At 61.4% G+C, this 45,206-nt stretch carries 42 protein-coding genes and 2 pseudogenes; 25 read left to right on the top strand and 19 right to left on the bottom strand.

Going from position 1 to position 45,206, the window contains the following annotated elements; translation table 11 throughout:
* Positions 1 to 345 precede the first annotated feature (345 nt).
* Together V9K97_RS21970 and V9K97_RS21975 are read right to left on the bottom strand one after the other, a co-directional pair.
* On the bottom strand, positions 346 to 825 hold the full coding sequence (locus V9K97_RS21970; protein ID WP_337320687.1) for a carboxymuconolactone decarboxylase family protein: 480 nt from the start codon (positions 823 to 825) through the stop codon (positions 346 to 348).
* Between the two features lie 120 nt (positions 826 to 945).
* Positions 946 to 1,863, bottom strand: a complete 918-nt coding sequence (locus V9K97_RS21975) for an MBL fold metallo-hydrolase (protein WP_337320688.1) — start codon at positions 1,861 to 1,863, stop codon at positions 946 to 948.
* A 709-nt stretch (positions 1,864 to 2,572) separates the two neighbouring features.
* Here V9K97_RS21975 and V9K97_RS21980 point away from each other — a divergent pair.
* The 6 genes from V9K97_RS21980 (at position 2,573) to V9K97_RS22005 (ending at position 8,044) form a co-directional block, all read left to right on the top strand.
* Positions 2,573 to 3,421: a hypothetical protein gene (locus V9K97_RS21980; protein ID WP_337320690.1), complete on the top strand. Its 849-nt coding sequence runs from the start codon at positions 2,573 to 2,575 to the stop codon at positions 3,419 to 3,421.
* Positions 3,422 to 3,654: 233 nt separating this feature from the next.
* Complete coding sequence (locus V9K97_RS21985; RefSeq protein ID WP_337320692.1) at positions 3,655 to 3,867, top strand: helix-turn-helix transcriptional regulator; 213 nt, start codon at positions 3,655 to 3,657, stop codon at positions 3,865 to 3,867.
* Positions 3,864 to 5,528: a DUF927 domain-containing protein gene (locus V9K97_RS21990; RefSeq protein ID WP_337320694.1), complete on the top strand. Its 1,665-nt coding sequence runs from the start codon at positions 3,864 to 3,866 to the stop codon at positions 5,526 to 5,528. The genes V9K97_RS21985 and V9K97_RS21990 overlap by 4 nt, the downstream gene beginning before the upstream one ends.
* A 159-nt stretch (positions 5,529 to 5,687) precedes the next feature.
* Entirely contained in the window at positions 5,688 to 6,785 is a 1,098-nt protein-coding gene (locus V9K97_RS21995; protein ID WP_337320695.1) for a phage/plasmid replication protein, II/X family, read from the top strand.
* A 233-nt stretch (positions 6,786 to 7,018) separates the two neighbouring features.
* A complete protein-coding gene (locus tag V9K97_RS22000) occupies positions 7,019 to 7,360 on the top strand; it encodes a hypothetical protein (protein WP_337320697.1) in 342 nt (113 codons plus the stop codon).
* Positions 7,361 to 7,690: 330 nt separating this feature from the next.
* Positions 7,691 to 8,044 carry an H-NS histone family protein gene (locus V9K97_RS22005; RefSeq protein WP_337320699.1) on the top strand — a complete coding sequence of 118 codons (354 nt, stop codon included), beginning with the start codon at positions 7,691 to 7,693 and terminating at the stop codon, positions 8,042 to 8,044.
* Positions 8,045 to 8,119: 75 nt separating this feature from the next.
* Here V9K97_RS22005 and V9K97_RS22010 read toward each other — a convergent pair whose 3' ends face one another.
* The gene (locus V9K97_RS22010; protein ID WP_337320701.1) at positions 8,120 to 9,352 is read right to left on the bottom strand and encodes a hypothetical protein; all 1,233 of its coding nucleotides are present in this window, start codon (positions 9,350 to 9,352) and stop codon (positions 8,120 to 8,122) included.
* 577 nt (positions 9,353 to 9,929) lie between these two features.
* Between V9K97_RS22010 and V9K97_RS22015 the strand changes: the two genes are divergently transcribed.
* On the top strand, positions 9,930 to 11,348 hold the full coding sequence (locus tag V9K97_RS22015; protein ID WP_337320703.1) for a hypothetical protein: 1,419 nt from the start codon (positions 9,930 to 9,932) through the stop codon (positions 11,346 to 11,348).
* Positions 11,349 to 11,727: 379 nt separating this feature from the next.
* On the opposite strand, the gene V9K97_RS22020 is transcribed toward V9K97_RS22015, so the two are convergent.
* Entirely contained in the window at positions 11,728 to 12,444 is a 717-nt protein-coding gene (locus V9K97_RS22020; protein ID WP_337320705.1) for a M15 family metallopeptidase, read from the bottom strand.
* Positions 12,445 to 13,419: 975 nt separating this feature from the next.
* Here V9K97_RS22020 and V9K97_RS22025 point away from each other — a divergent pair.
* The 3 genes from V9K97_RS22025 to mddA all read left to right on the top strand — a co-directional run bounded on the left by V9K97_RS22025 (position 13,420) and on the right by mddA (position 17,278).
* Positions 13,420 to 14,121, top strand: coding sequence for a TetR/AcrR family transcriptional regulator (locus V9K97_RS22025; RefSeq protein WP_337320707.1), 702 nt, complete (start codon positions 13,420 to 13,422; stop codon positions 14,119 to 14,121).
* On the top strand, positions 14,118 to 16,289 hold the full coding sequence (locus tag V9K97_RS22030; protein ID WP_337320709.1) for an alpha/beta fold hydrolase: 2,172 nt from the start codon (positions 14,118 to 14,120) through the stop codon (positions 16,287 to 16,289). The genes V9K97_RS22025 and V9K97_RS22030 overlap by 4 nt, the downstream gene beginning before the upstream one ends.
* A gap of 230 nt (positions 16,290 to 16,519) precedes the next feature.
* Entirely contained in the window at positions 16,520 to 17,278 is a 759-nt protein-coding gene (gene mddA / locus V9K97_RS22035) for a methanethiol S-methyltransferase (protein WP_337320711.1), read from the top strand.
* A gap of 384 nt (positions 17,279 to 17,662) precedes the next feature.
* Here the strand turns inward: mddA and V9K97_RS22040 are convergent, their stop codons facing one another.
* Positions 17,663 to 17,956: a hypothetical protein gene (locus V9K97_RS22040; RefSeq protein ID WP_337320713.1), complete on the bottom strand. Its 294-nt coding sequence runs from the start codon at positions 17,954 to 17,956 to the stop codon at positions 17,663 to 17,665.
* Positions 17,957 to 18,289: 333 nt separating this feature from the next.
* Between V9K97_RS22040 and V9K97_RS22045 the strand changes: the two genes are divergently transcribed.
* From V9K97_RS22045 to V9K97_RS22060, 4 genes are all read left to right on the top strand, one after another.
* Positions 18,290 to 18,721, top strand: a complete 432-nt coding sequence (locus tag V9K97_RS22045) for a hypothetical protein (RefSeq protein ID WP_337320715.1) — start codon at positions 18,290 to 18,292, stop codon at positions 18,719 to 18,721.
* Positions 18,722 to 18,864: 143 nt separating this feature from the next.
* Positions 18,865 to 20,430: a recombinase family protein gene (locus V9K97_RS22050; protein WP_337320717.1), complete on the top strand. Its 1,566-nt coding sequence runs from the start codon at positions 18,865 to 18,867 to the stop codon at positions 20,428 to 20,430.
* Positions 20,427 to 21,329, top strand: a complete 903-nt coding sequence (locus tag V9K97_RS22055) for a plasmid partitioning protein RepB C-terminal domain-containing protein (protein WP_258505418.1) — start codon at positions 20,427 to 20,429, stop codon at positions 21,327 to 21,329. Before V9K97_RS22050 ends, V9K97_RS22055 begins: the two co-directional genes overlap by 4 nt.
* Positions 21,326 to 22,204, top strand: a complete 879-nt coding sequence (locus tag V9K97_RS22060; protein ID WP_337320719.1) for a plasmid partitioning protein RepB C-terminal domain-containing protein — start codon at positions 21,326 to 21,328, stop codon at positions 22,202 to 22,204. Before V9K97_RS22055 ends, V9K97_RS22060 begins: the two co-directional genes overlap by 4 nt.
* A gap of 195 nt (positions 22,205 to 22,399) precedes the next feature.
* On the opposite strand, the gene V9K97_RS22065 is transcribed toward V9K97_RS22060, so the two are convergent.
* Positions 22,400 to 22,978 (bottom strand): hypothetical protein, encoded by a 579-nt coding sequence (locus V9K97_RS22065; protein WP_337320721.1) that lies wholly within the window; start codon positions 22,976 to 22,978, stop codon positions 22,400 to 22,402.
* 190 nt (positions 22,979 to 23,168) lie between these two features.
* On the opposite strand from V9K97_RS22065, the gene V9K97_RS22070 reads away from it, so the two are divergent.
* Positions 23,169 to 23,696 carry a DUF4019 domain-containing protein gene (locus V9K97_RS22070; RefSeq protein WP_337320723.1) on the top strand — a complete coding sequence of 176 codons (528 nt, stop codon included), beginning with the start codon at positions 23,169 to 23,171 and terminating at the stop codon, positions 23,694 to 23,696.
* A gap of 693 nt (positions 23,697 to 24,389) precedes the next feature.
* Here the strand turns inward: V9K97_RS22070 and V9K97_RS22075 are convergent.
* Both V9K97_RS22075 and V9K97_RS22080 read right to left on the bottom strand, forming a co-directional pair.
* Positions 24,390 to 24,959: a hypothetical protein gene (locus V9K97_RS22075; RefSeq protein WP_337320725.1), complete on the bottom strand. Its 570-nt coding sequence runs from the start codon at positions 24,957 to 24,959 to the stop codon at positions 24,390 to 24,392.
* A gap of 36 nt (positions 24,960 to 24,995) precedes the next feature.
* Positions 24,996 to 25,337 carry a hypothetical protein gene (locus tag V9K97_RS22080; RefSeq protein WP_337320727.1) on the bottom strand — a complete coding sequence of 114 codons (342 nt, stop codon included), beginning with the start codon at positions 25,335 to 25,337 and terminating at the stop codon, positions 24,996 to 24,998.
* Between the two features lie 734 nt (positions 25,338 to 26,071).
* Between V9K97_RS22080 and V9K97_RS22085 the strand changes: the two genes are divergently transcribed.
* Complete coding sequence (locus V9K97_RS22085) at positions 26,072 to 26,644, top strand: hypothetical protein (RefSeq protein ID WP_337320729.1); 573 nt, start codon at positions 26,072 to 26,074, stop codon at positions 26,642 to 26,644.
* 12 nt (positions 26,645 to 26,656) lie between these two features.
* Here V9K97_RS22085 and V9K97_RS22090 read toward each other — a convergent pair whose 3' ends face one another.
* Positions 26,657 to 26,944 carry a hypothetical protein gene (locus tag V9K97_RS22090; RefSeq protein WP_337320731.1) on the bottom strand — a complete coding sequence of 96 codons (288 nt, stop codon included), beginning with the start codon at positions 26,942 to 26,944 and terminating at the stop codon, positions 26,657 to 26,659.
* Between the two features lie 169 nt (positions 26,945 to 27,113).
* On the opposite strand from V9K97_RS22090, the gene V9K97_RS22095 reads away from it, so the two are divergent.
* The 5 genes from V9K97_RS22095 to V9K97_RS22115 all read left to right on the top strand — a co-directional run bounded on the left by V9K97_RS22095 (position 27,114) and on the right by V9K97_RS22115 (position 31,903).
* Positions 27,114 to 27,518 (top strand): response regulator, encoded by a 405-nt coding sequence (locus tag V9K97_RS22095; protein ID WP_337320733.1) that lies wholly within the window; start codon positions 27,114 to 27,116, stop codon positions 27,516 to 27,518.
* A gap of 487 nt (positions 27,519 to 28,005) precedes the next feature.
* On the top strand, positions 28,006 to 28,512 hold the full coding sequence (locus V9K97_RS22100; RefSeq protein ID WP_337320735.1) for a Csu type fimbrial protein: 507 nt from the start codon (positions 28,006 to 28,008) through the stop codon (positions 28,510 to 28,512).
* 10 nt (positions 28,513 to 28,522) lie between these two features.
* Positions 28,523 to 29,782, top strand: a complete 1,260-nt coding sequence (locus tag V9K97_RS22105) for a spore coat protein U domain-containing protein (protein WP_337320737.1) — start codon at positions 28,523 to 28,525, stop codon at positions 29,780 to 29,782.
* Between the two features lie 178 nt (positions 29,783 to 29,960).
* Positions 29,961 to 31,376, top strand: a complete 1,416-nt coding sequence (locus tag V9K97_RS22110) for an IS1182 family transposase (protein ID WP_337320739.1) — start codon at positions 29,961 to 29,963, stop codon at positions 31,374 to 31,376.
* Between the two features lie 296 nt (positions 31,377 to 31,672).
* Positions 31,673 to 31,903, top strand: a complete 231-nt coding sequence (locus V9K97_RS22115) for a hypothetical protein (RefSeq protein WP_337320741.1) — start codon at positions 31,673 to 31,675, stop codon at positions 31,901 to 31,903.
* Here the strand turns inward: V9K97_RS22115 and V9K97_RS22120 are convergent.
* The 3 genes from V9K97_RS22120 to V9K97_RS22130 form a co-directional block, all read right to left on the bottom strand.
* A complete protein-coding gene (locus V9K97_RS22120) occupies positions 31,888 to 32,511 on the bottom strand; it encodes a phosphatase PAP2 family protein (RefSeq protein ID WP_337320743.1) in 624 nt (207 codons plus the stop codon). The two genes, V9K97_RS22115 and V9K97_RS22120, sit on opposite strands and share 16 nt — an antisense overlap.
* A 151-nt stretch (positions 32,512 to 32,662) precedes the next feature.
* Positions 32,663 to 33,061 (bottom strand): hypothetical protein, encoded by a 399-nt coding sequence (locus V9K97_RS22125; RefSeq protein ID WP_337320744.1) that lies wholly within the window; start codon positions 33,059 to 33,061, stop codon positions 32,663 to 32,665.
* A gap of 140 nt (positions 33,062 to 33,201) precedes the next feature.
* Positions 33,202 to 34,791: a GMC family oxidoreductase gene (locus V9K97_RS22130; protein WP_337320746.1), complete on the bottom strand. Its 1,590-nt coding sequence runs from the start codon at positions 34,789 to 34,791 to the stop codon at positions 33,202 to 33,204.
* Between the two features lie 203 nt (positions 34,792 to 34,994).
* On the opposite strand from V9K97_RS22130, the gene V9K97_RS22135 reads away from it, so the two are divergent.
* Positions 34,995 to 35,753: a helix-turn-helix domain-containing protein gene (locus V9K97_RS22135; RefSeq protein WP_258504362.1), complete on the top strand. Its 759-nt coding sequence runs from the start codon at positions 34,995 to 34,997 to the stop codon at positions 35,751 to 35,753.
* A gap of 16 nt (positions 35,754 to 35,769) precedes the next feature.
* On the opposite strand, the gene V9K97_RS22140 is transcribed toward V9K97_RS22135, so the two are convergent.
* Positions 35,770 to 36,594, bottom strand: coding sequence for an SDR family oxidoreductase (locus tag V9K97_RS22140; protein WP_443303960.1), 825 nt, complete (start codon positions 36,592 to 36,594; stop codon positions 35,770 to 35,772).
* Positions 36,571 to 36,948, bottom strand: a pseudogene (locus tag V9K97_RS22145) (nuclear transport factor 2 family protein); the annotation flags it as partial. The pseudogene V9K97_RS22145 and the gene V9K97_RS22140, both read right to left, overlap by 24 nt.
* Positions 36,949 to 36,959: 11 nt before the next feature.
* Between V9K97_RS22145 and V9K97_RS22150 the strand changes: the two are divergent.
* On the top strand, positions 36,960 to 37,289 hold the full coding sequence (locus V9K97_RS22150) for a winged helix-turn-helix transcriptional regulator (protein WP_258508267.1): 330 nt from the start codon (positions 36,960 to 36,962) through the stop codon (positions 37,287 to 37,289).
* Positions 37,290 to 37,311: 22 nt separating this feature from the next.
* Here the strand turns inward: V9K97_RS22150 and V9K97_RS22155 are convergent, their stop codons facing one another.
* Positions 37,312 to 38,121 carry an alpha/beta fold hydrolase gene (locus V9K97_RS22155; protein WP_337320749.1) on the bottom strand — a complete coding sequence of 270 codons (810 nt, stop codon included), beginning with the start codon at positions 38,119 to 38,121 and terminating at the stop codon, positions 37,312 to 37,314.
* A 345-nt stretch (positions 38,122 to 38,466) separates the two neighbouring features.
* Here V9K97_RS22155 and V9K97_RS22160 point away from each other — a divergent pair, with 345 nt between their 5' ends.
* Both V9K97_RS22160 and V9K97_RS22165 read left to right on the top strand, forming a co-directional pair.
* Positions 38,467 to 39,894, top strand: a complete 1,428-nt coding sequence (locus V9K97_RS22160) for a cytochrome P450 (protein WP_337320751.1) — start codon at positions 38,467 to 38,469, stop codon at positions 39,892 to 39,894.
* Complete coding sequence (locus tag V9K97_RS22165) at positions 39,891 to 40,127, top strand: hypothetical protein (RefSeq protein WP_337320753.1); 237 nt, start codon at positions 39,891 to 39,893, stop codon at positions 40,125 to 40,127. The genes V9K97_RS22160 and V9K97_RS22165 overlap by 4 nt, the downstream gene beginning before the upstream one ends.
* 172 nt (positions 40,128 to 40,299) lie before the next feature.
* On the opposite strand, the gene V9K97_RS22170 is transcribed toward V9K97_RS22165, so the two are convergent.
* The 4 genes and pseudogenes from V9K97_RS22170 to V9K97_RS27310 form a co-directional block, all read right to left on the bottom strand.
* Complete coding sequence (locus tag V9K97_RS22170; protein ID WP_337320754.1) at positions 40,300 to 41,184, bottom strand: alpha/beta fold hydrolase; 885 nt, start codon at positions 41,182 to 41,184, stop codon at positions 40,300 to 40,302.
* Positions 41,185 to 41,224: 40 nt separating this feature from the next.
* Positions 41,225 to 42,664, bottom strand: coding sequence for a helix-turn-helix transcriptional regulator (locus tag V9K97_RS22175; protein ID WP_337320756.1), 1,440 nt, complete (start codon positions 42,662 to 42,664; stop codon positions 41,225 to 41,227).
* Positions 42,665 to 43,440: 776 nt separating this feature from the next.
* Positions 43,441 to 44,438 (bottom strand): annotated as a pseudogene (locus V9K97_RS22180) (transposase).
* A 135-nt stretch (positions 44,439 to 44,573) separates the two neighbouring features.
* A complete protein-coding gene (locus V9K97_RS27310; protein ID WP_443303957.1) occupies positions 44,574 to 44,900 on the bottom strand; it encodes a VOC family protein in 327 nt (108 codons plus the stop codon).
* Between the last annotated feature and the right edge of the window lie 306 nt (positions 44,901 to 45,206).

Below are 45,206 nucleotides of genomic sequence, written 5' to 3' on the forward strand. Positions count from 1 at the left end.
GAAAATTTGAGCGAACCCCTCGAACGGAAAAACCGCTGAAGGCGGGCAGACAGTCAATGCATGCGACGAAGGAAAGTGGTTCGCGGGTCATGCATCTGTCGCGCTCAAATCTAGGTTTGGGCAGGTCGTTGCGGTAGACCTTTCGAGCGAAACGCCGCAGTGAGCCAACGGAATCAATGGGGGCGCGAGGGCGCTGGTCTGCGAGGCGCAGTCTCCGATGGCAAGTGCAGATATGCGCCCCTCGATGGCCGCTGAAAACTCGGCGTGAAGAAATTCGCCGAGCGGGAAAGCAGCAGGCGCAGGCGAAGGCACCGCCGGAGCGGTGGCGCTTGCTGCTGCGGGGACTCAGGAGAGGTTTGCCTTGTCCAGACCAAAGGCCTTGTCGGACGATCCGGGCACGGTCTGGAACGCGACGTTCACGCGGTTCCATGCATTGATGGCCATGACGCTGAAGGTCAGGTCCGAAAGTTCTTTTTCCGACAACTGTGTGCGCACGCGCTCGTAGATCTCGTCGGGCACGCCTTGCTCGGGCAGCTTGGTCAGCACTTCGGTCCAGGCCAGGGCCGCACGCTCGCGCGGAACGAAGAGCGTCGATTCACGCCAAGCGGCCAGATGGTGAATGCGAAGTTCGCGTTCGCCATGGATCTTGGCCTCCTTGATGTGCATGTCGAGACAGAACGCGCACCCATTGAGCTGCGACGCGCGAATCGCGATGAGGTCCCGAACCGTTTGCTCGATGGTGCCGTGGTCCACGAGCGTGCTGAACTCGATCAGCTTCTTGAAGAGGTCGGGCGATTGCTTGATGTAGTTGAGACGATGGGTCATGTGTGCTCCGGCCTCAGTGCGGCTGAGGTACCCGTTTGCGAAGAGTGCGGGAGAAAAAAAAAAAGGATCGATATGCGGCGCCGCAAGCTAGAAGCCAGCTTGCACGCCGCGAGCTCGCGTTCAGTAGTCCCAGATGATCGGAACCCAGCGAAAGATGTCACCGTCGATTGCCACCCGGCCGAGGGAGGGGAAGGGCAGGTGAGCGGCTACCAGCAGTCCGCGGGTCTGCGCCAGTTCGCGCAAGAGGCCGATGCGAACTTCGGCCGCTTTCTCGGGGTCGTGCTCGAAGCCGTTCTGCCAATCGGGGTGGTCGAACGCGACTGGGAACATGGCGTCGCCGGCGAACGTCAGGCGCTCACCGCCCGACACCAGGTCGACCACGCTGTGCCCTGGGGTGTGGCCACCGGTACGCCGGACCACCACGCCCGGCGCCACTTCGCGTCGCTCTTCGAAGGTCTGCAGCCGGTCGCGGTATGCGTTGTAGAAGCTCTTGGCCGTCGAGCGGAGCACCTCCGGCACCGGGTTGGGCATCACTGTGTGGGAGAAGTCGGGCGAGATCCAGAAATCGACTTCGGCCTTGGCCACGTGGATGCGCACGTCCGGGCGCAGGCGTTCCTTGATGCCGGGAACGAGCAGACCGCCCACGTGGTCCATGTGCATGTGGGTGAAGATCACGTCGGTGACGGACTCGAGCTCGATGCCGGCTGCGGCCAGGCGTTGCGGGAATTGTCCGGCGCGCGGAAAGCCTGGGAACTGGCCTCCCAGCCCGGCGTCGATGAGGATGGTCTGGTCGCCGCTGCGAGCCACCATCACGTTCAGCGGCCAGTCGTACTTGTCCGGCGGCATGAACATCTGGTCCAGCCAGCGCGCCAGGTCCGCCGGGTCGGCGTTGGTGGCCATCGTCGAGGTAGGCAGCGGCAGCACGCCATCGCTGACCACAAGCGCGTCGATATCGCCGATGCGCAGGGCGTAACGGGAGGGCACCGGATCTTTCGGCTTCTCACTCGCAGGTTGCAAGATTTCATCTGTGGGGGACATGGCGGAATCTCCAAAAGGGCGGCCCGATTGCGCAGGCCGAATCTGCCAGGGGACTGGCAGCAAGTTGCCGTTCAACTCCAAGGGGGTTGTCAGGCACGGATCACGGCAGAAGGCCGTCTGCCATTGATCGTAGGTAGGCGGGGCGCGCGCCGGTAGGCTCGTAGACGGACGCACAGTGGTGCCTGATACGCACCAAATGAATGGGCAAGATCGGGTTTCTAGAAGTGACGAGAGTTGTGCCGCTAGGCGCGCGACAAGACTGGCGGAGCTGTTCGCCGATGGTGCTTGTCGAGGGGCATTCGATGCTCTGCGGCAGATGGACTTGCCGGCGTGATTGCGTACGGACCAACGCGTGGACGCCACGGGGCGGCGTTACCCGTGCAGTTGCCGGAGGAGAGGCTCGTCGGGCGCTTTCCCCCTTTCCGTGCAAGAACTCGTTGAGGCTTGTTAGTCTCTACGAGGGCGGTGGGCAACGCGAACTTACCGTCTGTTTGGACCTCTAGCCTTTGACGGCGTTCATGATGGAGATGTTCAGCGACTTCCGGACGCCGAAGCCGAAGCCGAAGCCGAAGAATGAGAGCAACCACCGATAACCAGGTGTTTACGTGCCTATGGTTATCGTGGGTTGGGGCACCTACACCGCCGTAGCGCGATTGTTGACCTGAGCGTGCGTGAAGGCGAGACTGCCGATCTGAATAGAATCCGCCGCATGGCAACTGGCAAAAAAAGCACATTCGCAGTGCAACGTACACCCAAAGCGAAGAAGAGGCCGACTACCGTCAAGAAATCCGGAAAGCTTCCGCCGCAACGGCTGAAAGCTCCCCGTTGGATTTATTGGCTGGGACGGCCGAGCGTTTCACTACAGAAAGCGGCGCTGCTGACCATGGGTCTGGCTCCCGAGAAGGGAGTCATTGCGCTACTGAAAAACAAGGAGCGAAAGAAGATCGAGTTCCGCAAGCGCGAGAAGGAGCTCGAGGCCGCATACGGAATCAGCAAATGGATTCCACGTGCAAACACCCTGCCGCGTCGAGTCACCGTGCGCAACGCACTCGAGTTCGCGTCGGAGTCCGGATGGGCACTTGCGAAAAACGCCAAGAACGCGTTGATGCGAGCACGGCATCTTGAGCCGATGGACGGCATCGCCGACGTCCGCCGAGAAATGGATACCTCACCGATTGAACCGATAGACGGTGTTCGGCCGCTGCCGTTAAACACGGCGACAGGCTCTTTCGCCTTCGCGGTGGATCGGGAGCCGAACGCGAATGAAAAATCCAGCCGCAAGGAAGAACGCGCAATTCAAGTGCTCGGTGCGGTGCTCGTCTTGCTGCATCGCGTCGAGAAGAGGAAGGAAAGCTCGCGCTATATACGCGAGGGCGCGTTCAACCTCACCACGCTCGTAGAGGAAGTCAAAGCCGTCGTGGCCGAAGAGAAGGCCACAGCTCACGACCTCGCCGGTATGAGTGACAGCAATGTTCGGAGCTACCTTAAGGACGCGCTACGTGGCTACGCCATCGCGTATCCCAAGTCGAAGCCGAGTAGCGAAGCTGAGGAAGGTTAACCCCTCAGGGCCTTGTTGGCCGGTAGGGCGGGGGCCTTTCCTCGTCAGTTGGCGCGCCTTCAAATAGGCTGAGAAACTAGCGCCTTGCAACCTGCAAGTTCTACTCTTGCAGGCTGCTACTCGCACCTGCAGGTTGCAAACTGCAAGCGAGCTTTGCTTCGATCATTGATCCCGTTGCGCAACACACACCTCAGCCCCGGCTGAGATCTGTTTAAACCCATCGGAGATCACTCATGAATTCGAAACCATTGACGACCATGTCGTCTCTTCGGCAGCTCGCAGCTCGCCTCAACATTTCTCTCGGAACAGCGCGCAAGCTGGTCGACGACGGTCATCTGACCGCCGTCCGCGTCGGTACTCGCTGCGTGCGCATTAGCGACGCGGAGATCGAGAGCTTCCTCGCCGGTCAGAAGGCTGCCGCTTCTAAGAAGGAGGAGGCGCTGTGAAAAAGAACGAGAAGAAGAGCACTGAAAAAGACCAAGTGCTGCCCGGAGATGGCGCACTGCGGCAAGCGATCAAATCTGTGCGCCGGGCAGTCGATGTCAACGGCAATGCCACTAACAAACACGCCATCCAAATAGGGAAGAAGTGGCACTTCCTCGATGCTCTCGAGCTGGTCAATGGGAAAATCGATAGCCTCGCCAAGGCATCGCAAGCAAGCAACTTGCCGATTGACTTGACCAAGAGAGAGTACGTGGAGCTCGGGGCCCAGATCGCGAAGGCCGTGCGCGGCTCTGCCGTGGTGCTGTCCTCCTCCGGTTATCACGTGGTGCGATGGAAGGGGGAATCCTATAAGGCGGTTGTTTGGCGCGGAGAAGCGCACTGGATCGGCGAGGAACCCGATGCAGTCGTCGTCATTGAAGACGCCGTCAACTTAGAGATCGTCGAACCTGTGGGTGATCTTGAAGAGTGGAAGGCCGAGATCGGCACCCACTTTGCCAAGAACCCATACATGATCGTCACTCTGGGTGCGGCACTCTCCGCACTGCTGATTCGACCGCTGGCACTCGAGCGGCTGATGCTCTTGCTCGTTGGAGAGAGTTCGATTGGCAAGACTGCTATTCAAGAAGCCGTGCAATCGATCATCCGGCCTGGGCCCGTCGACTCTGCTTCTGGCACCGTGCTCGGGCTTCAGCAGCAGATGTCCCTCCAGCCGGACCAACCCGTCTTCTTTCAGGAGACTCGCCAGGTCAGCGACGCAAGCAACCTCATCAATTTGGTGTTCGACCACGGCAACGCGGGCAAACGAGTGGTGGGGCACGCATCGCAGCAAGCCATAGAAGGCAAGGCCCTGCATTGCGTACTCATCGCTTCTAACGAACGCACGATCGCCGAGATGGTGCGCAGCCGAAACGTAACCATCGATGCGGGCATCGGCGCTCGTGTTCTCGAACTCATCGTCGATGGCCCTCATGGTGCATTTCACGATGTACCTGAATCGATGGAGCCGGCGGCTTTCGCGGAGTATTTGTCTGCGAGCAGTGAATCGCTCTATGGGGCGCTATGGGACGCCTGGGTCGAAGTTCTCGTGACGAATCATGACGAACTTCGTGAGAAAGCGAAAACCCAGATACCGAAAATCCGCGCGTGGCTGGAAAAGAAAGTGGAGACGAAGGATCGCATCCTGAAGCGCATGCTCAACGGCTATGCCGGGTGGATGTTTGCAATCTTGTCCGCCCGACGACATGAACTTATCGAACTCACCGCGGACGAGATTAAAGAAGCATTCGCGACAGTCATCACAGCGCACAAGGAGCGTGCGAGAGGTGGCCTCAGTTCTATGGATCAAGAGATCCTCGAGGAGATCCGAGCCTCCATCGATGAAAACCCGAGTCGTTTTCCGCCGTTGAGTCTGGTTGATCGCAAGAAGGACGGACTGTGGGGCTACGAGCATGCAGTGGCGGACGAAGATCTGTATCTGGTGTTCAAGTCATCACTAGGCAAGATCGCGAAGAACCACGCGGAGAGGGACGTTCTGCGTGTGCTCAAAGCATCGGGGATGCTCAAGCACAACAAAGATGGGCTCATGTATTCGGTGCGGACACCAGAGAGCGACATGCCCAAGCGCTTTTACGCTATCCGCAAATCGATTCGATATGACGGCTAGCCGGCGTGGCTGACCCCGAGTTACGGCGTTACGCCGTAACAGCCGGCAAGAAGACAGTCGTCGCCGCAAGCGGGCTGCGAAGTCCCTCGGCCCGGTAATACCCCACAAACCTTTATTTCATTTACCAGTCTGGCCGACCGCCAGACAAGGAAGAAACTCATGCTTTTTCGTCTGATTCCTGAAGTGGAATCGCATCCTGATACTGATACCGAGCACACCGCCCGGCTCTTCAAATCGTCGTTGTTCGACACCATGAAGGTGAAGATCGAGCTCCCGGCTAAAGCAGTTAAGGAGTTGCATGCCTCGGTCCTCAAGCACGACGGCTACAACTTCAAGGTCCCCGGTCCGTTTCCTGGTTGCATCGCCACTATCTTCTCCCGCCCCAGCGAAAAGATCGTGTACATCGAGGCAAGTCCGAAGTTCCTTACTGGCCAGAACGTCGTCGGTATCGAGGACGCGCATCAGTTGACTTCCGAGATCATCACTTCGGCCCTAGTGCGTGCTGGGCTTAGCATCAGTCAGGCGCTTGCCCAGCGTGTGGAGGAGGGCACCTATGAACTGCTGCGGGCCGACTTCGTTGCCCACTGCGATTGCGGCTCCCCCGGGCGTCTGCACGCCGTCATGCTGGCGCTGCGCCACCTGGCCGTCGGCACTGCGCGTGACGTCAGCTTCTACGGCGTTGACACGCTCTACATCGGTCAGCACTCTCGTCGCAAGTCTTTGAAGATCTACAACAAGGGCTCGGAGCTGTCGGTTCGACCGATCCCTGAAGGTGTGCCGAATCGAACCAAACTGACCTCTAAGGCTCAGAGCCTATTGCGCTTCGAGATCGTCCTTCGCGCTGAGGAGCTGAAGCGCCTCGGGCGGTCTGATCCGAAGGCGCTGACCGCTGAAATCGCCCGCGGTTTCATGCAGCGCCAGTTCGACTTCGTCACCCGTGCCGGCGGAATCATTCCGGATCTCGCACTGGCATCGAATCTGTCCCGCGCGTGCCAGGCCAAGCTTCGCGCGTGGGTGCTCGGCGACACGTCTGCGTTTGCTGGCTCGCCGACGACCCTCGCTTCGAACCGTCGCCAAGTTCTCGCCACCACGGGCATCGATGTCGCAAGTCCGATCGATGCCGAGACCCAGCGCTTGGCCGTCATGGCGGTTCGCGACGTGCTGCGCGACGGTGTGGGTTTCAAGGCCCATCCGAAGCGGTGGGAGCAACTGAAGAAGGACGCAGAAGCACACGGCCAAGGAGTGCTTCGCGAATAAGTCGATCCCTCGAATCCGCCGAATTGAGTGTTTAGGACCGCGGCAGCCTTCCCGGTACGGCTATCGCCCTCGTGGGTGCACTCCAGCAACCTGGCTGCTATCAGCAACTGCAGCTTGATACGCGGGTGTTCTACCCGCGAGCTGACATTTGTCGATTGGCCCACGAATGGCACTGCGCCGCGTTCCCTCTCCTGAAGAAGATGCCTTGCGGGGCAATGTGAAGAAAGAAAAAGATGATTGAGATTACTACTGAACAATTCGAAAGACTCTACGAAAACCATTTCCGCGAGAAGCGAGAAAGTGTCATGAATCTGATGCCCGGCGCTACCGTGAAGATGAGAACTGGACCCTGGCACTTGGTTTCGATGAAAGAATACAGTGAAACATGTGAGATCGGCCTGGCGATCCACATGCGTGGTGGCATGACTGGAGGCGCGATCAGTCTGCAGCGTCTCCGATTAGTGATGGCAGAACGCAGCATCGACTGGGAAATCGTAGATGACTACAACAACCAAACGTTGGGTGAAATCTTCGACCAAAGGCTGATCTGGGACCCGGAATCTGACCGAAACTAAATTTGAATGGAGCCGCGGTCAGCGCGCCTTGCTCAAAATTCTTGAGCCAAGCAGATCGCAGTCGAGCCCTGCCACGAAGGCATCGCTGTCGCATCCTCTAGGAACAAGCGGTGTGGTGGCCCGTCTACGGCCATCAAAGCCTTAAAGTTCCTGGGGATCTTTGCGGCTGGCGTCTTCGAGATGCACGGCAAAAAGTATGGCGAGGCGAGGTGCATCAGCGCATCCTGCGTCATTGATTGCACTTCCGAGCGCGTTGGCGATATGCGCTGACATTGAGCCAATGTCTTTCCCGTTTAAGCTCGTAACCATCTCTAATTCAAGGACTCATCGATGGCAAAGACTTTCCTCCAAGTGCAAAAGCAGATCGAGCAGCTCCAGAAGGAAGCCGAGCAGCTTCGCAAAAAGGAGGCCGACGGCGTGCTTGCCCGTATCAAGGAAGCCATCGCTGTGTATGGCTTCACGGCCGCTGACCTCGGCGTTGGCAAGGGCGCGGGCCGCGTAGCCGCCGTTGCGAAGACGGCTGCGAAAAAAACTAAGAAGGTCAACAAGCAGACTTCCGGCGCTGCAACCGCAAAGTTCCGGGATGATCAGGGCAACGAATGGAGCGGGCGCGGCCCTCGCCCTGCCTGGTTCAAAGCTGCGCTCGAGGCCGGCAAATCCGCCGACGACCTGCGCGCCAAGTAGAAAGAGAGCCACTCGAAATTCGAGTGGCCCCCTTTCGCCACAATAATCATCTAGAAGCAGGCGACGATCTAGGCCTTAGCGTCGCGCTCCGGCCGGCTGGTAAATGGCCCTTGCTCGCTTCACTGCTTCGACCATCTGCGATTTGCTGATGCTAGGCAACTCGAGGCCTTCGTCGCCGGCCGCATACAGCCCTCCACCAAAGTCGCTGTCGTAGAACTGCCCGTCTCGTTCCCCACCATCGTGGTAGGCCCGCATGGTCGAGACGGTGAGGTCGTGCCCATGCAGCAATGCTAATTGCTGCCATTGCCAAGCGTCCATCGCGTTGCCCAAGTCCACCGCCTCGGTAGCTAGTGTCCGAATTGCGTCTATGTCGCCGCGCGCGGCCAGTTGCGTCAGCGCGGCTGCGTCACCACGCCGGGCCAGCACGGCCAGAGCATCGGTATCTCCCTCGGCAGCGGCGACGCGGAGCCATTTCATGCGCTGCGCGTCGTCGGGGGCAACTTCTACCATGCGTCGGGCATCTACAGGGCCATCCATTTGGTCCGCAATCTCGTACAGGGCTCTGCCGCCCAGCGCCTCCGCACATTCCAGCGCGGCCGTACGATCACCCAGCGACGCAGCAGACTTAAGGTGCTGCATGTACTTTTCATACACGGGCGCGTCGCGCAAGTATTCGTCGACCCAGCCCTGCTCAATCGACGACAGCTTTCGGCCCTTCAGCGATTCCTCATACAGGTAGGGGCTCGGCCGCCCGCAGCGGTAGTACGCAGCAAGCGCAAAGTGCGCAATCGCGTCGGCCGGCCGAAGCTGAACCGCACGTTCTAGGCTGTCGAGGAGGAGGGGAGAGCTGGCAGGAAGCACCTGGCCCGGCAGGTGACCACCCGAGCTGGATTCGGGTTTTGTACCCCAATCGTCGTCCTCCAACTCCTCGTCGGTCAGTTCGTCCTCGTCATCGAGGTACTCGCGCGCTGATGGGCGCGGCGCATGCAACGCGGTTGCAAGCGTTTGCCATTCGACAAACGACAGCTTCAGTTCGCCAATTAGCTCGGTCAGCACGGCCGCCGTAGTCTCGGCGTCCGCCGTCGAGTACTCGAGTTGAATCGCGCGGCCGGCTATCAGCGCTCGTGCTTGCAAAGGCTGGCCATCCGTTCCTGTGTCGGCCAGCACTGCGGCCGAATCAAACGCGGCCCATGACCGAAACCCTGCCGCCGCAGCAAGCAGTTCGAGAACATGCCCACGTTTGACCGAGCAGGTTAGGCGAGACTGGAGGCGAGATTGCGCAACATACGCCAGTTCTTTCAACGTCATTCGAAACTCCTTCGTTGTCGACACACGTCGCCTCGGGAAAGCGGTGCGCGCGTTTAAATGCCCGAGGACGACAAGCGTCGGAAGAAGAGATATGCGTTGAACGAAGGGAGATGGAAAGCGGCCTTTTTCTACTCGCGCGCAAGTAAGGTTGGCACCTGGCGCGCAGTTTAGCGTAGCCGTTGGCTGGCAAGCAATAGCGCGTAGGGCAGGGTGCCGGCGGCCAGTGTCGTTATCGTGGCCTGCGTAAATGCCCGTTTATCGGCCCTTGGCTGCGGCATGGTCGGTGCCGCACAAACTACATTGCGCGTTGCCTTGCGAGAAGAAGGCGGCGGAGTCAGAGTAACGATGCTAATTCAAGTAAAGAAGCCTTCGCGCCGCGATGCATTCACCAGGGCGTACTCAAGAAGACGTCGCTCAGCCCATCCCCAAAACATGGGATTGGCTGCAGCACCCGAGTCGGGCTAACTCCGCAAAGTGATCCGAACTTCAGGGTGCGAAACTGGCGAGTGCGTCGTCATCTCTTAGTACGGATTGCACACACGTGCGTTTTCACGGGTGCCGATTTGGAGGAGGATCTATGAAAAGTGCTCTCGTACTAGGCGCGGTATCCCTATGCATCCTTGCAGGCTGCTCAAGCGGTAGCAAGCTAGATGATGCACCTGTTTACCTCACCGCAAGACGTGCGCAAAGCCAGTTAACTCTACAAGATCCAACGGGGCAGGCTCCCAACGCCGCGACGCCCCAAGGGGCCAATCCTGGAGCGGGATCCGGCGCGGGCACCGTAGCAGCAGTGGCCGGCACGACACCAAACGTACAAGTAAACACTCCTGCCGCCAAGCGCGTGCCCCCAAGAATTGACGTTGCACCAATCACTGGATATGTCGATCTTGATCGTGAAATTGGCGCAATTTCGTTCGAGAATGCCTATACACGTATCGTGGTAAGAAGCGAGCTTTGGGAGTTTTCCGGAGCGAGCGCCGGAGAGTCCGATGAGGTTCAGCCGTTGCCGTATTCGCGACGCGGTTGGATGGAGCGTTATCTTGTTGCCCAAAAAGACGACATGAACCTCTCTGTGAAAGTACGGATTGGGGATTACGACGAAACCGTCCCTTTGGCGATCATCGGTGCGAACAGTGATCGAAATGGAGAGGCTTGGAGCCGCGAATTAACACATGATGCGGCAAGTTTCCCTTGGTTTCTCGTGCGAGCTGGTGGCGCTGGAGTTGTCCCTCGCGTTGTCACTGAGTTCAACGGCAGTCGAGCTTGGGAATCGGGAGTAGCGGCTACCGCGCTACAAGTGGCGCTCGGCGCTATCAAGATCATGAGCCCACAGGCGACTGTGATTACTACGCTAAGCGCGCCAGCAACGCGCGACAAGGCCAATGCCATCGATCAGGTTATCAGCAAGCTATTCTCGAGCCGACTTGTTGAGCGCCATGCGAGTGATCGCTCCCTGGCAAGATGGAGCCCGACGGGCGGGCTCAACATCAAGCTCAACATTCCGCTCCGCGGTGCGGATTGGAATGGAGACGTTGGCACCGTTGGTGGATGGACCATAAGCTTCGAAGCCCCACGGCCGTCCCTATTTTCTGATTGGTACCTCTGCTCTCCCGAGGTCGCTACGAAGCGCTGCAAAGCGACGTTGTCTACTGCTGCGGCTGAAGCGCTTAACAAACCCAGTGCCTCGGCTATTCTCGCTTACCCCTTGCTGCGAACGGCAGGTAGTGAACTGACGATCAAAAGCTACCTTCTTCAGCAAAGCTGGTATGCCTCCGCTCAAAGCGCATTCAGCGGCAATCAGCAATCGGATGCCTGGATCGCACACGGCCTTTGTCTGAGCATCGCGGATAGTGTGATTGCTCTAGGACTCAACTACATCGATGCGACGTTGGTGACCTGGGCCGCAATGGAGGGTATGCAGCATTCGAAAGTTGCCCATGCGTTAGCGTGGAAAAATGCTCCCGCTTGTTTGGCTGCATCGGGGAAAATTACATAGCCGCGAGACATGATGGCCTTGAAGACCGCAGCAAAACTTGCGCAGCGAAGCCCACAACCTAACGGCCTTGCACGCTAATGCGCACCCTACATGTGCTGGCGCTCTATTCCATATACGTAGGCCTGCTTCTTGACGCTCTTGCGAGGCGCAACTGCGTGAGGCGATGGATGGTCAGCATTTCGGCCGACGCTGTCAGGCAATACCTGGCAGGCAAGGGGTAAAAGCCCGACTCAGTCAGGCTTGGAGGTGAGAGCTAAATTCCGACCCAAAAGAGGGCGTAACAGCAGAACGGCTGACTGCTTCATTTGAGCCGAAGGCATTCTAAGAAGACCGCCCCGGCGACCAGCGCTATTTCACACAGCAGACGGAGGAATCGGCCTCATGGCTGTGCATCATGATCGTGCTCATCTTCGAGCGACAAATCCTGATCCTCATTTTCGAATTCAGAGTCTGCGGCAACGATGCCGACCGATGCTGAAAGGCTGCTGCTCTTGCGCTTCCCCCTACGCCGATCCACGAAGTCCTGAAACTGCTTCGACGCGAGCTGCTTGCACCGTTCCAGTTCGTTAAGCGTTGGTGGCTGCGGATCGTCGATGAACTTCGCGACCTCGAAGTGCATGGGATCGTTGAAAGTTGCTCCCCAGTTAAAGCCCAGCGCCAGGAAGACGTGCGCCAGCGGAGCGGTTGTCTCGCCTTGGTTGGGTGCATCTGGATTGATGTCCACCGCGATGCCAAAGGCATGATTGGATGGCAGGGTGCTTTTGACTTTCTGGCCCAGGGCGTTAAACGGCTTTCGCAGCCGCCTGTTGATGGTGCCGCCGGCCTCGTCTACATGCTTCATTAAGTCGAGCCGCTCCAATTCTGAGAAGACCATCTCCAGCTGGGCATGGCCCCGCTCGTGCAGGCCAAACCAGCCGTCTTTGATGCCATCGCTGCCCTTGATGCCTACCAACTGCGGGATCAAGACCTTCTTGATCGCTCTGGAGTCGAAACCACTGATGATGGTGATTTCCGCGCCGCGGTCGTAGTTCTCTTCCGTGCCTTCGAACTCATACACCACGGTCCCAAACAAGGGATGGTTGTAGCTGCCTTGCATGTCGCGCCCCTTTCTGTTTGTCCTGTGCACATCATTCGGGAAAGCTCTGGCGGCGGCTCCCTGCACTTACCGTTCTCCGAGGCCGCACGGCTGTCAAGCCCCTACTGCTTGTGGCATCGAATTTGTAGTCGATCTCCACAGGCTCTCACTTGATCTCGCTTGCTGCGCACTGCCGCAAATTTCCATGGGCATGTCTGAGAAAACTCTCGAAGCTGATCACTGGCCCAAGCTTGCTATTGCGGACTGTTACTGCCGACTTGATCTATCACCAACGTATCGAGGCGCTGAGACCAGGCGCGTCTTAGTTGATGCTCCGCCTTTCAGCGATTGGCCTTTCGCTGGGTCGTCTCTCGGTGACGACAAGCGACAGTCTCCGAGAAACAGAATTGCCTGCGCAATCCCCTATTTGGGGGAGACGGGCTGATAGGTCCGCGAAATGTAGCGAAGGCGGAGTACCTGCCGGCTCGGGAAACCCCAAAGCTCTACGAGGTCGAGGAGCTTCAGTGAGAGCACGCAAAACAAGTGCGCAGATTTCAGCAACCTCGGCTATCGTGAACTGGCCTTAACTTGTACGAAATCACGATGTTTGATCTTTGGCTTCTGCTGCCGTTTCTGTTGATTGCCACCGAAAATCGACCCGGCTAACGCACTAGGGTCAGGTATCGCCGGAATTCAACATGCGGTTCTAGGGAAGGTCTGAACAGGTCACGAATTGGCGTGCGATGAAGCCCAAGGTTGTGCATGGTGATGAATCGCACCGCCAGATGCGCCGAATCGATGAGGTCTGCCCCTCATCCAGCGCCCTCAGGCTGTTTGCGGACACACCTGTCCCATCATCGACATCAGTTTCTTGCGCGTCATCCAAAGATTGGACAGCGCGATCACATGCGCCGCGCTCTTGGCCACGCTCGCGAATTGACAACGGACCTTGAATTGCCTAGGATTTAAACACTCGTTTAAACCAAGTGGTGAAACATGAGTGCTGAGCCTGTGGCCCGTCGGCGCCGATCCGCAACCTCGCAGCTGCACGACGGTGATGCAACGCAGACGCGTGAACGCATTCTGGATGCCGCTTTCCGGCGCCTGGTGGCCGAAGGCTACGCGGCCCTGAGCGTGCGAGAAATCGCCCGCGACGCGGGCGTCAACCACGCCCTCATCAACTACCACTTCCGCAGCAAGGACCAGCTGGTGATCGAGGTGCTCGACGCCGTCAACCAGCGGCTGCTGGCGCGCCAGGCGTCGATGTACGCCGGCGAGGGAGGCTTTGCGCAGAAGTGGGCCAGCGCGCGACGCTTCTACGAGGAAGACCTCGAATCAGGTTTCGTGCGCCTGCAGGCCGAGCTGTGGGCGGCAAGCCTGTCCAACCTGGACTTGCGAGAGAAGTTCCTGCCGCGCCTGCTGGCCTGGAAGAAGCTGGTACTTGGCGCGGTGCGCGAGGCCGTCAGTGCGCTGGAGGCCGACGGCGGCTCGTTGCCGGCGCCGTTCACGCCCGAAGTCATCGCATGCTGGATCTCGGAGTTCTGGCTGGGCATGGAATTCGCCGATCTGCTGGGCGTGAAGGAAGAGCAGGCCCAGCATCGCGCGGCGCTGGATGCCGTGCAATGGTTGCTGGAGTCGCTCGATGCGCGAGCTGGCCGCAAGGCGGCCCGACGATCCCGCACGCGGAGCACGCCATGAGCACACCGGAACGGCCGCTGCCCGAACGCCTGGTACGCAACGCCGGCCCGTTGCCTGCGCCCGGCGCCGTGCCGTCGGAGCACGCGTCGCCCTACGAGACCGTTCAGCCGGTGCAGCAGGGCTTCATCGATCGCGATGGCGTGCCGATCTGGTATGCGACCTGGGGCGAGAGCGGACCATGGATTGCTTTCGCGCCGCCCTTCCAGATTGTGCACAGTCAAATGCTCAAGGGTGTGGTGCCCTACCTTTCGCAGCACTTCCGCGTCATCACCACGGATGGACGAGGCAACGGCCGCTCGGGCCGACCTGAGCAGCAGGATGCCTATAGCTTCGACCACTTCTATGGCGACTTCGTCGCCGTGTTGGACGCGGTCGGTGTGCAGCGCGTGGCGCTGGTCGGCATTTCGGCCGCCGCGCTGACGGTGCTCCGGCTGGCGGCCGAGCAACCGCAGCGCGTCACGCACTTGGTCACGGCCGGAGGCTTTGCCGAATCGCTGGCTGGCGAACCCGAAGTCGCGCGCCGCCTGGAAATGGAGAGCGCGCTGCTGCGCAGCGACTGGCCCGGCTATATCGACTGGTTCATGGCCACCATCTTCAGCGAACCGCATTCGACCAAGCCGTATGAAGACGGGGCGCACTACGCCTGGGCCACCCGCGCCGACTGGCTGGGCTGGTGCCGCCGTGCGTGGCTCGGCAACGACGTACGCGCGCTGGCGCGCCAGGTGACGTGCCCGACACTGGTGATCCACGGCGACGACGACCGGCGCGTCGGCTACGCCAAGGGGCGCGAGATCCATGCGCTGGTCGAGGGCTCGAAGATGCTCACCGTCGCCGGCGGCGGCCATGTCACGGTAGCGCGCGACCCGGTGCTGTTCAACCGCGCGGTGTGCGAATTCATCGGCGGCTTGCCGCACGAGCGGACATGGATGCGCGCCATGAAGCGCCCGCGCCGCGCGCTGTTCATCTCCAGCCCCATCGGCCTGGGCCATGTGCAGCGCGACCTGGCCATCGCGCGCGAGTTGCGCAAGCTGCAGCCGGATTTGGCGATCGAATGGTTCACCACCAACCCCGCCGCGGCCTACCTCAAGCGCGAAGGCGAACGGCTGCACCCGATCACGCAGCGCCTGGCGAACGAGAGCCGCCACTTCGAGGAGATGGCAGGCGAGCATGACCTGTCGGCCTTCTTCGCTCTGCGCACGATGGACGAGGTCATGAGCCGCAATTTCATGACCTTCGTCGACCTGGTCGAGGCCGAGCACTACGACATCGTGATCGGTGACGAAGCCTGGGAGGTGGACTATCACTATCACGAGAACCCGGAACTCAAGCGCCAGCCCTACGTATTTCTTACCGACTTCGTTGGCTGCCTGCCGATGGAAGAAGGCAACGCGCGCGAGGCGGCCCTGTGCGCCGACCGCAACGCCGACGACCTGGAGCACGTGGCGCGCTATCCCTACCTGCGCGACGCGGCGATCTTCGTGGGCAACCGCGAGGACGTGACCGAGCAGCCCTTCGGCCCCGGCATGCCCGGCATCCGCGACTGGACGGACCACAACTTCTGCTATTGCGGCTACTGCCTGCCCTTCGACCCGAGCACCCTGGCCGATACCGAACGCTTGCGCGCGCGGCTGGGCTACCGCAGCGATGAGAAGATCGCGATCGCCGCGGTTGGTGGCACCTCCACCGGCGTTCATCTGCTCAAGCGCATTGCGGCCGCTTTCCCGCGCATGAAGCGCGAGTTGCCGGAGCTGCGCCTCATCCTGGTTACCGGCCCGCGCCTGTCCACCGACACATTCGCACCGCAACCCGGGCTTGAACTGCGGCCCTACGTCCACAACCTCTTCGAGCACCTCGCCTGCTGCGACCTCGCGCTGGTGCAGGGCGGCCTGTCGACCACGATGGAACTGGTGGCCACGCGCCGGCCCTTCCTGAGCTTTCCGCTGCAGCGCCACTTCGAGCAATGCGTGCATGTGCGCCAGCGCCTCGCCAACTACGCTGCGGACCGCTCAATGGACTATGCGGCGACCTTGGACCCGGACGCGCTCGCGTTGCGAGCCCTGGCGGCCATGCATGAACCGGTGCGCTACCGTCCGGTTGAAACTGATGGCGCGGCACGCGCGGCGCTGCGCATTGCGCAGGTGCTGGACAACCGCGGGTGGTCACGATGAAACCACCTGCATCCATCGGCGCGCCCGACGGCGCCTGCCGCCCGCCGCCCCGCCCGTCGGGCTGCGAGGTGCCGTAGCTTGGAGTGGCTCGCACCCGAGCCGCGCCTCCACCACTTTGCCGCAACCACGCTCCGGTCCTCCGCAGAGGCCGGATCGGATGACCTCGGCCTGCCCGCTGCGGGGGGGCAGGCGCGGCCTCTTCCCAAGCTCCCCCGCACAAGGAGTAAGTCATGGCATTCGTCGCTGCACTTTATGGGCTGGTGGTCTACCTCTTCTTTCTCGCTACCTTCGCCTACGCCATCGGTTTCGTCGGCAACCTGCCGCTGCTGCCCAAGACCATCGACAGCGGCAGCGCCGTGCCACTGGCCGAAGCAATCGTCGTCAACCTCTTGCTGCTGGGCCTCTTCGCGGTGCAACACAGCGTCATGGCCCGGCGCGGCTTCAAGCGCTGGTGGACGCGGCTGGTGCCCGAAGCGGTGGAGCGCAGCACCTTCGTGCTGGCGGCGAGCGCGGCGTTGGCGCTGCTGCTCTGGCAATGGCGTCCCATTGCCGAACCCATCGTGTGGTCGGTGAACGACCCGGTTGCGCGCTGGGCCCTGCTCGGCGTCTTCTGGGTGGGTTGGGGCGTGTTGCTCATCAGCACCTTCCTGATCAACCACTTCGAACTCTTCGGCCTGCGCCAGGTGTGGGCCAACCTGCGCGGCCAGGAACTGCCGGCGCCGGTCTTCCACACGCCGCTGTTCTACCGCCACGTGCGCCATCCGATCTACCTGGGCTTCGTGCTGGCCTTCTGGGCCACGCCGACAATGACGGCTGGCCACCTGCTCTTCGCGGCGGCCAGCACGGGCTACATCCTGATCGGCATCTGGTTCGAGGAGCGCGACCTGGTCGCGCAATTTGGCCAGCGCTATCTCGCCTACCGCGACCAGGTCGGGATGCTGCTGCCCAAGCGCAGCAGGCACGACCGCAAGACGCCCACTGGACCCTGAGCGCATGACGGTGGCGTAGCCCCTCAGGCTTACGCGCGCTTGGCCATCACGCATGCCTTGTCCGTGCCATTTGCGTAGAGCTGACTCTCAGGGCCTTCGCCCCATTTTCTCATTCCCAGCCTCAATCGTCCTCCGGCGCATTGGTGCAAGGACCAGCTTGGCGACCATGCCGGAGCCGATCGACACGACGGCAGCCACCAAAAATACGCGATCCCAGTTGCCGCCCGCAGCGAGTACCGAGCCCACGGCTTTGGCGCTTTGGGGCCCGAAGCAGTCTTACCGGCCGTTCGAAAGCGGCCAGCCAATTGCCGGAAAAAACCAACTCACCGCCTCGTGATAGTGCGTACTCAATCATCGCGAGGGTCTTATCAATGACTGCGAGGATCACCTCTCATTCGACCAGAAATTTTTTCCACCTCTTGATGACCGTTCCGTGATCGACCACGATTCGGCCCTCGACTCGATCTGACCCCTAAACACAGATAGATGCCTTCCTAGTCGAGCCACTGCCCCGGAGTCGAAGATCGTTTCTCCATACTCGTCAATCGGCTGCTCACCAACGTCGAACTGCGGCAGCAGTAGATGCTGCATCTCAAAGTCGGGAAACCAACAACCGTCGCGGCGGGATTCCCAATCCGGCGGCAGTTGCCCACCGACAGTTACTTTCCAGTCGATCATTCGGTAGCTCGCGTGTATGGATGCCTGGTTGTGGCCGAAATGGGCCGGTGAACACCTCAGGCCGAACGGCTGACGAGGGCCTGGAGATGTTCGTAGGCGTAGCCTCGGCGGTCGGTGATAAGCGTATTCGCCCGCGCAAGGCCGTATTCGGTTTGCGGTGGCGCGCCGCTCACGTGGCGTCATGCTTCAAGCGATAGTCCGTTCGCGAGGTCAACGCGGAACGCGCAATGCCGTCACCATTAAGTCTTTGCCAGCCGAGCATCCATCGTAGTTGCCTCCAGGTTCGAGCAACACCACGCAGGTCCTCCACCTGGCATGCTCCTGGAGAGACGCATGGAGAAACGATGGTGCACCGCTTGCGGTTGTGAATTCCTCCCTCGTGCTCAGGCGCCCCATCAGCGCTACTGTGCTGAACCTGTGTGCCAGCGCGAGCGGCGCCGGCTTTGGCAGCAGACAAAGCGACGAAGCGATCCCGACTACCTCCAGAACCAGGCGCAGGCCCAGCGCGCGTGGTCGAAACGCAACCCCGCCTATTGGTCGGGGTATCGGGAGAGTCACCCGGAGTACGCAGCCCGCAACCGCATCGATCAGCGCGGCCGCAACGCCAAGCGCTCCACCGCCGGTATTGCAAAGATGGATGCGTCGAATGGCACGCCATTCTTCGATGACGGGCTCTACGAACTACGTCCGCTAGAGGGCCTTAGATTTGCAAAGATGGTCGCGTGGACGGTTCAGATCACTGTGCTTGCTCGCCGGGCCGTCTGACCATGCCGCATTCCGGTGATTGCAAAGAGAGGACTTGATCGATCCCGAGTCGCAGGACTGGTACCTTGCCGGTGTGCGAGCACCCGGTGTCGCCAGGCGTTCGCAGCGAAGAATTCGCTTGAACGGACTGGATGGGTACTCGCATGGACCAGAACCACATCGGAGTTGACGCGGACACAAGTGCGCCGCTGTTTCGCGCCGCGGAATATGTTCGGATGTCGACGGAGCACCAGCAGTACTCCACCCTCAATCAGAACGACAAGATCCGCGAATACGCCGCGCACCGCGGCATCGAGATCGTCAGGACCTACGCCGACGAAGGCAAGAGTGGGCTGAGGATCGACGGGAGGCTCGCGTTGCAGCGCCTCATCCGCGATGTCCAGGCTGGGACGGCCGACTTCACCATCATCCTCGTCTATGACGTGAGTCGGTGGGGGCGCTTCCAGGATGCCGACGAAAGCGCCTACTACGAATACATCTGCCGCCGTGCCGGCATCCAGGTGGCTTACTGTGCAGAACAGTTCGAGAACGACGGCTCGCCCGTGTCGACCATCGTGAAGGGTGTGAAACGGGCGATGGCAGGCGAGTACAGCCGCGAACTGTCGACCAAGGTCTTCGCCGGTCAATGCCGCCTGGTGGAGCTCGGCTTCCGGCAAGGCGGCGCGGCGGGGTACGGCCTGCGGCGGATGCTGGTGGACCAAACCGGCTCGGTCAAGACCGAACTCCAGCGCGGCGAGCAGAAGAGCCTGCAGACCGACCGCGTCATCCTCACCCCCGGGCCCGGAGACCAGGTCAAGACCGTCCAGAAGATCTACGAATGGTTCACCGACGAAGGACTGGTGGAGTCGGAGATCGCCCGTCGGCTCAACATGATGCACACCCGGACGGACCTGGACCGCGAGTGGACGCGGGCCACGGTCCACCAGGTGCTGATCAACGAAAAGTACATCGGCAGCAACGTCTACAACCGCGTCTCCTTCAAGCTCAAGAAGTTGCGGGTGGTCAACACGCCGGACATGTGGATCCGCAAGGACGACGCGTTCGAGCCGATCGTCGCGCGAGACGTCTTCTACACGGCGCAGGGCATCATCCGCGCGCGTGCGCGGCGGTATTCCAACGAGGAGCTCATCGAGCGCCTGCTCGGCCTCTACAAGCACCGAGGATTTCTCTCCGGCCTGGTGATCGACGAAGCGGAAGGCATGCCCTCGTCGGCGGTCTATGCGCACCGGTTCGGCAGCCTGATCAGGGCCTATCAGATGGTGGGCTTCACGCCCGGGCGGGACTACCAGTACCTGGAGGTCAACCGCTTCCTCAGGCGCCTTCACCCGAAGATCGTGGCCGAGGCGGAATCCGAGATGGAAAGCCTGGGCGGCCGGCTCTACCGAGATCCGGCGACGGACTTGCTGGACGTCAACCACGAGTTCAGCGTGTCCTTGGCACTCGCGCGCTGCCAGACCGGCGAGAACGGCCGCCGTCGCTGGAAGATCCGCTTCGATACCGGATTGTTTCCCGACATCACCGTCGCGGTGCGGCTGGCGCCGGGCAACGACAAGCCCTTTGACTATTACCTGCTCCCGCGGCTCCACTACGCGCAGCCGCGCCTCAGCCTGGCTGAGCACAATGCGGTGGAGCTGGAGAGCTATCGCTTCGACACGCTGGAATACCTCTACGGGATGGCCGCCCAGATTCGCCTGCGGAGAGCGGCATGACCGTCAGGTCCACCGCCGGCGATCTGCGGATGATTCCCATCGATCGCATCGAGGTCCTCAATCCGCGCGATCGGAACGAGGAAGTGTTCGCGGAGATCGTGAGGAACATTGGTGCGATCGGGTTGAAGAAACCGATCACAGTCACGCCGCGGCCAGGAAGCGATGGCGCAGAGCGCTATCTCCTGGTCTGCGGCGAGGGACGGATGAGGGCGCTGCGCAAGCTCGGCGAGACGCGCGTGCCGGCGTTGGTGATACAGATCGACGATGAGGGGGCCTTCATCATGGGCATCGCGGAGAACGTGGCCCGCCGTGTGTACCGGCCTTTAGAGCTTCTGGCGGGCATCACTCAGTTGAAGGTCAAGGGCTACTCTCCGGCCGTGATCGCCCAGAAGACGGGACTCACGTTGCCGTACGTCACTGACATCCTCACGCTGATCGATCAGGGGGAGGAGCGCCTGCTCGTGGCAGTCGAACGCGGCAAAGTCCCCTTGACGATCGCACTCGAGATCTCCAGGGCGGGGGACAGCGACAAGACCGTGCAGGCGGCACTGCAGGAGGCCTACGAAACGGGGCAGTTGCGCGGGCGGCAGCTCATGGACGCTCGGCGCCTAGTGCAGAGTCGCCAGCACCTGGGCCGCTCAATCGATCGGCATCCGTCGCGCCAGCAATCCGATGTCACATCGTCGAGCCTCGTGCGTACCTATCAGAAAGAGGTCAAGCGGCAGCAATTGATGGTGCGCCGGGCGGCCTTCGCCCAGCAGCGACTTCTCTTTGTCGCCGGCGCCTTGCGGCAGCTCTTTGCCGAAGAGAACTTCGTGACCTTGCTGCGGGCCGAGGGCCTGGATGCGCTGCCGAAGTACCTGGCGGATCGCATCGGGTCTCATGGGAGTCTGGGGTGACGACTGTCGAGCTCGGCTTCCTGCCGAAACCCATGATGATTCCGATCGACAACGTCCTGCCTTCGCGCAAGCCGCCGATCCGGTTGCTGGAGACCAAGAAATACCGGATGGTCGTGACGTCGATCCGGGAGATCGGTCTCATCGAGCCGCTTGCCGTCAGTGCGGTCGACCGGAAGACCGGCCAGCACGTACTGCTGGACGGACACATCCGTCTGCTGGCGCTGAAAGAGCTGGGCAACACGGAGGTGCCGTGTCTGGTGGCGACAGACGACGAGTCATACACCTACAACAACCGGATCAATCGCTTGTCGTCCGTGCAGGAGCACTTCATGATGCGCCGCGCCATTGATCGCGGCATCTCCCCTGAGCGGCTGTCGAACGTCTTGTGCGTGGATCTGGCTCAGATCAATAAAAAGGTGACCCTGCTCGACGGGGTCTGTCCCGAGGCGGTCGACCTGCTCAAAGATCGCCGATTCTCCCCAGAGATCACGGCGTCGCTTCGGAAGATGAAACCGACGCGTCAGGTCGAGGCGGTCGAATTGATGATCTCCGCGAACAGCATCACGGTCGCATACGCGCGGGCCTTGGTGATGGCCACCGCCGCAGAAATGCTGGTGAAGGCAAAAGCGCACAAGGGCAGAGGCGTCAGCCAGGAGCAAGTCGATCGGATGGAGCGGGAGATGTCCGGCCTGCAAGACCACTACAGGATGATCGAGCAGACCTTCGGCGAGGACATGCTCAACCTTGTGCTGGCCAGGGGGTACATCTCCAAGCTGGTCGACAACAAATCGGTGTTTCGGTACCTGGAGCGCAACCATGGGGCAGTGCTCGAGCAGTTGATGGGTTTGGTCAACGCGACCTCGGCAGAAGTTTGAAATATCCACCCTCTGTGGATCTGGAACCGTTTTCGCCTAGAGGCAAAGCGGACCGATCTGTCGAAATCCTGGTCGCCTTTTTTGCGTCGAACCGTGACCGGCGTGGAAGCTCGAAGCCGGCATTCTGTGCGCAGTTGTTCACTCGCCGGCACTGTTGCCGAAGGCCTGGTGGCTCGTACAGCGTATGCGACCGAATCAGTTTGCTACTTTCCCCGCAGGCTTCTCACCACCGGCATCGATGTTCGGGTCTGCTGGCCCAAACGAAAGAGGATAAGTCTGCTGATTGAGACCGCGCAATCCGAGTGTCATACCGAACTTGGGATCCTTGCCTCGATGGCTGACTTGCGCTGTCACCCGGTCGATCACATAAAGATGGCGTGGCAGCATGTTTGTCACTGAAATGGATCGGAGGTCACATCGTTGTTCGATGGATCCGACCATCAGGCGATGTGTGCAATGGCGAACGCCGAAGACGTGATCGCCAGGAAGCACGCGCACCCAAACCGGGTAGCCGACCTCATGCGATGGAAGCTCTTTGCCATCCACGTGGGTCAACTGCGCTAGCGTATCGCCGCGCGCCTTGGACGATTCAATGGCCATCACACTCGTGTCGCCCAGGGGATGAGCTTTGTTGTCATACGCGATGTATGGCTGGCGATGAAAAGTGCAGCCAACGAGGACCGACACCACAAGGATCGAAAGCAGCAGTCGAGGGTACCTCGCCCAGTTGCAACACTGTACGAAAAGGCAGTCGCCTTTAGTGTTCATCCGCATGATGTCCAAGGCGTTCAGCGGTACATCTTCGACAAAGCGAAGGGCTCGATCTCGAAATTCTCATCTGCTTGGTCTTGTGAATGCGCCGACTGTAATCGCACGTCAGGACGACGTCCGATGAATGGGCGGTGATACGACAAGGCTGGGGCGTGAAGCTCAACTTCTGACGTTCCGCTGAGCTACAGTCTTCATGGCCCGATCGATTCGTCGCCGGGCGATTGCGTCGCCGCTGCGCAATCCATGCGGCGGCACCGACGAAACCATCACCTCGGGAATGAAGAAAATGACCTCGACAAAAAAACTGCTGCTCGGAGCAGCGATATTTGCAGGATGCATGGGGCTGGCATCTGCCCAGGACGCCGACCCGACGAACATGGTCCGCGGAGGCCTGCAGGTGATCCAGATGGTGGATCAGGGCCAGGTTGGCGAGCTTTGGGATGGCGCCACACCCGCCGCCAAGAAGCGCGTGACCCGGCCCGAGTTCATTCGCCAGGTGGGGCAATCTCGTTCGCCGCTCGGCGCAGCGCAGCAACGCACCTGGGTTGCCATCAACAGGCAGACGGTTGCCAATGAAGATGCCGACTTAGCGGGGCAGTACGTCAATATCGAATACGAAACCCGCTTCGCGAATGCCACCAACCGGGTCGTACGCGAGTTGACGAGCTTTCGTCTTGATCGCGACGGTAGTTGGCGCTTGAGCGGCTACGTGCTGCGCTGAACCGATTCTTTGGAGAGCCGCGCTTCGCAGCGCGTCAACACGCCCCTCACACTGGTTGCGCTGCGCTCGGCAGTAGAGCGCCGACAACCGCAGCCGGGGTGTGTGAATTTCCACGCTTGTTTGACCCACTTTTCCATAGAGCGCTGCCGCGTTTCTACACACCGATGCACAGGATCAGAAACGCACGCTCAGGGATATGGGCGGGTCAGAAATGCGGGTCACATACGCGTAGAAACCAACACCAACCTGTTTTGGTGGCTTTGCGACCCAAACGGATTAACACACTTAGATGCCTGCTCCTGGCCGCATTCCGTCGTAGCTGGCGAGGTAAGGAAAAGACTACTGTCAGAACCGCGAACATCGCCATGACGAGTACGAAGGCGAGCCCGTCGAAAAGCATGACGACACGGGCGGCCATCCACGTGCTGGCACGCGCCCTTGCTTTGCCAGCGCAACACTACCTTCGTAAACGCCCACTTATCGTGGGTTGGCGCACGTGAGGACCAAAGTTCGAAGGCCGAGGTGTAGGCCGAAGTTGCCGAAGGCCGCTTTGCAGCGGAAGCGGACTATCGTCGCTCAACGCTAGACTTTCGCCTTCAGCCAGAAGCTGCCATCCGAACTCAGGTTGCGGAGTTGCAGCGGGTGGCCGATTGCACGAGGCTCTTGATGGGCAATCGGCTGCACCAAAGAGTCTCAGATGCCGATGCCGGGCACAGGCTCCTGCGCAAGGGGATGCCACACGGCTCCGGCCCTGCTCGCCTTGGCAAGTCGCTCCTGAAGTTCCGGTGGCAGTTGCCCACCCGGCGGATGAGAGCAATGCATCGCGTCCGGCGTGGCGTGCGTCACCACGATCCCCGCACCGCGCCCGGCGAGCCTGTCCAATGCTTCAGCAACGAACGGCGGCATGTCCGGCTGGGTCACCTCGATCCAGACGGTGACATTCGGCTTCGAGCGGTGGGCGGCCTCGATGGCCTCGGCCAGCAACTCGGCCGCCTTGCCGGTCGCAAGGGCGGCGGCAGACGCCGGCGCGCTGAGGGTCATTCGAACCACGGGGAAGCCCGGCTCTGAGGTGTCACGCCAAAGCGCCTGGGCCTTGGCCTGTTCTTCCTGCGTTCCCCCGAGCACGAGATCTTCCCAACCGCCGTCGGAGCGAAAGACCCGAAGCACCATGCAGTTCAGCGCACCGAATTGCGCCTCGTGCAGGAGTTCGCGCAACATCGCGACGACTGCCTCTTTGCCGAGGACCGTGCTTTTCCGGGTCACGCCGGTTCAGTGGGAGTCAAGGGAAGTGCTGAGCGCCTACGGCCGAATAACCACCGTGGGCGGCTCGACGACCATAGCGGGAGGCTGGACGATCACGCCGGGCGGCGGACGATGATAGGCCGGCGCCTCTTCGTATTCGTACCGGGGCGCGCGCGCAGCGTGGCCCTTGCATTTGCGCTCTTCCTTGAACTCGCCGTTCTTGTCCCACTTGCGCTCGACCTTGCACCAGCCGTCCCGGTACTCTTCCTTGTACTCGTGGCCACCATGCCGGCCTTTACGACCATGGCCACTCTCATCTTTGTGAGGGTCGGCCATCGTCGACGACATCCCGCCAGCGAGCAGGGCCAGCAGCGCCAAGGGGCGGAGCAAGTAGTTCATACAAGACCTCGGATGTGATTTGTTCCCACGCGGGGCATCGTAACTGCCCGCCGGGGCCAACGAAAAGCGGGTAATACGTCTATCAACAGAGTCGGATTGCTTTTGCGACAGCGGCCTATTTCCCGTCGGCAGAGGTGGTTTCCTGGGCAGCCACCCAGGCAAGACATCGAGCTCGCAGCAACGCCACTCCTTCGGCGCGAGTGGTCGCCGGTCTGTTCAGGACCAGCTTGCATCGATGCGTGCGAGCGCGCGAGATGTCGGCGACCCCACAGAAGTAGCCAGGATCTACCGCTTGAATGAAGTAGAGATCGAAAATCCATTCCCCATAGTGAAACTGGTCCGAGGATCCGAAGGTTGTCCCCATGGCCGCGTCTAGCCTCGGACCGCCGCAGGCCGAACTCCCGAAGAGCAGGCACCAAGTTACGGACGTCCCTCGCGTCGTTCAACGCGAGAACGCCCGCTTCGGTGAGCCGAACGGCGGGCGTCCTGATGAACGGACGCCCCTCGCATTCGGCTCCTCCATCGCCAGGAGGTCGCCCAGCGCCTTGGCCTGGTCTGACGCGCTCCCTCCCAGCACGAGGTCGTCTGAACCTCCGTCTGCGCGATAGACGCGAAGCGCCATGCAATTCAAAGCGCCGTGTTCTGCTTCATGCAGAAGCTCGCGCAGTGTGGCCAAACCCGCTTCTTTGCCGAGAACAGCGCCGGTTCGAATCATTTTCTAGACATCCCAAGATGTGAGTTCCAACGTATCTGCTGATGGTGTCCAGCGTGCCAGTCCAGTCGGTCTGACCGGCAATTCTGGAAACTACCAAGCAGCCTCAATGGTAACCAACGGTACGATCAATGTGAAATTATCACATTTCACCCTGATGATGAATGGTTTAAATCAGCCCGAGACTCCGTCCGATTTGGCGGAAAGGATCGCCGCGCTCAACGCGGTCGTGAGACAGCTCTCAGAAGACGCTCAGTGGCTGCGCGCGGAAGCAAAGCGCCTGCGCACCGAGCACGCCAGAACACGCTTGGGAAACCGGATGCCGCTGTGGTTCTTGCTGCAACTGCAGCACGAAGAGTTTCCTGTTCGAGTCTTCGAACCTGGAGAAGTCCGCTATGTCTCGGTGCTTACAGCGACAGGCCTGGTCGAGGCCGAGATCGGAGCGCTGGAAGCCACAGGCCGGTACGTCCCGTCACGGGCGGCCACTGTGAAGTGCATCACGGAATATGGGCATGCCGAAATCGCAAGGATTGAGGACCTGCGAGAGCCCGCGCCCGCTTCAACGCTGCCTGCGCCGGAAGTGCGAGCGGCATGACCTGTTCAGGACTTAGGGGCCTTTTGAGGCGACCTGCTGCTCGAGCGTCTCGTTCACAGTTTTCAACTTTTCCTCGGCTGCCTTGAGCTTGTCTTTGAGTTGGTCTGTTTGCTCGATCGCCTGCCCGACATCCGGGTGCAGGGTTTCTTTCGGTACTTCGCTGTCCAGTACCGCGTGGACCACTGAGAGATCCTCCGCAGCTTCCTGGATTGTTTCAGCAACCTGCTTGTTCTTCTCGAGCACCTTGGTGAGATTGGCAGCATCTTCGCGAGGCGGAAGCGGGGATGAGGAACGGGGCATGGCAAACCTTTCAGTCTGAAGTCCGATGTTAGCCCGCACATTTCGACGACTCAGCCGCTGCCGTCGATTCAAGCTTTTGGCCTACACGTCACTCTGAAACGGAACGTATAACGATTCACAACCAGCAACCTATTACAACAAGTCAGGCGAGCAGCGCAACTCCAATGTCATGTCGCTCCAGACGGTTCTCATCGAGGACAGCAACACCATCCGGGAGGCGTTGGTCCCGGCACTAGCTGATCTTGCCAGTGCAGAAGTTGTCGCCGTTGCAGAGACTGCAAGCGAGGGACTCGCCGTTCTCGAAAAGCTCGGCGAGACGTGGGACTTGGCCGTGGTGGATCTCTTTTTGCGCGAGGGCTCGGGGCTCACGGTACTGCGAGCCTGCAAGCAGCGGGCCTCGCACCAGAGGATGGTTGTGTTGACGAACTATCCAACTGAGGAAATGCGTCGTCGTAGTCTGGAGTTGGGCGCCGATGCCCTGTTCGACAAGTCAAATGAACTCGACCAGTTCTTTGAGTGGTGCCTTCGGAGCGACATTTCGAGGCGGGCTGGCTCATCTGAGCCCAGGCTATAATCTAGTCCAGCCCGAACTAGGTTTTGGGTTTTGACTGGCCAGTCAAGCCGAATCTCACACCGGCGCGTCGAAGTCACTACGACGAGAAAAACAACAGGTGGCTTCCGCAAGTGAAAATTTGCCGTAACCGTGGACCGCGTGAGAGTTCACGACCAAATCTCAAAGCCCGCCTCGTGCGGGCTTTTTCGTGCCCACGCGCGGGCGGCAGATGGTGCGCCATCGGGACTGTAGATAAGCATGATCCCGCGCCGTAATCTCGGTCGCGGGCTACTTTTTGGCTCGCCAGCATGCGGAGCAACCCGAGCGGGAGCATCCGCGCCCATACGCCTGTGGACGACGGACAACGATTCGAAGGAATTCACGCGCACTTTTGCAAGAAGCGTATCGAAGCGAAAGGTGCGCGAACTTATCTACTATTCAACAGAGGCGATCAAACCGACGCCGTGCACTCATTGGCAGTTCTTTGACATTCCTTACTGCCGCCTTCATGAAAAAACTCACCCTCGTTGCTACAGCGATCGTTGCCGCGACAGTCACCAGCGCCGCATTGGCCGCCACGTCGACCTCCACGTTCCAGGTCCTGATCAATGTGGCGAAGGCCTGTTCGGTTACTGCAGGTGCAGGGTCCAACATCAATTTCGGCACGGTCGATTCTTCCGCCACCGGGCTGACCGCCAACAGCAACATTAGCGTGACCTGCTCCAAGTCGACGCCCTACAACGTCGGCCTGCTCCCCTCGAACAACAGCACAACCGGCGCCGGCGTAATGGCTCCCGCCGTGGCAGGTCCTGACACCGTGGCCTACCAGCTCCGCTCTGTCAGTGCGACGGGCCCGGTCTGGGGCAGCACCGCCACGCCGACGGCGGTAGGTAATGGCGTGGCCGGCACCGGCACCGGCGCGGCGCAGACCATCCCGGTGTTCGCCACCATCGCCAACGCCAATGTGACACCCGGCGCCTACGCCGACACGGTGACGGTCCAGGTCAATTACTGATCGATTGCCGGTGCACCGCCTGCTGCTGCGTTGCGCCGCAGTCCTCGCGCTCGCCTGGACGCACACGCTCGCCTCGGCGAGCGGACTGCAGGTGTCTCCCGTCACGCTGACGCTGCAGCCTTCGCAGAACGCCGACGGCCTGTGGCTCAGCAACACCGGCGACACGGTGGTGCACGCGCAGGTTCGTGTCTACCACTGGGCGCAGGAAAACGGCACCGAAAAGCTGACGCCTTCGCGCGATCTGCTCGTCAGCCCGCCGATGGTGCAGCTGGGCATGTCCGAGCGGCAGCTGATCCGCGTCATTCGATCCGGAGCGCCTGCCGGTCCGGTCGAAGGTTCGTATCGCGTCATCATCGATGAACTGCCTGTCGAGGTGAAGGAAAAGAAAGGCCTGCAGCTCGTGCTGCGCTACTCGGTGCCGATCTTCATCGCACCCACCACCCAGTCACCGGCCCCCCAGCTCACTTGGTCCCTGCGCCGGGAAGAAGGTCAGGCGGTGCTCAAAGTCGCCAACAGCGGCGGCATGCACGCCCAACTCGCCGACCTGGAATTTGTCGATACCGCAGGCCGCCGCACGCCGATCTGGGGGTCGAATGGCAACGCGTCGGCGCCCAATCCTTTCGTGGCCACGATGAGCATTCCGCCGTGGACGCTTTTCGGTGGCCTCGGACGCGTAACCGGAAGCACCACCATGCGCGGAGAACTGATCGCCCTGCAGGGCGCGGTACCTCCTGGGGCGTACCAAGACAACTTCGCCGGCGAGCACACTTCGATCACGCTCTCGACGAGCACGTTCGGCACGCCGGCCACGTGCAACACCCTCCTGCCGGGCAAGTTTCCCTTTGTGGTCAGCGCGACGGTCGCCAAGAGCTGCCTGGTCACCGCCGATCCGCTGAACTTCGGCACAGTCAACGGCCTGCCGGGCCAGGCCGACAGGGACCAGACCAGCAAGATCAACGTCACCTGCACCACGCCCACCCCGTACACGGTTGCGCTGACTCCTTCGAACGGCTCGACAACCGGCGCAGGAACGATGACGCCGACAGGCGGCGTACCCGGCAACGCCGACGCGGTGCCCTACCGGCTCTATCGCAACGCCGCGCGCACCGCCATCTGGGGCAGCGTCACGGGCACGGGCGGCAACGTCGCTACGGGCACCGGCAATGGAGCCGCCCAGGCGCTGACCTTGTATGGCCGCGTTCTGGGCACCAGCGCCAACGTGCGGCCGGACAGCTACCGCGACGTGGTGACGGTCAGCGTAACGTATTGAACTGCGACTAGCGAGGCCCATTAGAGAACGGGCGGGCAGTCTCGAGCGGGCTTCGGCAACGGCTGCTTCCGGGCTGGCGCGATGTCCGCTATGGGCCGATTGTGTTGAAAAACTCCGCTGAATTCTAGGAACTGGCTCGCAGTTTGCGTGCCCTTCATCATCGATGGAGGTACGCATCATGATGGGTCGGAGCATTGTTCAAGACCAGTTGTTCTACGCATTCAACCTCGAAGACCACGTCCCACACGATCACCTGCTGCGGGGCGTTGACCGTTTCCTCGATCTCAGCGAATTGCGCCAACATCTGGCTGCGTTCTACAGCCACACTGGCCGGCCCTCGATCGATCCCGAACTCATGATCCGCATGCTGGTCATCGGCTACTGCCTGGGCATCCGCTCTGAGCGCCGGCTGTGCGAGGAAGTCCATCTCAATCTGGCCTATCGTTGGTTCTGTCGCCTCGGCCTGGAGGACAGAGTGCCCGATCACTCGACCTTCTCCAAGAACCGCCACGGCCGCTTCCGCCAGAGCGACGCGTTGCGCTTCGTCTTCGAGACAGTGCTGCGCCGTTGCATGACCGAAGGCCTGGTTCAAGGCGAAGGATTCGCCGTCGATGCCAGCATCATCAAGGCCGACGCCAACCGCGCGCGCAACGTTGCAGCTTCCGACGTCGCCCAATGGCGCCAGGGCACCCAGTGCAAACGCGCGGTGCGCGAGTACCTGGACGCTCTCGATGCCAACAACCCGGTGGCCGAGGATGCACTTGAAGATGTACACGACACAGCAGCTGCTTCGCGCAACATCTCCCCGACCGACCCGGCTGCGCAGTGGACCGCAGCACCAGGTGGTCCGGCGTTCTACGCTTACTCAACCAACTACCTCATCGATCTGGCGGCAGGGATCATCATGGACGTGGAGGCCACGCCGGCGCACCGCACGCCGGAGGTCGACTCCACCCGGACGATGATTGACCGTGTCGAGCAGCGCTTCGACATCAGGCCGCGGCGGCTCGTGGGAGACACCGCGTACGGCGCCGCTCCGCTGCTCGGCTGGATGGTCAAAGACAAGCAGATCGAACCTCACGTGCATGTGTGGGACAAGACGGTTCGCAAGGACGGGAGTCTGTCGATCGGCGAGTTCCAGTGGCAACCCGAGCGCAATGAATATGTTTGCCCTGAAGGCCGTGCGTTGCGCAACGACCGGCGGCAGTTCACGACGCCGCGCACCCGCATCACCAAGGCCGACACCGTGATCTATCGGGCGAGCCAGGCAGACTGCGTCGACTGTGGAATGAAGGATCGCTGCTGCCCGAGCACGCCGTTCCGGAAGATCGCCCGCAGCATCCATGAGGGTGCCCGTGAGGTGGCGCGATCCATCGCGAAGACACCGCAGTACAGCCAATCGCGCAGGGAGCGCAAAAAGGTGGAGATGCTGTTCGCCCATCTCAAGCGCATCATGAAGCTGGATCGCCTCCGGCTTCGCGGGCTCAGTGGTGCGCGGGACGAGTTCTTGATGGCTGCCACAGCCCAGAACCTCAGGCGAATGGCGAAGTGGTTGATGCCATCTGAAGCAGTTGCGGCAATGAAGACTGCGTGAGGTGAGCTTGCAGGCTTGCCACGTGCTCTCGCATCGTCAACTCGATCAAGAATTCTGTGTGATCGCCAGCGCAGGCAAGATTCAAGGCGAGTTTTTCAACACAATCGGCCCATTTGAGACATTCGAACTCGCCCAATGCAGACGTTCGGTCCAAGCGCTTACCCCCACGCGTAAGGCTTCAACTCAAGGCTGTTCGTCCACGCACCGAGCGCGAAGTCACGCTGCTGTAGTTCGCCCAGGAAGCCTGCAAACGACTCGCTCACGAGAGCGTACTCTGGAGAGCTTCGGGCAAGGAAATGGACTTGGTCGTCTGCGATGGAAGTGGCGTAGTAGTTACCGCAGTCGTCCTGAGCGAATATGACGTGACCGGCGAGGTCGCCAACCTCGATTTGCTGAACCCACTCGCTCCGGAAACTCAGAACACCTGCAACGTCACCGTATCCAGTTTTGCTGAGGAACGCTTCGATATTTCTCGGCATGGCGACTACAGTATTGCGAAGTCGACCGCTCGTCAGCGGTCTTCGTGAAAGGGGCGGCGGCCGGAGATGCAAACACACAGGCACGAGATGCCGATCAAGATGCTGGCCGCGACATCGCTGGGATAGTGGGCGCCCAGGTAGACGCGGCTGAAGCCCACCACCAACATCGCCGCGGCGGCCGACGCCCCCACCAGCAGGCGCGTGGACATACTTTGGGCGTTCGCGCAGGCCGCCAAAGTAGCCCAACCCGCCACCAGCGTGACCAGCAGAACCTGGGCGCTCGGGAAGCTGTACCCACTGACCTCCACCAAGGCGACGCCGGGTGGGCGGCTGCGGGCTACAAGGACCTTGAGTGCCTGCGACAGGAAGGTACCGCCAACGGCGAGGACGAGCAGCGCCCGCGTGGCGCGCCATTGGCGCGTGGCTGCATGGAATGCGAAGAGCGCCAGCAAGCTCGCACCCGCGATCGGAACGATGATCTGGTCCAGCACCACCATCGCCCGGGTCAGGGGCGGCAGGCGCCAGGAAGGCGCGCCGCTGGGCGTCTCGTGTGGCCATTCGGGTGTGGGTCCCTCGGCAAGCACGTGGACCGCCAACAAGACCCACGCGAGCGAGGCCAGAGCGCCGACCCAGGCCCAACCGCGGCGCAGGTTCATTCGCGCGCGGCTACGCCTTGAGAGCAATCGCATGGCCGCAATCCAAAACGATGTCTGTTTTGCATGACTGGTCCTTGCTGTGCGTTCGAAATCGGCGCGACGTGGGGCTGCATCGAGATCCTGATGACAAAGCTTGGAGAAGGCACCCGGATCAACCGCCTGTCGCCTGGCGACCAGACGTGCGCGGGATCTCGCGGGCCTGCGACCTCACGCTGTTGTGCTCGGCGTCGTGTGCGCTGGCGCTGCCAGGCGTGCTGAGCACGCCCGCGCCCGCGTAGTCGCCATGGAGGTTGCCGGCGCGAGCGGCGGACTCGGCATCGCGGCGAACGTCGGCACGTGCCAATTGGCCGACGGGCACTCGGAAGTTGTCGGCCCAGGACGCTTCGCCAGCGACCGGTTTGAGGGCCGCTTCGCGCGCCTCAAGAGCGAGGTCCGTGCGCAGGCGATCAGGGTGAGTAATCAGCACGCCGTCATAGCTCTCGGCGTTGGCTAGGGTCGCGAGGCTCAGGCCTGCAAGGGCGACGGCACTGAGAAATTTCTTGGAGTTCATGGATGTTTCCTAAGTAAGTAAAACTGGGTTCTGGACGAAGGCGAGGGCAGCCAATGCCGCCTCGCCGTGAGAGCCGGTTGCCGCTGGAGCAGCGGCGCGGGCCACGCGCGCACCACTGATCAACCGGGGACAACTAGCCTTCAAATGCCATGGCTCGCGCGGATCTCTTCGACTGCGCGCTCGCCGATGACGACGCACGGCGCCATCGTGTTGCCGCTCGTCACGTGCGGCATGACGGATGCGTCCGCGATGCGCAGACCTTGCACGCCGTAGACCCGCAACTGGCCGTCGACCACGGACATGGGGTCTCGTCCCATCTTGGCGGTGCCGCACTGGTGCCAATAGGTCACTGCGGCATTGCGTGCGTAGTGTTCGAGCGTCTTCGTATCCAGCTTGCCGGGAAGCCTCTCGCCTTTCACCAGCCCCTTGAACGACGCTTGCGCACCGAGCTCCTGGACGAAGCGGATGTTCTCGATCGCGCCGCGCAGGTCCGCGGGGTGCGAGAGGGTGTTGGCCTGGATGATGGGCGCGTCGGTGAATTCCGGACCCGAAAGGGTGATGCTGCCGCGGCTCTCGGGATGGGCAAGACCCGCGAACATCGTCCAACCGTGGGCAGGCACGCCAAGCGCCGCATTCTCTGCACTGGGCACTGGGAACTCGACCTGGCAATGGAACATGTCCGGCAGGTGCAAGCCGGTCCGACTGCTCCAATAGAGCGTTGCCTCCGAGCCGCCATAACCCACGGCCTGTGGAGATTCGTACTCGAAGATCACGGCGAACGACACGTGGTCCTGATGGTTGGCGCCCACTCCCGGCAGGTGCTGGACCACCGGAATGCCGTGGCGACCCAATTCGTCTTCAGGGCCCACGCCCGACTGCATGAGGACCTTGGGCGTGTTGACCGCGCCGAGCGAGAGAACGACTTCGATGTGCGCGCAAAAGCGCATCAACCGACCGTTGCTAACCGCCTCCACGCCGATGACGCGCTTGCCTTGGAACACCAGCCGGCTCACCAGCGTGTGGGTCAGAACGGTGAGGTTGGGCTGGCCACGACGCGGGTGTACATAAGCCCTGTAGATGGAATTGCGTCGACCCCCCTTGACGATCAGGTCGTTGAGGGCCGCACCGCCGCGGCCTTCCATCATCGCGCCGTTCGGATTGTCGAAGGTGGGGATGCCCAGCGTGTCAGCGGCGGTGATCATCGCGTTCGCGATCGGTTGCACCGCTCGAGCGGGCGCCACGTGAACCGGGCCGCCGACGCCGCGACGCGTCGAATCGGGCGTACCGCCGTAGTCCTCCACGCGTCGATAAATCTTTAGGACCGAGTCGTAGTTCCACGCCGGGTCGCCACTTTCTGCGGCGAAGTCTTCCCAGTCGTTCTTGTGGCCGCGCGCCCAGAGCATGACATTGACACTGGAGCCGCCACCCAAGGCGCGGCCCATGTTCAACGGGATCTGCCTGCCATTCAGGTGAGGATTGGCGGCCCCGGCAAAGTTCCAGTCGCGTTCGCTGCCCAGGTTCAAGGGCCAGTTGCCGGGCTCAAGAATGTGCGGGTGTTCATCGTCGCCGCCGGCCTCGATGAGCAGGACGCGCACTTCGGGGTTTTCGGCCAAGCGGCCTGCCACCACGGAGCCGGCGGTACCGGCTCCGCATACGATGAAATCGAAATGGGCGTCGGGTGCGTCGCTGGAGAAGGCTGCGAGTTGGGTGTCGAGAAAGTCCTGGTTCACGGTCGTCGTTTCGTTGAATGGATCGGATGGCTATCGCGATGCGATGCGATGCGCTGAGCCGATGTGAGTATGAGTAAAAATATCAAAACTATCAAATTTGCACGAATAAACGAGTGATTTAGGCGGGTATATAGGTTCGTGCGGCTGGCTTAAGCTAGGCCCTCGGCCCGTGCCTACAGAGCCGTTTCCCCAGCTCATATCCCATGAAGAACAGCGTCCTCACCACCACGGAAACCGCGAAGCTCCTCGGCATCTCGGTTCGCACAGCGCAGCTCCTGATCGAGGGCGGCGCTTTGCCGTCATGGAAGACGCCGGGCGGGCACCGGCGCGTTCACCGGGCTGATGTCGAAGCGCTCATGGCGCAAGCCCGGTCGGATGTGCGGCCCACGTCGGCGACGTTGGCGCAAGCCCCGCAACGGTCGACCCAAGATCCAACGCATCTGGCAGATCAGATCGTCGAGGCCGACTTCCCGATGGCGCCGAGCGAAGGGAGTCGGCTCCAGGCGGTACGGCGCTCCGGGCTGGTCGGCTCGCCAGCCGAAATCCAGTTCGACAGGGTGACCTGGCTCGCGGCCTGGGGACTGAAGGCCCCCATCGCGCTGATGACCGTGCTGACACCCGAGCTGCAGTGGTTCAAGTCGCGCCAAGGCCTGGAGATGGAGGAAACGCCTCGCAGCTGGGCCTTCTGCAACCACACGGTCCTGCAGAAGGGGATCTTCGAAGTCCGTGACCTCAAGGAACATCCGAGCTTTGCGCACAACCCCGCAGTGGCAAAGCCCCCGCACTTCCGCTTCTATGCAGGAGCACCGGTGTACGACCCGGATGGTTTCGCCCTCGGGTCGATCTGCGTCATCGACTTCCGTCCCCGACAGTTGGACAAGAACCAGAAGCGGACACTGCTGGAACTGGCGGCCATCGCATCGGACGAAGTCAGGCTTCGCGACGTGCTGGCCAAGTCCTAGCGCGTCGAACGGGTCGTCAGGCAACAGGCACGGTGCCGCCATCGATGACGTACTCCACACCGGTGATGGACGCTGCGCGTTGCGACACCAGAAACCCGACAAGCTCAGCCACTTCACGAGGTCTCGCAGGGCGTCCGATGGGTATGCCGCCCAACGACGCCATCAGCGATTTCTCGGCGGTATCGTAGTCCGTGCCGTTCTGGTCGGCGATGCGCTCGACCAAGCGAACGGACGCTTCCGTCTCAACCCAACCCGGGGCTACTCGGACAACGCGTACGCCTTTGGGCCCGAGTTCCTTCGAAAGACTCTTGCTGTAGGTCGAAAGCGCCGCCTTCGCCGCGGCATAGGCCGTTGTTGCCTCAGGCAAGGGCATTTGTCGCTGGATGGAGGTGATGTGAACAACGACACCCGTGCCGCGTGCAACCATTCCCGGGAGCAAAGCGCGGTCGAGGCGCACGGCCGAGTACAAGTTGATCGCCATCGCACTTTCCCACTCGTTCTCGTCGAGCACCGCGAAGCCGCCCGCCGGTGCCGACGACCCCCCCGCGACGTGAACGATGATGTCCACTCCATCCAATCGTTCACGAACCGCATCTGCGATTGCTGCGCAACCGCCTGGCGTTGAAACATCCGCCGCCACGAAGCCGCATTCGCCGGCATGCTGCGGGGACGATCGAGCCGCAACCAGCACAGATGCGCCGGCCTCTGTCAGTTGCCCGACGACGGCAGCGCCGATGCCTTTGGTGCCCCCTGTCACCAGGGCTCGACGGCCTTCGAGTCCGACCGGATTCCGGATCTCGAGCGTGGCGACGCGCCCGTCGCGCAGCGTGAACACATGCATCAGATCGACCTGCTTCCCAGGAAAGTTGCCCTCCAGGTGCACCAGCAGCTTGAACGTCTCGCCTAACTGCGACAGGCCCAGGGGCACCATTCGCATCTGGTACTTGGCGTTGGCGGCCCTCTTCCAATCTGCGATGGCGACCAGCCCCGAGTGCGTTTGCGCTTCGTCGCGCACGACTGCGTCGGGGACAAAAACTTCGGACAGGCCGTCCAACGCACCTCCGCCTTGGAGCTCAAGATACCTGGTGATTGCGAGGGGAAACTTTACGGGCATGCGATGCCTCCATGGTTGTGATGAATCGATCGTCGACATATCCTTTCCCGATGCCAAGTACGCACCAGAAAGTAAGTCCATTGACCCCGACAATCCGCAAGGTGCACACCCCACTGTCTGCAGCGATCGATACGGAAGGTTGCTTCAGCTTGCTGTCCGGGCGATGGAAGTTGCTGATCCTCTTTCATCTTTTCGACGGAAAGGTGCTCCGTTTCTCCGACCTGGAGAGGCGCATCACAGGCATCTCGCAGAAGATGCTCGCTCAACAGTTGCGGCGGTTGGAAGCCGACGGCATCGTCCAACGCACCGTTCACTCAGAGCTACCTGCCAGAGTCGACTACAGAATGACGGCATGGGGCCAGGAACTCTGCCCAGCACTGGACGGTCTTCTGAGATGGTCCGACCTCAAAGACCAGTGCTGAGCGTGCAGCCGCAAGCCGCCGACTAGCGGGAGCTTGCGGTGCGATTCGCCGCGTTCGACCCTGTGAGCTTGGCTTCCCGCGCTGCGCGATCAATGACGTCCGAAACGGCCTTGGGCTGTGTCATGAAGACTGCGTGGCTCGCTTTGACCTCGGTGACCGTCGCGCCGATGCGCTTCGCCATCTTGTGCAGCATCCGGACATCGAAAGCCTTGTCGTCGGTCGCGATGACCGCCCAGCTCGGTTTGGTCCGCCACGCGGCGTGCTTGAGCTTGGTGGCGAACACCGACATGTTGATTGGCACCTGCGAGTCCCTCATGAACGCAGCGTCCGCATCGCTAGTGTCGCCGGCGAACCCGATCTTGAACTTCTCCCTGTTGACGAGGCCGAAGCCGTCCGCGTGGGTGTCAATGACGAACTCGGGTGCCGAGAAGCCGGTGTACTGCTCCGCGGTGGTCTCGCCGGCGTCGGGTGACAGGGCCGAGACATATACCAGGCCGACTACCTTTGGATCGACGCCGGCCTCGGTGATCACGGTGCCGCCCCACGAGTGGCCCACGAGGATCGTGGGCCCGTCCTGGCGGGCGATCGCGCGCTGAGTCGCCGCGACATCGTCAGCGAGCGATGTGAGAGGGTTCTGCACGATCGTGACCCGATAGCCGCGGCCCGTGAGTTCGTTGTAGACACCGCGCCAGCCCGAACCATCGGCGAAGGCACCGTGCACCAGCACGACGTTCTTGGCATGCGTCGGCTGCGCCTGGGCGCCGCCGCTCGCTCCGACGATGCTGGCGCTTGCGACAGCGGCGAAGATGAATTTGCGAATTCCAGTGTTCATGAGTAGGTCCTGTGAGGTTGGAGAGAACGATCGAGATCGTATAAAAACAGCCACCTAACAGGGTTGCAAAGTAAATCCATTTTTCGGCGATGAATTCGGCCATAAATGAAGTTTGCAGGTAATGATTGCGCTCAATGTTCAATGAACGAAATAAAAATGTGCGACGCCAGTTGCGCCGATGGACTCTCAGACCCCTCACGAAGGACTTGGGCATCGGGGCCTCATGACACGAGGTGCACAAAGGGTTGGCGGATGATCGGCCTTGATGGAGCACAAGCTCGCAATCCAGGGTGGAACTTCGGATAGCTGCATTCCCTTCGGTCGCTTTCGGCATGAAATGGCCCGATGCATTTCAAGCCTCCCGAACCTCAGCCCAATCCTGGCGCCAAGCGCGTCCGTCGAATCGAAGAGCTGCGAGGCCCGCGTGGCATTCCCTGGCTCGGCAACGCGCTGCAGATCGATCCTTCCAAGGCGCATCGGCAGTTCGAGGAATGGGCCGCCGAATACGGCAGCCCGTATCGCCTGAAGGTCGGTCCGAAGCGGATCGTCGTCTGGACCGATCACCACGTCGCCAACCAGTTGCTGCGGGATCGACCCAAGGCCTTTCGCCGTGGTGGCCGGATCTCACAGGTCCTGGAGGAGATGCGAATCGGCGGTCTCTTCGCCGCCGAGGGCTCTGCCTGGTTGTCGCAGCGCAAGTTCGTGATGCAGGCCCTGAACGTGACGCACTTTCCCGGCTTCTACCCCACGCTGCGAACGATCGCCCTGCGCCTGCATGCGCGCCTCACGCGTTTGAGCGAAGAAGGAAGGGTGGTGGACATGCTGCACGAACTCACGGGCTTCACCGTGGACGCAGTCTGCGCACTCGCTTTCGGCGCGGATCCGAACACGCTGGAACAAGGGCCGGACCGGATCCAGCGACAGCTCCAGCGAATCTTTCCCATGTTCATGAAGCGGCTGTTGGCGCCGTTTCCGTACTGGCGCTGGCTCAGGCTGCCGCAAGACAGGGCATTGGATGCAGCGCTCAACGAAGTCCATGCGTATGTGCAGACGCTCATCGACGCGGCGCGCGCGCAGATGCAGCGCACGCCCGGCCAGCCGCCGGCAAACCTGCTTCAGTCGATGCTCGCGGCCGGGACTGACGCCGATGCCGCCGCGATTGCTGCCAACGTGCTGACGCTGTTGCTGGCCGGCGAAGACACGACGGCGCATTCGTTGGCGTGGACCATTCCCTATCTGTGCGGCGATTCGGCATTGCAGGATGAGCTTGCCGCACAGGCACGACAGGCGATGGGTGGCGACGCCGTGTGCTCGGACTATCGCCTGCTGCGACAGCTCGACCTCTTCGAGGCCGTCGTGACCGAAGCCCAGCGCTTGAAGCCCGTGGTGGGCATGCTCTCATTTACACCGACGTCGGCGACGGTGGTCGACGGTGTCGCTTTGCCGCCGGACTGCATCGTCTATGCCCTCTCCCGGCCAGCCATGACCGATGCCTCGAACTTTCGCGATCCGCAGCACTTCGATCCGCATCGCTGGCTCGAACGCCGGGACGGTGCCGCGCACGAGCCCAGAGCCTTCCTGCAGTTCGGCGCGGGTCCGCGCGTATGTCCGGGGCGCCATCTCGCGGCCGTGCAGATGCGCTTGGTGCTCACCACCATCCTCAACAGCTTTCGCATGGAACTGGCGTGCGCGCCTGAAGCGATCGAAGAAATCAACGCATTCACCGTGATGCCCAGCCGGATGCCGGTGCGCCTTCGACCCCGAAACAAATGACCATCAAAGCGAACAACACAACGAACATGAACCCCAACCTCAAGAATCCATCGCGCGCCTGTCTCTGGACGGGTCGCATCCTCGGCGCCGTCGTGGTAATGGTCCTGCTGGCCGATGCGGGCGTGCTGCTGCTTGCGCCGCAGCTGCTCGCGAAGAACATGGAGGCTACCGGCTTCCCGATCGAGCTCTCGGCCGTCATCGGGGGCATCCTTGCCGCCAGTACCGCCCTTTAAGCGATTCCGCGCACCTGCATGCTGGGCGCAATCTTCGTGACGGGTTTCCTGGGAGGCGCCATCTGCACGCACTTGCGTCTGGGCGAGATGGGCTCGCCACCGCAGATCATCTGTGCGTTATTGGGCGCGGGAGCCTGGGCATCCTTGTACCTGCGAGGTGCGGCCGTCGGGCTTACGCGATCTCTCGCACGAAGCGCTCCAGAATCGGATTGAAGAGAGCCGGTGCGCCCCAGAAGGGTGCGTGCCCCACGCCTGGCAGGCGATGGCATCTGGCCTCCCACAGGTTGGCATACGAGATGCCATCCAGGAAATCAAGGTGAATGAAGGGGTCGTCCTCGCCGTTCACCACGGCGAGTGGCATGGGGTTGCTCTCCACCAGCTTTCGCTGGTCGACGCCCGCTCCTGCGTCCCGCGCCTGAAACAAGATCTCGCGCGCACGGCCATCGCAACGGGCGATCGCCTCTCGCAAAAAATCGTCGACACGGTCTCCGGCCATTCCGCGCGCGAAGTCGACGATCTCCGTGCTGGAAAGATTGCGCTTTCGGCCGAGTGCCCCATGGCCCGAGGTTCGGAAGCCGAGTGCGGCGTCGTTCCGGCCGACGGGTGGCGTGCCACTGATCATCAGACCACGTATGCCTTGAAAGCGCGCGGCCATCTCGATGGCAATGTGCCCTCCCAGGGACCAACCGAACACGATGGGTTCGCTGATGGAGAGCACCCGCAGCGCTTCGATGATTGCATCGGCAAAGCCAGGCCGCGTGTATGTGCGATAGGGATCGATCGCATCGTCCGACGCCCCGTGGCCGGGCAGGTCTAGCGCCAAGAGACGGCATGATCGCGAGAGCGGCCCGAGCATCTGGTGTCTAAAGATCCGTCCACAGGACGAGTTGCCGTGAACGAAGACGACCTGAGTCTTGCCTTTCCCCACCTCATCGACAGCGATGGCGCCGTGGGAGGTTGGGACACGATAGCTTTTGATTTCGGGATTGACCATGGTCAAAGGTTCCTTGCTTGTGGGCCCGCCAGTTTGAGGACGAGCGGCCAGGATGCCGTCCATGCATGCGCATCCACATGCGCACACGCGAACCGCGCAGGCCCTAGCCGGGCGTCGCGTCCGGATCCGGGCTCGCGCCGTGCGGCGTGGTCGTTGGTGTGTCGCCGAACTGCCGGCGGTAGTTCTGTGCAAGAGTCGAGCGATTGGACATCCCCCACCGCTTGGCGACTGCGAGCACGCTCTCGCGGCCCGAGAGTTGCTGGATCTCCGTGCGGATGCGCGCCATTCGCAGTCGCTGGATCGTTTCCGCGGGCGCCAAGCCAAGGTGTGTCCGGAATGCCTTCTGCAGCGCCCGTTCCGAAACCTCGATGTGCGCCGCGACCCGTCGGACGGATAGGGTTGCTTCGGTCAGATGTTCGAGGATGAACTGGTAGGCGCGGCGATAGCGCATCGGCAAGCGAAGCTGGTCCGCATCGGACTGCTCAGCCCGCTCCTGTTGTTCCAGGAAACGCGAGTACGGCACGCGCAGCAGTTCGGTGCGCAAGCGCGCTTGAGCCTGACTTGCATGCTGCCGAAAAATGCGCAGTGCCTCGGCATGCCTGCCTTGCAACGAGTGAAACCTCGAGGCGAGGTACTTGAGTTCGATCACGTGACAGTGATGCTGCTGTCGGGCCGCATCGGTCGCCAGCGGTCCCAGGATCTCGCTCGCCAGGTGTGCATTGCCATGGTCCAGCAATGCGAGCGCCGCCTCGATGCGGCCGGCTTCCTCGACCTGGTGCAGGCGACGTTCGCGCCACCATCGCAACCCGTTCAGCACCGGGACCGAGCCGCGCACCGAGCGAAGTTCCGGATCGACCAAGGCTGCGAGAAAGCGGAGGCGATGCGAAGCCAAGGGCATATCGGAGAGTTCTTGCGCGAGCGCACGCAAGGGTCGGAAGGTGCTCGACACCAGAGCCATGTGGCAGGCGCCGGTGGCCGGCTCGTCGAAGTTGCGCAACGCACGCTTTACTTCGAGTTCCAGCTCCGCGGCAGCGAGCAGCCGCTGCTGGGCGGCGGTTCCCTGCCTTGCCAGATAGACGGCATGTGCGAGCGTTCGCGAGGCGCGGCGCTGCTCGCCGATGCCTTGCACGGCGCTCGCCAGGCCGAGCAGCGCTTCGAGACGCAGCGCGAGCGGCGCATCGTCCGCATCGGCGACGACATTGAAGCTCTCGGCGGCGCGACCGGGCTTGTTGAGCGCCAAGAACAGGTAGCCGCGATCCATCGAACTCAACCACCGCACCTGCGGCCGCGGCAGCGCTTCGTACGAACGCAATTGCTTCTGGAACAGCTCTTCTGCATGCTCCGCGCGCCCCGCTGCGAGCAAGACCTGTCCCAGTACCTGACCCAGCACGGCCTGCCGCTTCGAGCCCACGTCCGGGCTGGCGCGATCCAGGCGCGCGAGGCCCATCCGCAGGCCGTGATGCATCTCGCCGTGCAACACGGCCGCCGTGACGTCGGCATCTCGCTGGTCGGCCCGCAGGCATGACATCGCAAGCATCAGCATCGCGCGCGCCCCCGGCGCGCTTCATGAACCGCGATGAGCGATGAGGAGAGGGGAGAGAAGGTACTTTGGCGATTCACGATGACGCGGTGCATTTGCAGGGCGAGAGCGTGAAGTTTGTCTCATGAATATCAAAAGTATCAAATTTGCATGAATACTCGACTATTTTATTGGGCAATGCAAATCCAGCTCTTCGTAGGAGCGTGGGCCGATCACTCACTTAAACACATACCATCTAGGTAGGCGCCGCTGCCACCGAGCTTCCGTAACCGTCGATCGATCTCCGAGCGTTTCGTTTCATCAGGAATGCTCTGGTTGCTTTGCACTGGACGATACGACGCTTACCTTCCCCAACGACTCGGAAAGGTTGTTCGCAAGCTCCCCGGTAGAGCCTCAAGTCGCGCCCAAGAATCGCCTTGTCCAGCAACCACCCCGGCTCGCGCCGCGTAGATGCGAACCACTGCGTCGGTCACTTCGGTTTCATCCCGAATTGAATCTACGGTCCACCCCGCGAGAAGCGCAGCGCCGGCCTCCTTGACCTCAACGAGGGAGGAGTTCGAGAGAGATTGATGTTCGACAGGCATAGAACTGGGCGAGCGTCGTGAATGTCTGGTCTTGGCCGAGGCTGTGTGGAAACGCCCTCGTCGCGCCAGTATGCCGAACTCTGGTGCTGTCGATGCCTGGTGGGCTTCAAGACCGCCAGTAGGCGGATTGTCGAGAATGGCTGCGTTTGATGTGCACTGAGGCGCCGCATGTCGGCAAGGCTGCGTTTGAGAGGCTCACGCCCCCACCAGCTGCATCGCCTTCATCGTCTTCGCGATCCCCAGGATTCGCATCACCCGCTTGAGGTTGTATGCCAGCACGTGCAGGCTCATCTCGGTGCTGACGTGCGCCAGCGTCTTCGTCAGGAAGTGGGTGGACCCCATCCAGTGCTTCAGCGTACCGAACACGTGCTCCACAGTACGTCGTCGCAAGGTCATGGCGTCAAGTTTCCTGTCCAGCCGTCGCTGGACGCGCTCCAGAACCTCTTCGTGTTCCCATCGGCGGATGCGCCGGTAGTCGCTGGTTGTGCACTCATCTTTCATGGCGCAACGGAGCGCTGGCCGTCCGGCTCGTGCTTCAGCTGTTCCTTGGTCTCGTCGAGCTGGCGCATCTGCTCGCGCAATCTCTTGATCTTGTCCTGCAGCCGCTCGGTCTTGGCCTCGACCTCCGCGGGCTGCGTACGGTCGGCGGTTTCCAGCGCGTCAAGATAACGTTGGATGCTCTGCTCGATCTGCCGCTGGCGCGCATCGATCTTGGCTGGCGTGACGTTGCGATCCCGGCTGTCGACCGCTTTGAACTTGCTGCCATCGATGGCCACGATGGCCTGCGTGAACAGCTTGAGCTCCCGGCACATGCCGACGAAGCGCTTGCAGACGTTGCGGATACCCGCCCCGTTGTCGTGACGGAAGTCGGCGATGGTCTTGAAGTCCGGCGCCAGTCTGCCGGTGAGCCACATCAATTCGACGTTGCGCTGAGCCTCGCGCTCCAGGCGCCGGCTGGACTGGATGCGGTTCAGGTAGCCGTAGATGTAGAGCTTGAGAAGCACCACCGGGTGGTACGCCGGCCGACCGGTAGCAGCTGGTGAGGTGCCTATCAAACCGAGTGTCTGAAGATCCAGTTCCTCGACGAAGGCGTCGACTACTCGCACCGGGTTGTCTTCGCCGATATAGTCATCAAGACATTCCGGCAACAGCGCGACCTGCTGTCGGTCTTCGCCTTCGATGAATCGCTTCATGCGCCACCTCGTTCTGACGGGTTGGCAGATTTTATTTGGAGCGAAGCCATCAACGAAGTGCTTTCACACGACCTCGGCCGGCAACCGCCGATGCTTCCTCGGCTCAGTCAGGGCGAGAAACATCCTCTCCAAACATCATGCGGTGACCGTCAATGGTCTCGATTCCAAACTCTCGCATGCCCCAGGGCTCTGTGCAAAGAGCCTTGACCATCTGCACAGATCCTTGTGCAAGCCAGTGACATCGTCGACCTCAATGTAGGCCATATATGAGTGCTCGCCCAGCTCCCGTGCGGCAGGTGTGTCCGGGCACTCTCCCGCCATGATGGTGCAGGCGTCGCGTCTGAACAGACGCCAGCCGGGTACTTCCTTCCATTCGATCGAGAACCCCAGGACGTCGCTGTAGAAATCCGCGGACCGGGCCAGGTCGCGCACTGCGATCACAAGTCGAGGTTGTTTGAGCATGACGAATATGACGAAGGATCGAATGACTATCCCAGCGCGAGATCGCTCTCGACGGCCTGCTGGCAGGCCATGCCGCGCATGCGGAAGGTGCCCGGTTCCAGCCGAGGAATGGAGAGGCCGTGAATGGTCAAGGATTGCATCTATTTCTTGCTCGTTGATGTAAGGAGCTCAGGCGCTTGCCAAGCCGGTGTAGAGGCCGCGCTCAAAAGCACCGAATAGTTCGACCATGCGCGCGTCGTAGAACGGCAGCAGTTGCGTGAATACCGCACCGGTCACTTTCTTGACCGGGTCGACCCAGAAGTAGCA

The organism is Variovorax sp. CCNWLW186, from assembly GCF_037203865.1.
GTDB lineage: Bacteria > Pseudomonadota > Gammaproteobacteria > Burkholderiales > Burkholderiaceae_C > Variovorax.

Excerpts from the sequence above, each read along its gene's own strand:
- V9K97_RS21970 (WP_337320687.1), bottom strand. The coding sequence starts at position 825 with ATGACCCATCGTCTCAACTACATCAAGCAATCGCCCGACCTCTTCAAG.
- V9K97_RS21975 (WP_337320688.1), bottom strand. The coding sequence starts at position 1,863 with ATGTCCCCCACAGATGAAATCTTGCAACCTGCGAGTGAGAAGCCGAAA.
- V9K97_RS21980 (WP_337320690.1), top strand. The coding sequence starts at position 2,573 with ATGGCAACTGGCAAAAAAAGCACATTCGCAGTGCAACGTACACCCAAA.
- V9K97_RS21985 (WP_337320692.1), top strand. The coding sequence starts at position 3,655 with ATGAATTCGAAACCATTGACGACCATGTCGTCTCTTCGGCAGCTCGCA.
- V9K97_RS21995 (WP_337320695.1), top strand. The coding sequence starts at position 5,688 with ATGCTTTTTCGTCTGATTCCTGAAGTGGAATCGCATCCTGATACTGAT.
- V9K97_RS22000 (WP_337320697.1), top strand. The coding sequence starts at position 7,019 with ATGATTGAGATTACTACTGAACAATTCGAAAGACTCTACGAAAACCAT.
- V9K97_RS22005 (WP_337320699.1), top strand. The coding sequence starts at position 7,691 with ATGGCAAAGACTTTCCTCCAAGTGCAAAAGCAGATCGAGCAGCTCCAG.
- V9K97_RS22010 (WP_337320701.1), bottom strand. The coding sequence starts at position 9,352 with ATGACGTTGAAAGAACTGGCGTATGTTGCGCAATCTCGCCTCCAGTCT.
- V9K97_RS22015 (WP_337320703.1), top strand. The coding sequence starts at position 9,930 with ATGAAAAGTGCTCTCGTACTAGGCGCGGTATCCCTATGCATCCTTGCA.
- V9K97_RS22020 (WP_337320705.1), bottom strand. The coding sequence starts at position 12,444 with ATGCAAGGCAGCTACAACCATCCCTTGTTTGGGACCGTGGTGTATGAG.
- V9K97_RS22025 (WP_337320707.1), top strand. The coding sequence starts at position 13,420 with ATGAGTGCTGAGCCTGTGGCCCGTCGGCGCCGATCCGCAACCTCGCAG.
- V9K97_RS22030 (WP_337320709.1), top strand. The coding sequence starts at position 14,118 with ATGAGCACACCGGAACGGCCGCTGCCCGAACGCCTGGTACGCAACGCC.
- mddA (WP_337320711.1), top strand. The coding sequence starts at position 16,520 with ATGGCATTCGTCGCTGCACTTTATGGGCTGGTGGTCTACCTCTTCTTT.
- V9K97_RS22040 (WP_337320713.1), bottom strand. The coding sequence starts at position 17,956 with ATGATCGACTGGAAAGTAACTGTCGGTGGGCAACTGCCGCCGGATTGG.
- V9K97_RS22045 (WP_337320715.1), top strand. The coding sequence starts at position 18,290 with ATGGAGAAACGATGGTGCACCGCTTGCGGTTGTGAATTCCTCCCTCGT.
- V9K97_RS22050 (WP_337320717.1), top strand. The coding sequence starts at position 18,865 with ATGGACCAGAACCACATCGGAGTTGACGCGGACACAAGTGCGCCGCTG.
- V9K97_RS22055 (WP_258505418.1), top strand. The coding sequence starts at position 20,427 with ATGACCGTCAGGTCCACCGCCGGCGATCTGCGGATGATTCCCATCGAT.
- V9K97_RS22065 (WP_337320721.1), bottom strand. The coding sequence starts at position 22,978 with ATGCGGATGAACACTAAAGGCGACTGCCTTTTCGTACAGTGTTGCAAC.
- V9K97_RS22070 (WP_337320723.1), top strand. The coding sequence starts at position 23,169 with ATGGCCCGATCGATTCGTCGCCGGGCGATTGCGTCGCCGCTGCGCAAT.
- V9K97_RS22080 (WP_337320727.1), bottom strand. The coding sequence starts at position 25,337 with ATGAACTACTTGCTCCGCCCCTTGGCGCTGCTGGCCCTGCTCGCTGGC.
- V9K97_RS22090 (WP_337320731.1), bottom strand. The coding sequence starts at position 26,944 with ATGCCCCGTTCCTCATCCCCGCTTCCGCCTCGCGAAGATGCTGCCAAT.
- V9K97_RS22095 (WP_337320733.1), top strand. The coding sequence starts at position 27,114 with ATGTCGCTCCAGACGGTTCTCATCGAGGACAGCAACACCATCCGGGAG.
- V9K97_RS22100 (WP_337320735.1), top strand. The coding sequence starts at position 28,006 with ATGAAAAAACTCACCCTCGTTGCTACAGCGATCGTTGCCGCGACAGTC.
- V9K97_RS22110 (WP_337320739.1), top strand. The coding sequence starts at position 29,961 with ATGATGGGTCGGAGCATTGTTCAAGACCAGTTGTTCTACGCATTCAAC.
- V9K97_RS22115 (WP_337320741.1), top strand. The coding sequence starts at position 31,673 with ATGGACTTGGTCGTCTGCGATGGAAGTGGCGTAGTAGTTACCGCAGTC.
- V9K97_RS22120 (WP_337320743.1), bottom strand. The coding sequence starts at position 32,511 with ATGAACCTGCGCCGCGGTTGGGCCTGGGTCGGCGCTCTGGCCTCGCTC.
- V9K97_RS22125 (WP_337320744.1), bottom strand. The coding sequence starts at position 33,061 with ATGAACTCCAAGAAATTTCTCAGTGCCGTCGCCCTTGCAGGCCTGAGC.
- V9K97_RS22135 (WP_258504362.1), top strand. The coding sequence starts at position 34,995 with ATGAAGAACAGCGTCCTCACCACCACGGAAACCGCGAAGCTCCTCGGC.
- V9K97_RS22140 (WP_443303960.1), bottom strand. The coding sequence starts at position 36,594 with ATGCATGTGTTCACGCTGCGCGACGGGCGCGTCGCCACGCTCGAGATC.
- V9K97_RS22155 (WP_337320749.1), bottom strand. The coding sequence starts at position 38,121 with ATGAACACTGGAATTCGCAAATTCATCTTCGCCGCTGTCGCAAGCGCC.
- V9K97_RS22160 (WP_337320751.1), top strand. The coding sequence starts at position 38,467 with ATGCATTTCAAGCCTCCCGAACCTCAGCCCAATCCTGGCGCCAAGCGC.
- V9K97_RS22165 (WP_337320753.1), top strand. The coding sequence starts at position 39,891 with ATGACCATCAAAGCGAACAACACAACGAACATGAACCCCAACCTCAAG.
- V9K97_RS22170 (WP_337320754.1), bottom strand. The coding sequence starts at position 41,184 with ATGGACGGCATCCTGGCCGCTCGTCCTCAAACTGGCGGGCCCACAAGC.
- V9K97_RS22175 (WP_337320756.1), bottom strand. The coding sequence starts at position 42,664 with ATGCTGATGCTTGCGATGTCATGCCTGCGGGCCGACCAGCGAGATGCC.
- V9K97_RS27310 (WP_443303957.1), bottom strand. The coding sequence starts at position 44,900 with ATGCTCAAACAACCTCGACTTGTGATCGCAGTGCGCGACCTGGCCCGG.